The sequence below is a fragment of the Stenotrophomonas sp. Pemsol genome, assembly GCF_003586545.1.
GTDB classification, from domain to species: Bacteria; Pseudomonadota; Gammaproteobacteria; order Xanthomonadales; family Xanthomonadaceae; genus Stenotrophomonas; species Stenotrophomonas sepilia.
Map to the genome: position 1 here is coordinate 200,218 of NZ_CP025780.1, position 57,671 is coordinate 257,888.

Annotated in this window: 50 protein-coding genes (1 of these 50 running past the window's edge); 23 read left to right on the plus strand and 27 right to left on the minus strand. The window is 65.1% G+C overall.

Features of this window, described 5'->3' with window-relative positions:
- Positions 1–101 precede the first annotated feature (101 nt).
- Entirely contained in the window at positions 102–1,016 is a 915-nt protein-coding gene (locus PEM_RS00935) for a transposase (protein WP_111126928.1), read from the minus strand.
- A gap of 693 nt (positions 1,017–1,709) precedes the next feature.
- On the opposite strand from PEM_RS00935, the gene PEM_RS00940 reads away from it, so the two are divergent.
- Positions 1,710–2,699 carry a fumarylacetoacetate hydrolase family protein gene (locus PEM_RS00940; protein ID WP_005415155.1) on the plus strand — a complete coding sequence of 330 codons (990 nt, stop codon included), beginning with the start codon at positions 1,710–1,712 and terminating at the stop codon, positions 2,697–2,699.
- Positions 2,700–2,713: 14 nt separating this feature from the next.
- A complete protein-coding gene (gene maiA, locus PEM_RS00945; protein WP_111129244.1) occupies positions 2,714–3,382 on the plus strand; it encodes a maleylacetoacetate isomerase in 669 nt (222 codons plus the stop codon).
- A gap of 43 nt (positions 3,383–3,425) precedes the next feature.
- Here maiA and PEM_RS00950 read toward each other — a convergent pair whose 3' ends face one another.
- From PEM_RS00950 to PEM_RS00960, 3 genes are all read right to left on the minus strand, one after another.
- Positions 3,426–4,886, minus strand: a complete 1,461-nt coding sequence (locus tag PEM_RS00950; protein ID WP_095378727.1) for a UdgX family uracil-DNA binding protein — start codon at positions 4,884–4,886, stop codon at positions 3,426–3,428.
- Positions 4,867–6,150, minus strand: a complete 1,284-nt coding sequence (locus PEM_RS00955; protein ID WP_095378724.1) for a putative DNA modification/repair radical SAM protein — start codon at positions 6,148–6,150, stop codon at positions 4,867–4,869. Before PEM_RS00955 ends, PEM_RS00950 begins: the two co-directional genes overlap by 20 nt.
- Before the next feature lie 128 nt (positions 6,151–6,278).
- Positions 6,279–7,406: a PilT/PilU family type 4a pilus ATPase gene (locus tag PEM_RS00960; RefSeq protein WP_049416904.1), complete on the minus strand. Its 1,128-nt coding sequence runs from the start codon at positions 7,404–7,406 to the stop codon at positions 6,279–6,281.
- Positions 7,407–7,527: 121 nt separating this feature from the next.
- Here PEM_RS00960 and PEM_RS00965 point away from each other — a divergent pair, with 121 nt between their 5' ends.
- From PEM_RS00965 to PEM_RS01010, 10 genes are all read left to right on the plus strand, one after another.
- Entirely contained in the window at positions 7,528–7,893 is a 366-nt protein-coding gene (locus PEM_RS00965; protein ID WP_005415160.1) for a DUF4398 domain-containing protein, read from the plus strand.
- A complete protein-coding gene (locus PEM_RS00970; protein ID WP_080375071.1) occupies positions 7,890–8,774 on the plus strand; it encodes an OmpA family protein in 885 nt (294 codons plus the stop codon). Before PEM_RS00965 ends, PEM_RS00970 begins: the two co-directional genes overlap by 4 nt.
- A gap of 324 nt (positions 8,775–9,098) precedes the next feature.
- On the plus strand, positions 9,099–9,335 hold the full coding sequence (locus PEM_RS00975; protein ID WP_005407964.1) for a YdcH family protein: 237 nt from the start codon (positions 9,099–9,101) through the stop codon (positions 9,333–9,335).
- Positions 9,336–9,635: 300 nt separating this feature from the next.
- Entirely contained in the window at positions 9,636–11,006 is a 1,371-nt protein-coding gene (locus tag PEM_RS00980) for a pyridoxal-phosphate dependent enzyme (protein WP_111126857.1), read from the plus strand.
- A gap of 124 nt (positions 11,007–11,130) precedes the next feature.
- A complete protein-coding gene (locus PEM_RS00985; protein ID WP_061480473.1) occupies positions 11,131–12,318 on the plus strand; it encodes a cystathionine gamma-synthase in 1,188 nt (395 codons plus the stop codon).
- Positions 12,315–13,148, plus strand: coding sequence for an ABC transporter permease (locus tag PEM_RS00990; protein WP_111126855.1), 834 nt, complete (start codon positions 12,315–12,317; stop codon positions 13,146–13,148). The genes PEM_RS00985 and PEM_RS00990 overlap by 4 nt, the downstream gene beginning before the upstream one ends.
- Entirely contained in the window at positions 13,138–14,478 is a 1,341-nt protein-coding gene (locus PEM_RS00995; RefSeq protein WP_111126853.1) for an ABC transporter ATP-binding protein, read from the plus strand. The genes PEM_RS00990 and PEM_RS00995 overlap by 11 nt, the downstream gene beginning before the upstream one ends.
- Before the next feature lie 14 nt (positions 14,479–14,492).
- A complete protein-coding gene (locus PEM_RS01000) occupies positions 14,493–16,658 on the plus strand; it encodes a class I SAM-dependent methyltransferase (RefSeq protein ID WP_162911565.1) in 2,166 nt (721 codons plus the stop codon).
- A 59-nt stretch (positions 16,659–16,717) separates the two neighbouring features.
- Positions 16,718–18,841 carry a glycosyltransferase family 2 protein gene (locus PEM_RS01005; RefSeq protein ID WP_146256610.1) on the plus strand — a complete coding sequence of 708 codons (2,124 nt, stop codon included), beginning with the start codon at positions 16,718–16,720 and terminating at the stop codon, positions 18,839–18,841.
- A gap of 23 nt (positions 18,842–18,864) precedes the next feature.
- Positions 18,865–21,147: a glycosyltransferase family 2 protein gene (locus PEM_RS01010; protein ID WP_111126847.1), complete on the plus strand. Its 2,283-nt coding sequence runs from the start codon at positions 18,865–18,867 to the stop codon at positions 21,145–21,147.
- 82 nt (positions 21,148–21,229) lie between these two features.
- Here the strand turns inward: PEM_RS01010 and PEM_RS01015 are convergent, their stop codons facing one another.
- The 5 genes from PEM_RS01015 to PEM_RS01035 form a co-directional block, all read right to left on the minus strand.
- The gene (locus tag PEM_RS01015; protein ID WP_238378398.1) at positions 21,230–22,228 is read right to left on the minus strand and encodes a glycosyltransferase family 2 protein; all 999 of its coding nucleotides are present in this window, start codon (positions 22,226–22,228) and stop codon (positions 21,230–21,232) included.
- Between the two features lie 8 nt (positions 22,229–22,236).
- Entirely contained in the window at positions 22,237–24,459 is a 2,223-nt protein-coding gene (locus PEM_RS01020; RefSeq protein WP_146256611.1) for a hypothetical protein, read from the minus strand.
- Positions 24,460–24,650: 191 nt separating this feature from the next.
- Positions 24,651–25,046 (minus strand): GtrA family protein, encoded by a 396-nt coding sequence (locus PEM_RS01025; RefSeq protein WP_162911566.1) that lies wholly within the window; start codon positions 25,044–25,046, stop codon positions 24,651–24,653.
- 69 nt (positions 25,047–25,115) lie between these two features.
- Positions 25,116–26,054, minus strand: coding sequence for an electron transfer flavoprotein subunit alpha/FixB family protein (locus PEM_RS01030; RefSeq protein WP_111126840.1), 939 nt, complete (start codon positions 26,052–26,054; stop codon positions 25,116–25,118).
- Positions 26,054–26,800 carry an electron transfer flavoprotein subunit beta/FixA family protein gene (locus PEM_RS01035; RefSeq protein ID WP_014035896.1) on the minus strand — a complete coding sequence of 249 codons (747 nt, stop codon included), beginning with the start codon at positions 26,798–26,800 and terminating at the stop codon, positions 26,054–26,056. Before PEM_RS01035 ends, PEM_RS01030 begins: the two co-directional genes overlap by 1 nt.
- Positions 26,801–27,062: 262 nt before the next feature.
- On the opposite strand from PEM_RS01035, the gene rfbB reads away from it, so the two are divergent.
- From rfbB to rfbD, 4 genes are read left to right on the plus strand one after another with little or no spacing between them, the layout of a single operon-like run.
- Positions 27,063–28,118 (plus strand): dTDP-glucose 4,6-dehydratase, encoded by a 1,056-nt coding sequence (gene rfbB / locus PEM_RS01040; protein WP_111126838.1) that lies wholly within the window; start codon positions 27,063–27,065, stop codon positions 28,116–28,118.
- 14 nt (positions 28,119–28,132) lie between these two features.
- Positions 28,133–29,020 carry a glucose-1-phosphate thymidylyltransferase RfbA gene (gene rfbA, locus PEM_RS01045; RefSeq protein WP_014645856.1) on the plus strand — a complete coding sequence of 296 codons (888 nt, stop codon included), beginning with the start codon at positions 28,133–28,135 and terminating at the stop codon, positions 29,018–29,020.
- Complete coding sequence (rfbC, locus tag PEM_RS01050; RefSeq protein WP_111126836.1) at positions 29,017–29,574, plus strand: dTDP-4-dehydrorhamnose 3,5-epimerase; 558 nt, start codon at positions 29,017–29,019, stop codon at positions 29,572–29,574. The genes rfbA and rfbC overlap by 4 nt, the downstream gene beginning before the upstream one ends.
- Positions 29,571–30,464, plus strand: coding sequence for a dTDP-4-dehydrorhamnose reductase (gene rfbD, locus PEM_RS01055; RefSeq protein WP_095378659.1), 894 nt, complete (start codon positions 29,571–29,573; stop codon positions 30,462–30,464). Before rfbC ends, rfbD begins: the two co-directional genes overlap by 4 nt.
- Before the next feature lie 103 nt (positions 30,465–30,567).
- Here rfbD and PEM_RS01060 read toward each other — a convergent pair whose 3' ends face one another.
- The 8 genes from PEM_RS01060 to PEM_RS01095 all read right to left on the minus strand — a co-directional run bounded on the left by PEM_RS01060 (position 30,568) and on the right by PEM_RS01095 (position 39,537).
- Positions 30,568–31,971 (minus strand): mannose-1-phosphate guanylyltransferase/mannose-6-phosphate isomerase, encoded by a 1,404-nt coding sequence (locus PEM_RS01060; RefSeq protein ID WP_111126834.1) that lies wholly within the window; start codon positions 31,969–31,971, stop codon positions 30,568–30,570.
- An 11-nt stretch (positions 31,972–31,982) separates the two neighbouring features.
- Positions 31,983–33,329 carry a phosphomannomutase gene (locus PEM_RS01065; RefSeq protein WP_111126832.1) on the minus strand — a complete coding sequence of 449 codons (1,347 nt, stop codon included), beginning with the start codon at positions 33,327–33,329 and terminating at the stop codon, positions 31,983–31,985.
- An 87-nt stretch (positions 33,330–33,416) separates the two neighbouring features.
- The gene (locus PEM_RS01070) at positions 33,417–33,809 is read right to left on the minus strand and encodes a GtrA family protein (RefSeq protein WP_111126830.1); all 393 of its coding nucleotides are present in this window, start codon (positions 33,807–33,809) and stop codon (positions 33,417–33,419) included.
- A complete protein-coding gene (locus tag PEM_RS01075; protein ID WP_119706058.1) occupies positions 33,806–35,092 on the minus strand; it encodes an NAD(P)/FAD-dependent oxidoreductase in 1,287 nt (428 codons plus the stop codon). The genes PEM_RS01070 and PEM_RS01075 overlap by 4 nt, the downstream gene beginning before the upstream one ends.
- A gap of 2 nt (positions 35,093–35,094) precedes the next feature.
- Positions 35,095–36,042, minus strand: a complete 948-nt coding sequence (locus PEM_RS01080) for an NAD-dependent epimerase/dehydratase family protein (protein ID WP_181453246.1) — start codon at positions 36,040–36,042, stop codon at positions 35,095–35,097.
- 8 nt (positions 36,043–36,050) lie between these two features.
- Entirely contained in the window at positions 36,051–36,788 is a 738-nt protein-coding gene (locus tag PEM_RS01085) for an SDR family oxidoreductase (protein ID WP_111126826.1), read from the minus strand.
- A 2-nt stretch (positions 36,789–36,790) separates the two neighbouring features.
- Complete coding sequence (locus PEM_RS01090; RefSeq protein ID WP_111126824.1) at positions 36,791–38,095, minus strand: FAD-binding oxidoreductase; 1,305 nt, start codon at positions 38,093–38,095, stop codon at positions 36,791–36,793.
- On the minus strand, positions 38,095–39,537 hold the full coding sequence (locus PEM_RS01095; protein ID WP_111126822.1) for a UbiA family prenyltransferase: 1,443 nt from the start codon (positions 39,535–39,537) through the stop codon (positions 38,095–38,097). Before PEM_RS01095 ends, PEM_RS01090 begins: the two co-directional genes overlap by 1 nt.
- A gap of 172 nt (positions 39,538–39,709) precedes the next feature.
- Between PEM_RS01095 and PEM_RS01100 the strand changes: the two genes are divergently transcribed.
- Complete coding sequence (locus tag PEM_RS01100) at positions 39,710–40,441, plus strand: CoA transferase subunit A (protein ID WP_111126820.1); 732 nt, start codon at positions 39,710–39,712, stop codon at positions 40,439–40,441.
- A gap of 1 nt (position 40,442) precedes the next feature.
- A complete protein-coding gene (locus tag PEM_RS01105) occupies positions 40,443–41,072 on the plus strand; it encodes a CoA transferase subunit B (protein WP_111126818.1) in 630 nt (209 codons plus the stop codon).
- Here PEM_RS01105 and PEM_RS01110 read toward each other — a convergent pair.
- On the minus strand, positions 41,069–43,885 hold the full coding sequence (locus PEM_RS01110) for a rhamnan synthesis F family protein (protein WP_111126816.1): 2,817 nt from the start codon (positions 43,883–43,885) through the stop codon (positions 41,069–41,071). The genes PEM_RS01105 and PEM_RS01110 overlap by 4 nt on opposite strands.
- Before the next feature lie 152 nt (positions 43,886–44,037).
- On the opposite strand from PEM_RS01110, the gene PEM_RS01115 reads away from it, so the two are divergent.
- Positions 44,038–44,625, plus strand: coding sequence for an alpha-ketoglutarate-dependent dioxygenase AlkB (locus PEM_RS01115; protein WP_111126814.1), 588 nt, complete (start codon positions 44,038–44,040; stop codon positions 44,623–44,625).
- Between the two features lie 57 nt (positions 44,626–44,682).
- Here PEM_RS01115 and PEM_RS01120 read toward each other — a convergent pair whose 3' ends face one another.
- Genes PEM_RS01120 through PEM_RS01135 form a run of 4 tightly spaced genes read right to left on the minus strand, consistent with a single transcriptional unit; the run spans position 44,683 to position 48,201 of the window.
- Positions 44,683–45,324 (minus strand): ABC-type transport auxiliary lipoprotein family protein, encoded by a 642-nt coding sequence (locus tag PEM_RS01120; RefSeq protein ID WP_111126812.1) that lies wholly within the window; start codon positions 45,322–45,324, stop codon positions 44,683–44,685.
- Positions 45,321–46,247, minus strand: a complete 927-nt coding sequence (locus tag PEM_RS01125) for an MlaD family protein (RefSeq protein WP_088496891.1) — start codon at positions 46,245–46,247, stop codon at positions 45,321–45,323. Before PEM_RS01125 ends, PEM_RS01120 begins: the two co-directional genes overlap by 4 nt.
- Before the next feature lie 3 nt (positions 46,248–46,250).
- Positions 46,251–47,078: an ABC transporter ATP-binding protein gene (locus PEM_RS01130; RefSeq protein ID WP_111008219.1), complete on the minus strand. Its 828-nt coding sequence runs from the start codon at positions 47,076–47,078 to the stop codon at positions 46,251–46,253.
- A 1-nt stretch (position 47,079) separates the two neighbouring features.
- Positions 47,080–48,201 (minus strand): ABC transporter permease, encoded by a 1,122-nt coding sequence (locus PEM_RS01135; RefSeq protein ID WP_069139456.1) that lies wholly within the window; start codon positions 48,199–48,201, stop codon positions 47,080–47,082.
- A gap of 92 nt (positions 48,202–48,293) precedes the next feature.
- Between PEM_RS01135 and PEM_RS01140 the strand changes: the two genes are divergently transcribed.
- Complete coding sequence (locus PEM_RS01140; RefSeq protein ID WP_005415202.1) at positions 48,294–49,553, plus strand: threonine/serine exporter family protein; 1,260 nt, start codon at positions 48,294–48,296, stop codon at positions 49,551–49,553.
- Between the two features lie 109 nt (positions 49,554–49,662).
- Here PEM_RS01140 and PEM_RS01145 read toward each other — a convergent pair whose 3' ends face one another.
- From PEM_RS01145 to PEM_RS01165, 3 genes are all read right to left on the minus strand, one after another.
- Positions 49,663–50,046, minus strand: coding sequence for an H-NS histone family protein (locus PEM_RS01145; protein ID WP_005415203.1), 384 nt, complete (start codon positions 50,044–50,046; stop codon positions 49,663–49,665).
- 221 nt (positions 50,047–50,267) lie between these two features.
- A complete protein-coding gene (locus PEM_RS01150) occupies positions 50,268–51,971 on the minus strand; it encodes a proline--tRNA ligase (protein WP_005415204.1) in 1,704 nt (567 codons plus the stop codon).
- 413 nt (positions 51,972–52,384) lie between these two features.
- Positions 52,385–52,762, minus strand: coding sequence for a DUF4124 domain-containing protein (locus PEM_RS01165; RefSeq protein ID WP_032953917.1), 378 nt, complete (start codon positions 52,760–52,762; stop codon positions 52,385–52,387).
- An 80-nt stretch (positions 52,763–52,842) separates the two neighbouring features.
- Here PEM_RS01165 and pssA point away from each other — a divergent pair, with 80 nt between their 5' ends.
- Genes pssA through rimI form a run of 3 tightly spaced genes read left to right on the plus strand, consistent with a single transcriptional unit; the run spans position 52,843 to position 54,619 of the window.
- The gene (gene pssA, locus PEM_RS01170; RefSeq protein WP_005415206.1) at positions 52,843–53,619 is read left to right on the plus strand and encodes a CDP-diacylglycerol--serine O-phosphatidyltransferase; all 777 of its coding nucleotides are present in this window, start codon (positions 52,843–52,845) and stop codon (positions 53,617–53,619) included.
- A gap of 53 nt (positions 53,620–53,672) precedes the next feature.
- Entirely contained in the window at positions 53,673–54,125 is a 453-nt protein-coding gene (locus PEM_RS01175; RefSeq protein WP_050562682.1) for a hypothetical protein, read from the plus strand.
- Positions 54,122–54,619: a ribosomal protein S18-alanine N-acetyltransferase gene (gene rimI / locus PEM_RS01180; protein WP_005415208.1), complete on the plus strand. Its 498-nt coding sequence runs from the start codon at positions 54,122–54,124 to the stop codon at positions 54,617–54,619. Before PEM_RS01175 ends, rimI begins: the two co-directional genes overlap by 4 nt.
- Before the next feature lie 45 nt (positions 54,620–54,664).
- On the opposite strand, the gene PEM_RS01185 is transcribed toward rimI, so the two are convergent.
- Positions 54,665–55,486: an EamA family transporter gene (locus tag PEM_RS01185; RefSeq protein ID WP_111126810.1), complete on the minus strand. Its 822-nt coding sequence runs from the start codon at positions 55,484–55,486 to the stop codon at positions 54,665–54,667.
- Between the two features lie 133 nt (positions 55,487–55,619).
- Positions 55,620–57,671, minus strand: the 3' portion of a protein-coding gene (locus PEM_RS01190; RefSeq protein ID WP_111126808.1) for a valine--tRNA ligase. Its footprint extends 777 nt past the window's final position; 2,052 of the gene's 2,829 nt are visible here — the last part of the coding sequence; the start codon falls outside the window, past its right edge; its stop codon occupies positions 55,620–55,622.

The window sequence follows — 57,671 nt, forward strand, 5'->3', positions numbered from 1 at the left end:
TGTAGCAACTGTGTTGACGGAGGGGCCTGGCCCCTCCATGAGACGGGCACGGTAGTGCCGGCCGCTGGCCGGCAGCCTTTTGGGGCACGCGCAGGCTGGCTTCAGGCGGGGATCGATCCGCCTTGAGCGTCACGCACGCGGGCGTTGAGAATCACCAGCATCTTCCGCATCACCGCCACGATGGCCACTTTCCCTTCCTTGCCGCGGGCCCGCAGCGACCGGTAAAAGTCCCGCAATCGTGGCTCATGTCGCATGGCCGACATGGCCGACATGTAGAGCACCTGGCGGATCTCGGCCCTGCCACCGTGGATGCTTCGCCTCCCTCGCATGGCCCCGCTGTCGTGGGAGATCGGCGCCACGCCGACCAGGCTGGCAATGGCTTTTCCGCTGATCTGACCCAGCTCAGGCAGGTAGCTGGCCAGCACCGCCTGCAATGCCGGGCCAACCCCTTTCATCGACTTCAGCACTGCCAGTTGGGGCTGCTGCGCGACCTGTTCAGAGATCTGCTTCCCCAGTCGCTCGACCAGTGTCTGCAGGCGAATGATGTTGCCTTGCATCTGCCGGCGTAGCTCGCGGTCAGTCACCATTTCCTGCTGTTGGCGGGCTACGGTCAGTGCCTGCATCGTTTGTCGACGCGCCCGCACAAACTCGCGCAGTTTCCGCTGCCAGGGCTCCAGTGGCTGATAGGAAGGCAGTTCCACCAGTGCGGCCATCTGCGCCAATACAAGAGCATCCAAGCGGTCCGTCTTGGCCACTTTACCCAGCCCCTGAGCCAGTCTACGCGCCCGCAGGGCGTTGGCGCGGATCACCGGATGGCCGGCCTTGTGAAGAAAGTCCAGGACAGTCTGCTCATAGCCGCCAGTGGCTTCCAGAACGATCTGAATGGCCGGCCGCGTGCTCAACCAAGTGCTCAATTCAGCATAGCCAGAGGGGCTATTGCTGACCTGCACAGTCTCGCCGTCTGTCGTGCCGATATCCAGTCGGCGCTTGCTCACATCGATCCCGATCCCGTTCATTGCCCGACTCCGTATAGTCTGGAAGGGTCGAGAGCTCCCCCGCTTGCCCAGTCTTATCGCTTCGAGTGTCAGCTCCAGCAACTGTTCGGGCGGATCAAGGGAGAATCCGGTGTGGGCGCCAAGCTACATGGCGATCGTCGAGATCCAGGCTCGTACGGCGGCCCACGCCGGCTCTCGACACCTACGCTGACAGATTTCCATCAGATAAGGCTCGCGGCATCCATGCCGCGGACACTCCCGCCACCGGACCCACCCCGCCTTCGACAGTTTCCTGCGATCTGTCGGAATGGCATGGGGTCAGATCCGTTTTCCGCAGGAAAACGGATCTGACCCCGGAATTTCATTCGATATCTGACAGATTTCATCCACGCATGGCGTGGATCTACTGGTCACCGGCCTACTGTCGAAGGCGGGGCACTGTGGGTTTGCGGGGTGTGAGCGGCATGGATGCCGCGACCAAGCCCCCATGGATGGGTTTACCGCGTCCCCGCAAACCCACAGTGCCTCGCCATCCCACGGAATGTCCGCTGTTGCTGTTGCATCGGCTGTTGCCTTGGCTTGAAGCGGGTGCAGGGTGCAACCCTGCCGAACCCTCACTGCGGTAGGGTGGGCCGATGCCGCGCTGCAGCTTGGCGCCGCCGCAGATTTGATTACACTTGAAACTTGTTTGCCCACGACTCCGGACACCCACCCATGAAGCTTGGTTCTTTGAAGGAAGGCGGCCGCGACGGCACCCTGATCGTCGTCTCGCGTGACCTGCGCCACGGCGTGCGCGCCACCGGCATCGCCGCCACCCTGCAGCAGGCCCTGGAGGACTGGAGCCACATCGCACCGCGCCTGAACGCCCTGTACGAATCGCTCAACGCTGGCGACGCCGATGGCGTGTTCGACCTCGATCCGCAGGCGCTGGCCGCACCGATGCCGCGTGCCTATGAGTTCGTCGATGGCAGCGCCTACCTGCCGCACGTCGAGCGCGTGCGCCGCGCCCGCGGTGCCGAGGTGCCGGAGAGCTTCTATACCGACCCGCTGATGTACCAGGCCACCAGCGCAGGCTTCTACGGCCCGCGCGATGCGGTCAAGGTGGTCAGCGAGGACTACGGCATCGACCTGGAAGCGGAGATCGTGGTGATCACCGACGACGTGCCGATGGCGGCCACCCCGGAACAGGCCGCCAGCCACATCCAGCTGGTCGGCCTGGTCAACGATGTCTCGCTGCGCAACCTGATCCCGGGCGAGCTGGCCAAGGGCTTCGGCTTCCTGCAGTCCAAGCCGCGTTCGGCGCTGTCGCCGGTGTTCGTCACCCCCGATGAGCTGGGCGCTGCGTGGCAGGACAGCAAGGTGCACCTGCCGTTGCTGACCCACATCAACGGCCAGTGGTTCGGTGCGCCGGAGGCGGGCGTGGACATGCAGTTCAACTTCGCCCAGCTGGTCGCGCATGCGGCCAAGACCCGCCCGCTGGGTGCCGGCACCATTGTCGGCTCGGGCACCATCGCCAACGAAGACACCAGCAAGGGTGCCTCGTGCTTCGCCGAGCAGCGCGTGGTCGAGACCCTGCGTGATGGCAAGCCGAGCACGCCGTTCATGTCCTTCGGCGACGTGGTCCGCATCGAGATGCTCGATGCTGCCGGCAACAGCATCTTCGGTGCGATCGAGCAGCGCATCGAACAGGCGGCCAAGCCCTGAGCATGGAGGCGGCGATGGGGATCCCGGTCGACGACGGCATCGTGCTGTACACCTACTGGCGATCCAGCGCCGCCTACCGCGTGCGCATCGGCCTGGAGCTGAAGGGCCTGGCCTGGGAGGCGCGGCCGGTGCATCTCGTGCGCGACGGTGGCGAGCAGCACCATGAGGCTTATCGCGCGCTCAATCCGCAGCAGCTGGTGCCGACCCTGCTGCATGATGGGCACACGCTGACCCAGTCGCTGGCGATCATCGAGTACCTGGAAGAGCGCTTCCCACAGGTGCCGCTGCTGCCGGCCGACGCTGCGGGCCGCGCACGGGTGCGGGCGCTGGCGCAGCTTGTGGCCTGCGATATCCATCCGATCAACAACCTGCGGGTGATGCAGTACCTGGAACGCGACCTGCAGCTGCCTGCCGACACCCGCACGCAGTGGACCCTGCACTGGATCGCCGAGGGCTTTGACGCGATGGAAGCGATGCTGGCCAACAGCCGCGACACCGGCACCTTCTGCCACGGCGACCGCCCTGGCCTGGCCGACATCTGCCTGTTGCCGCAGCTGTACAACGCCCACCGCTTCGGCCTGGACCTGGCACCGTACCCGACCCTGCGCCGCATCGAAGCGGCCTGCCAGGCGCTGGACGCCTTCGACCGCGCACGCCCGGAACACCAGCTCGACGCCGCCTGAAAAAAGGGGACGGAGGGGATTAAGTCGTATATGCACTTACGACTTAATCCCCTCCGTCCCCTTTCTGTTGCAATCGGGCCAGGTCATCGCGGAACAACCGGTAGGCCTCCTCGCGGCGGGCATCGTCGGTCTGTCGCAGCACCCATGCCGGGTGCACCGTGGCGTAGCCGCGCGTGCCGTCCTCGAGGGTGTGCCAGCGCCCGCGGTCACGCGAGAGGTCGAAATCATGGCCGAACACCGAGGCTGCCGCTGTCGCGCCGAGGCACACGATCACCTGGGGCCGCACGCGCGCGATCTCACCCATCAGCCAGGGCCGGCAGGCCTGGATGTGACGGCTCTCCGGCCGCTTGTGCAGCCGCACCTTGCCGCGCCGTTCATGGTGGAAGTGCTTCACCGCGTTGGTGAGGTACAGCGTGGCGCGATCGATCCCCAGTTCCGCCAATGCGCGGTCCAGCACCTGGCCGGCAGGTCCTGCAAATGGCTGCCCACGCAGATCTTCGGTGTCACCGGGTTGCTCTCCGACCAGCATCACCCCGGCCCCTGCCGGCCCCTGTCCGAATACGGTCTGCGTGGCCTGCTCCCACAACGGGCACTGGCGGCAGGCGCTGGCCTGCCCGCGCAGATTGTCCAGGCTGCTGGCTTCGGCTGCCGATGCCGGAGGGTTCGCTCGCAGCGGAATCCTGCGTTGCGGTGCCTGCGCGGGACGGTCATGCATTTCCTGCACGCGGTCGGCGGCGTCGCGTACCAGGCGAGGCAGCAATCGGGCTTCAGGCAGGTGGCGCCAGTACTTGGCCGGCATCTCCTGCATCATCATCCGCGTGTTGAGCCGGGCCGGATTGAAAATGCTGGCGTAATAGGTCTGCCACAGCGACTCGCGTGCATCCTCGGCCGGGGCATCCTCGCGTCGTGCACCGGGGCCGAAGGCAAGCGCCTGCCCATCCCAGGAGGCACTGCGCGAAGGCGTGAGGATGGCCCAGCGCATGCCGGTGAAGCGGCGCGCGAAGAACGGCGCGACCCGGTCGACGATGTGGTGCTGTGGCTCGAACCAGGCGATGAACGCATCAGGCTGGCCCGGCACTTCGCGGAAGCGCACGAATGCCTTCATCTTGTGCGTGTCGCGGCGGACCGCCTGGGCCATGGCCATCGCCCTCAGTACGTCGGCATCGGCAGGGTTTGACAGCACCGAGCGTTCGCCATGGGCGATGCGCCACAGCAACCGGTACAGGAGGGCCATGCGTTGTCCGTCGCGATGGCACAGGCAGGTGTCCGCCAGCTCCAGGAAGTCGCGCGGTACCGTCGGTGCGCCAGCGTCGGCCTGTGCGGGCGCCGAGGTGACCGCTGGCGCGTCCAGCAGTGATGCGTCGCTGCCCTCGAGCCAGTCCAGCTGCTCCGGCGCGACGCCGCGCAGCAGGGCTTCGCGCGCACCGCTGCGCCAGGCCTCCAGCGACCATGGCGGATCCACCCGCAGCGACCAGCGCTGCGCGTCAGGCCGCGGACGGGGCATCGAACAGCGAACCCTGTCGCGGCGGCGGGGCCAGCTGCGCGCGCAGCGCCGCCGGATCGTCCAGTGCTTTGCGCGGGTGATGGTCGGCCAGCAGCACGAACGGCAGCAGCTTGCTCATCGGTGCCTTCAGGCGTGCGATGTCGGCCACGCGCAGCCGCCCGTGACGGCGTGCCATCAGCACGCGCGTGACGTTGCGCACGCCAAGGCCGGGCACGCGCAGCAGCATCTCCTTCGGTGCCCGGTTCAGATCGACCGGAAAGCGCTCGGGATGGCGGATTGCCCAGGCCATCTTCGGGTCGATATCCAGGTCGAGCATGCCGTCCTGGGTGGTATCGGTAATCTCATCCACGCCGTACCCGTAGAAGCGCAGCAGCCAGTCAGCCTGGTAAAGGCGATGTTCGCGCTGCAACGGTGGCGGCTGCAGTGGCAGCTGCCGGCTGGCGTCCGGAATCGGGCTGAACGCGGAGTAGTAGACCCGGCGCATGCGGTAGTTGCCGTACAGGCTGTCGGCGCTGGCCAGGATCTGCTGGTCGTTTGCCCCGTCCGCGCCGACGATCATCTGGGTGCTCTGCCCGGCCGGTGCGAAACGGGGAGGGCGCGGGCGAGTGCTGCGGCTGGCCGTCGGTGCCACCGCTGCGGGGGCCTTGCGAGCTTCCTTGGCTTCCTCGATGCGCCAGCGCAATTCCCCCATCGCGCCACGGATGGAATGAACCGTCTTCTCCGGCGCCAAGGCGCTCAGGCCGGCTTCGGTGGGCAGTTCCACGTTGATGGACAGGCGGTCGGCATAGCGCCCGGCACTGGCCAGCAGTTCCGGCGAGGCCTCGGGAATGGTCTTGAGGTGGATGTAGCCGGCGTAGCGGTGTTCTTCGCGCAGTTGCCGGGCGACTTCCACCATCTGTTCCATGGTGTAGTCCGCATTGCGGATGATGCCGCTGGACAGGAACAGGCCCTCGATGTAGTTGCGCTTGTAGAAGTCCAGGGTGAGCGTGACCACCTCATCCACGCTGAAACGTGCACGGGGCACGTTGCTGGAAACCCGGTTCACGCAATAGGCGCAGTCGTAGACGCAGAAGTTGGTCAGCAGGATCTTCAGCAACGAAACACAGCGGCCATCGGGCGTGTAGCTGTGGCAGATGCCCATGCCCTCGGTGCTGCCGATACCGCCGCTGGCGCGCGAATCGCGCTTGCCCGAGCCGCTGGAGGCGCAGGAGGCATCGTACTTGGCGGCATCAGCCAGAATGGCCAGCTTGCGGATGGTTTCCATTGAGGAAACCTACGGATGAGGGGTCTCATTGGATGAGACCGCCCCTGAATTCTTCAGAAAAAGGGGACGGGGGATAAAGTCGCAAGTGCACAAACGACTTAATCCCCTCCGTCCCCTTTTTCGTGGGATCAGAAGCCGTGGGTGATGCTGGGTGCGCCTGCCGAGAAATCGGCGTACGGGTCGTGCTCGCCGCTACTGCCTTCGGACAGGCGGAACTTCAGGGCCAGGCCATCGCGCGAATCGGCCGCGCGCAGCGCTTCCTCCTGCTCGATGGTGCCGGCCTTGGCCAGCCGGAACAGGCACTGGTCGAAGCTCTCCATGCCTTCTTCCAGCGAGGCTTCCATCGCCGCCTTGATCTCGTGCACCTGGCCGCGGCGCAGCAGGTCGCGGATCATCGGCGTGTTGATCAGTACCTCGGTGGCCGGCAGGCGACGGCCCTCCTTGTTCTTCACCAGGCGCTGGCTGATCACCGCACGCAGGTTCAGCGCCAGGTTCATCAGCACGTTCTTGTGCGCGCTTTCCGGGAAGAAGTTGAGGATGCGCTCGATGGTCTGGTCGGCGTTGTTGGAGTGCAGGGTGGCCAGGCACAGGTGGCCGGTCTCGGCGAAGGCGATCGCCGCCTCCATCGTTTCCGCATCCAGGATCTCGCCGATCAGGATCACGTCCGGCGCTTCACGCATCGCGTTCTTCAGCGCGTTGTGGAAGGCGTGGGTGTCCAGGCCGACCTCGCGCTGGTTGACGATCGACATCTTGTGCTTGTGCAGGTACTCGATCGGATCCTCGATGGTGAGGATGTGACCGGTGGTTGTGCTGTTGCGGTGGTCGATCATCGACGCCAGCGAGGTGGACTTGCCGGAACCGGTGGACCCCACCACCAGCACCAGCCCGCGCGGGGTCATGATGACGTCCTTCAGCACCTGCGGCAGGTTCAGCTCCTCGATGCTCGGAATCCGGCTGCGGATGGCGCGGATGACCATGCCGACCTCGCCCCGCTGCTTGAACACGTTGACGCGGAAGCGCCCGGCATCGGGCAGCGCGATGGCCATGTTGAGCTCCAGCTCGCGCTCGAACTGCGGCACCTGGCCTTCGTCCATCAGCGAGTAGGCGATCTTCTTGACCATGCCCGGCGGCAGGCCGGTGTTGCCCAGCGGATAGAGCTTCCCTTCGATCTTGATGTAGACCGGTGCCCCGGTGGTCAGAAACATGTCCGAAGCGTTCTTTTCGGTCATCAGCTTCAGGAAGTAGCCGATATCCATTGCGAATTTTCCCCAACGAAACGGCCGACGCCCGTTGCCAGCACGGTGTCGGCTTGACGACAATGGCCGTGAACCGACAACCGGTACGGCCTCCCCAATGAAACGACTTAGCTTCGCACGAATGCGCCATGGCCTGTATGTGATGGCGTTTGCATTCGCACTGTCTGCCCCCGCCTGGGCGCAGGACGCTGCCCTGGAACTGGCGCAGGCCCGGCAGGCGGTCGACAAGGCCACCCAGGCCGATGCCGACCAGTACGCCCCGGACCTGATCGGGCTGGCCCGGCAGGGGCTGGAGCAGGCCCAGCGCGCCGCCGGCGACCGCCGCGAGCGCAAGAACGCCCCGGCGATGGCCCTGCGCGCCGCCGCCGATGCCGACCTGGCCCGCGTCCGCAGTGAGGAAGCCACCGTCACCGCGCAGCTGCAGCTGCGCCGCAACGAGGTCAACCAGCTGCAGCGCCAGCTGTCGACCGGGGAGGACCGCCGGTGAAGCCGATGACCGCCGCAACCCTGGCCGCGCTGCTGGCGCTGCCGACCCTGGCCACGGCCGCCGACAACCCGATGGTGGCGCAGCTGAGCCAGCGCCTGATGGCCATCCAGGCCAACCCCGATACCGCTGAGCTGGGCGCCTTCGAGCGCATGCAGGCGCAGCAGGCCATCGCCACCCTGGACAAGGCCAAGCGTCGCGACCAGGAGCTGGCCACGTACCTGGCCGAGCGTCGGGTGGAGATTGCCGAGACCGCCGTGCGCACCGCGCTGGCCGCGCGCGAGGTCGACCGCCTGGAGCGTACCCGCAGCGACCTGCTGATCGAGGCCAGCCGCCGCGATGCCGCCCGTGCCCGCCAGGAAGCCGAGCAGCTGCGCATGCAGGCGCAGATGCAGGCCGAGGAGGCCGAACGCCTGCGCCAGGCGGCCGAGGCCGAGACCCTGGCCCGCCAGGACGCCGAGAATGCCCTGACCAGCGTGGCCGGCAAGCAGCAGCAGCGTCTGAGCGCTGCCCAGCAGAACGCTGCCAGGCTGGCCCGGGAGGAAGCCGAGCTGGTGTCCGGGCAGAAGCTGCCCGGTTCGAAGTTCGACGCTCGCGGTGAGGTCTTCACCTTCGGTGGTGACGCGTTCGCCGCAGGCGCCTCCAGCCTGTCGGGGGGCGCCCGCAACCAGGCCAAGGCCCTGGCCGAGTACCTGAACATCGGCAAGAAGGGGCGCCTGCGCATCGAGGCCTACGACAGTGCCAACGGCGTGGGCCAGAAGCGTGCCGAAGCGCTGCGCGACGCCCTGGTCGCGGGTGGTGTCGCCAGCAACCGGATCCAGGTCAGCGGCAAGAAGGCTGCGTCCACCCGGGCGCGCTCGGCCGAGGTCATCATCGCGCCGTAATGCATTGATATTGTTTGTTTTTCGTTGCGATGAGCATTCAGCCTGAACCCCGCCCCGGCGGGGTTCGGTCTTTTTGACGCAGGGGTCTTGTACCCCGCCTTGAGCAGGCGTAGGGTCAATCGTCCGGGACGCAATGCCGCGGACCGGACGATGGGAGGGCCGGGCCGATGCAAGCAGGGCGCGAACCGCAGCAGATCCACGTGCGCAGGCCAGTGCCGCAGGTCGTTGCAGGCGTCCAGGTGGCCATCGGCCGGCACTCCTCCATGAACAACGCCCCGTGCCTTGCGGCCGGGGCGTTCGTGTATCTGTCGAAGGAGGTCCATCATGTTTGAAGATCAGCCCCAGAGCGAGATCGACGCACGTCGCGCGCGTGATCCGGAGTTCAGGGCACTCCATGACCAGCACCGCAAGTTGAACAAGAAGTGCATGGACGCGGAGCTGGGTGTACTCCCGATCGATGATGTCACCCTGGGTCGCATGAAGCGCGAGAAGCTGCTGGCCAAGCAACGACTTCTGCGAATGTACGAAACACCGCTCCCAACGACGTCCCCCACGCTTTGACGCACCCCGTCACGCCCGGAACGGCGTGACCCGGCCATCGATGGCCCGGCCGGGCGCTCCTGCCCCGGCATCGCGGCACCGCCGATGAGGCGGCCGCGCCAAGGCACCACAGGCGGTGGTGCCTTGGCCTGCAGGCACAACTCACCGATGCGGGCGGTACCGGTCTCCTCGTCGACCCGGGGCCGTCCGCATCCCTCTACGGGACGGCGGGCGGCATGCCCGCGCCGACCTGACATTCAGCGCCATCCGTCGGATAATCATCGGTCCGGCCCTGCGTGGCGCGAATCGAAAGTCCTCCGAATGCCCATCCATTCTTCCGTCCTCGAACTCATCGGCCAGACCCCGATCGTCAAGGCCCAGCGCCTGGACACCGGCGTCTGCGAGCTTTACCTGAAGCTCGAGAGCGCCAACCCGGGCGGTTCGATCAAGGATCGCATCGGCCTGTCGATGATCGAGGCAGCGGAGCAGCGGGGTGACCTGAAGCCGGGCGCGACCCTGGTTGAGGGCACTGCCGGCAACACCGGCCTGGGCCTGGCACTGGTGGCCCAGCAGAAGGGCTACAAGCTGATCCTCGTCGTTCCCGACAAGATGAGCCGCGAGAAGATCTTCAACCTGAAGGCGATGGGCGCCGAAGTGCGCCTGACCCGTTCGGACGTCGCCAAGGGCCATCCCGAGTACTACCAGGACCTGGCCAAGACCATCGCCGAGCAGACCCCGGGTGCCTACTTCATCAACCAGTTCGGCAACCCGGACAACCCGGCCGCGCATGAATTCGGTACCGGCCCGGAGATCCTCGAGCAGATGGGCGGCGATCTGGACGCCATCGTGTTCGGCTGCGGCAGTTCCGGCACCATGACCGGCCTGTCGCGCGCGTTCGCCACGCTGTCGCCGAAGACCGAGCTGGTGCTGGCCGATCCGGTCGGCTCGATCCTGGCCGAGTACATCAACGAGGGCAACCTCAACGACAAGTCCGGCAGCTGGCTGGTGGAAGGCATCGGCGAGGACTTCCTGCCCTCGATCTCCGACTTCAGCCGTGTCAAGAAGGCCTATGCCATCACCGATGCCGAGAGTTTCCACACCGCGCGCGAGCTGCTGGGCAAGGAAGGCATCCTCGGCGGTTCGTCCACCGGCACCCTGCTGGCCGCGGCACTGAAGTACTGCAAGGAGCAGACCACGCCGAAGAAGGTGCTGGTGCTGGTCTGCGATACCGGCAACAAGTACCTGTCGAAGATGTACAACGACTACTGGATGCTGGACAACGGCTTCCTGCAGCGCCCGCAGCACGGTGACCTGCGCGACCTGATCCTGCGTCCGTACGGCCAGCGCGACACGGTGGTGATCGGCCCGAACGACCTGTTGACCACCGCCTACCAGCGCATGAAGCTGTATGACGTGTCGCAGCTGCCGGTGATGGACGGTGACCAGCTGGTCGGCATCGTCGATGAAAGCGACGTGCTGCTGCATGTCTATGGTGACGAAGCGCGCTTCCGCGACACCGTGGCCACCGCGATGGTCAGCAAGCTGGACCGGCTGGACGTGAAGTCGCCGATCGAGGCCCTGCTGCCGGTGTTCGACCGCGGGCAGGTGGCGATCGTGATGGACGGTGACGCCTTCCTCGGCCTGATCACCCGCATCGACCTGCTGAACTATCTGCGCCGTCGCGTGCAGTAAAACCGCTGATCGCTGCCGTTCACCGCTGAATTCCGGTTTATTCGCGTCAAAGCTCGTTAAGGCTGCGCTGATAGACTCCCGATCCTTTGACGGCGCCGCACGTCGGCGCCATTCAGGAAACCACATGTCCAACTCCTCTTCGCCCGACCGCGCGCTGGCCCTGGCCACGCTGGCCATCCATGGCGGCCAGTCGCCCGATCCCAGCACCGGCGCGGTGATGCCGCCGATCTACGCCACCTCGACCTATGCCCAGTCCAGCCCTGGCGAGCATCAGGGCTTCGAGTACTCGCGTACCCACAACCCGACGCGCTTTGCCTATGAGCGCTGCGTGGCCTCGCTGGAAGGCGGCACCCGTGGCTTCGCCTTCGCCTCGGGCATGGCGGCCAGCTCGACGGTGATCGAGCTGCTGGACGCCGGCAGCCACGTGGTGGCGATGGACGACATCTACGGCGGCAGCTTCCGCCTGTTCGAGCGCGTGCGCCGCCGTACCGCCGGGCTGGACTTCAGCTTCGTCGACCTGACCGATCTGGCGGCCTTTGAAGCCTCGATCACGCCGAAGACGAAGATGGTCTGGATTGAAACCCCGACCAACCCGATGCTGAAGATCGTGGACATCGCCGCGGTCGCTGCCATCGCCAAGCGCCATGGCCTGATCGTGGTGGTGGACAACACCTTCGCCTCGCCGATGCTGCAGCGCCCGCTGGAACTGGGTGCAGACCTGGTCCTGCATTCGGCCACCAAGTACCTCAACGGCCATTCGGACATGGTCGGTGGCATGGTCGTGGTCGGTGACAACGCCGAACTGGCCGAACAGATGGCGTTCCTGCAGAACTCGGTGGGTGGCGTGCAGGGCCCGTTCGACAGCTTCCTGGCCCTGCGTGGCCTGAAGACCCTGCCGCTGCGCATGAAGGCGCACTGCGCCAACGCGCTGGCGCTGGCGCAGTGGCTGGAAAAGCACCCGGCGGTGGAGAAGGTGATCTACCCGGGCCTGCCGTCTCACCCGCAGCATGAGCTGGCCGGCAAGCAGATGGCCGGCTACGGCGGCATCGTCTCGATCGTGCTGAAGGGTGGTTTCGAGGCCGCCAAGCGCTTCTGCGAGAAGACCGAACTGTTCACCCTGGCCGAGTCGCTGGGCGGTGTGGAAAGCCTGGTCAACCATCCGGCGGTGATGACGCATGCCTCGATCCCGGTGGCGCGTCGGGAGCAGCTGGGGATCAGTGATGCACTGGTGCGGCTGAGCGTGGGGGTGGAGGAACTGGGGGATCTGCAGGTGGATCTGGAAAGGGCGCTGGTAGCGGTGGCAAGCGCATGAGCGAGTCACAGCAAGCCATCACCGCGATCCGCCTCACCGGGCCGCTGGATGCATTGCTGCGCCACCGCAGCCTGACCTGGGAGCTGGCACGCCGTGACATCCTCGGTCGCTACCGCGGCGCCAGCTTTGGCCTGTTGTGGTCGCTGATCAGCCCGTTCCTGATGCTGATCATCTACACGCTGGCCTTCGGCTATATTCTGAAGTCACGGTGGCCGGGCGCCAGCGGCAACATTGCTGATTTCGCTATGTTGCTGTTCGTGGGTTTGATCGTCCACGGATTCTTCGCCGAATGCCTGACACGCGCGCCCACCCTCATTACTGGCAATACAAATCTGGTCAAGCGGATTGTGTTCCCGCTGCAGGTGCTGCCGTGGACCATGGTGCTTTCCGCGCTGTTCCATGCGTTTACCAACACCATCGTGTTTTTGGTGCTGAACTTGGTGGTGCGCGGTGAACTGCATGCCACGGTGCTGTTCCTTCCCTTTGTATACGCGCCGCTGGCCATCGGTCTGCTGGGCGTGGGCTGGCTGCTGTCGTCGTTAAGCGTCTTCCTCCGCGACATCACCCAGATTACCGGGGTGCTGGCGACGGCGATGCTGTTCCTTTCCTCGGCCATCGTTCCTGTGGAAACGTTGCCGTCCAAGTACCAGTTCGTGTTCATGCTCAATCCCCTCACCTTCATCATCAATGAAGCGCGTGATGTAGCTTTCTGGGGGCGCCAGCCTGATTGGATTGGATTGGCCACTTATACGGTCGGTGCAACCATCTTTGCTTTCATGGGCTATGCCGTGTTCCAGAAAACCCGTCGGGGGTTTGCCGATGTCCTCTGAATTGGCTACGCAGTCGTCCAGCTCCGAGCTCATCGTCGATGCGACCGGCGTGGGCAAGTGCTACCACGTGTACGAGCGCCCATCGCACCGGCTCCTGCAGGGGCTGACTGGCGGGCACCGGCGCTACTACCAGGAATTCTGGGCCCTGCGCGGCGCTGACCTGCATCTGGCACGGGGCGAGACAGTGGGGTTGATTGGTCGCAATGGGTCCGGTAAATCGACCTTCCTGCAGATGATTGCAGGTACCTTGACTCCCACCGAAGGCAGCATTGCGGTGAAGGGGCGGGTTGCTGCGCTGCTTGAACTCGGGAGCGGCTTCAACGCGGACTTCACTGGCCGGGAAAATGTGTACCTCAACGCCGCCATTCTCGGCCTCTCCAAAGCGGAGGTGGATGAAAGCCTCGACCGCATTCTGGGATTTGCTGATATCGGAGCCTTCATCGACCAGCCAATCCGCAATTACTCCAGTGGCATGGTGGTGCGTCTGGCATTCGCCGTCCAAGCCCAGGTCAACCCACAGCTGCTGATCGTCGATGAGGCGCTCTCGGTGGGTGATGCAAAGTTCCAGGCAAAGTGCTTCGCACGGCTGAGCCAGCTGAAGGAAGACGGAGCGTCCATCCTGCTGGTCAGCCATTCGGCGGACCAGATTGTGCAGCACTGCGACCGTGCGCTTTTGATTGATGGTGGGCGAGTGCAGCAGACTGGCAAGCCGAAGCACGTCGTCAATGCTTACTACAACCTGCTGTTTGGAACAAATGATCCGTCTTCGGCTGTTGGGTCCGGGCAGACGGAGGAAGCCGCGTTGTTGCAGCAAAAGGCCTTCAGTGGCGCGCAGCAGGGTTACGAGCAGCGGGCCAATTACAATCCCCACGAGTTTCGTTGGGGTGATGGTGCCGCACGCATCGTCGATTTCGACCTGCGTTCGCCTACCACGCTGTATCCGGCCGTAATCGAATCGGGAACTGACCTCACCCTGGCCCTGCGCATCCACTTCGAGCGTGATGTGCACCGACCGATTCTTGGCGTGACGGTCAAGAATGCGGAGGGCGTGGTGGCCTATGGCACCAACACCGAGTACCAACCGCTGCCCGATTTCACGCAGGCGGGCAGGGCAGGTACCAGCGTCGATGTGCAGGTTGCCTTCCGCTGCGCATTGGCCGATGGGGACTACTTCATCTCCGTTGGTCTCGCCAGTCGTGGCGAGGAGGATGTCGTTCCACACGATCGGCGTTACGACAGTATCCACATCAAGGTAATGCAGGCCAGATTCTTCGGATTCAGCGACCTGGGAATGCAGTTGTCGTTGCCAGTGGAGGCAGGTCTGCCATGAAATCGAGTACAGATATGACCGATACACCAGTGAACCCTCAGCACGCACTGCACGCTGCAGGCTACCAGTTGGATCCGGAAAGCAGGGTGTGGTATTCGCCAGGCTTTGGCAGCATTGACTACAGTGACGGAGATGGCGCGGAAAACCTGCTGCTGGAAACATTGCGTGGCGCACGGGACGTCAGCGTGTTCTCGTCCGAACTCGCGGCTGCTTGCCGTGACTGGCCCTCGCGATACCACCTGTCCACCGAGCGTGCGAATCTGCTGAGGCCATTTGCATCATTCCTGGTGCCCGGTGCGCATGTCCTGGAAATCGGTGCAGGCTGTGGCGCGGTCACCCGTTACCTAGGCGAGACGGGGGCGGAAGTACTTGCACTTGAGGGTTCCCAGCGGCGCGCGACGATTGCCCGCGAGCGGACCCGAGACCTGCGGAACGTGCAGGTGCTTGCCGAGCGTTTCCAGGATCTCAAGCTGGCCGAACGCTTCGATGTGGTGACGCTCATCGGCGTGCTGGAATATGCCAGCCTGTTCTCCGACAGTGACAACCCTGCCGTGGACATGCTGCAGCGGGTCCGCGGACTGCTTAAGCCGGGCGGGCGCCTTATCCTGGCAATCGAGAACAAACTGGGTCTGAAGTACCTCGCCGGCGCTCCGGAAGATCATCTTGGCGTGCCAATGGTGGGCGTCGAGAACCGGTACCCGGAAAAAGGCCCCAGAACGTACGGGCGTATGGAGCTTGATGACCTGCTTGTGCAGGCCGGCTTTGCCGCGCGTGAGTTCCTGGTGCCGCTGCCTGACTATAAAGTGCCCGCCACCATCTTGTCCGGGCGTGCGCTCGCAGTGCCGCGTCAGCACTTTGATATCGCGCCACTGCTGTCACAGGCGGTTCGCCGGGACCCACAGTTGACGCCGACCACCTTCAACCTACAGCGAGTCTGGCCGCAGGTGTCCAGCAACGGGTTGTCGCTTGATCTGGCGAACTCCTTCCTGGTTGAAGCATCGGCCGAATCCATCGAAGCCCAGACCCCTGCAGTCCTTGCATGGCACTTCAGCACGCAGCGGGTGGCTCGTTTCGCCCGCCAGACGTGCTTCGTCGACGGGCCGAATGGCGTGCGCGTCGAATCGATGGCGCTGACCAACGAAACGATGAGCGATGCTGGGAACGTGAAGCTGGTTGTCTGTGACTCATCGGACTATCTGCAGGGCAACTTGGTGGTTGATGAGTGGCGCGCGCTGCTCACTAGCCCGGGTTGGCGGATGGAGCAAATGGTCGCTCTCGTAGCCGATTACGTTCAGGCGCTGCGCAACCTGCTGGAGCAACAGGGCACTTCAACGAGCCCGCAATGGCCGACTGCAGGGGACTTGCTTCCCGATGACTTTGTCGACGCGACGCCGTCCAATCTGATGCGCTCCGTGACGGGAGAGATCACCTATTTCGACCGCGAATGGTCAGTGCGGGCCCCGACGTTGGGCTGGTTGCTGACTCGCGCATTGTTGTTCACCTACGGCGGCACGCCCGTAGCCCCAATGGACGCCGATGCGCCAGCTTGTTCGGTTCGTGAGTGGCTGGCGCATCTGATTTCGCAGGTCCTCAATGATCCTGCGGGCGCTGCGGTCGTGGACGCGGCCATACTGGACGAGATCCATTTCCAGCTTGAAGCCACTGGCAAGGACCAGCGGGAAGCGCTGGAGGGTATGCTGGAGGCGCCCGTTCCCCGCCTTATGGCCGCAGCGGCCCTGACAGAGCCATCAAACGACGTGCTGGCCAAGCTTGACGGGCTGCAGCACTCGTTCAATCTGTCCTCGCAGCACATGATCAACATGTATGCCTCGCTGGCGGCGCTGCACGATGTAGTGGGTAGCATGCAAGCTGGGTTGAGTCCAGCCATGCAGGGCATCAGCGCGCAGGTCCAGCATATCTCCGCCGGTCAGCAGGCGTTGCATGCGCGACTGGTCGCAACCGACGACCGCGCGGAGGAATCCATGCGCCACTGGAGCGCAGAGCATCGCGCGCTTGCCGATGATCTCATCGGCAGCCTCCAGGACGAGCGTCGCCAAGAGGTCATGCGGAGCTTGGAGCAGACTGTGCAAAACCTGGTTCAATCGCAGAACGAGCTGCGTGATGCCGTGCAGCTGCTCATGGCTGACCGCAAGAGGAGCTGGTGGGGAGGGCGTCGGTGATACCGCACCGACGCAGACCTGCGAAATTCCGCTTCGATCCCAGGGCGCTTCACGATCTGGTGCTCGAGGATGGCTCGGTGTGGGTGGCAGGCGGTTCTGATCCGCAGTTCGTCCTGGACCATTGGGCTTTCCCGCTACAGCCAGGGTGGTACCGTGTCCAAGCTGACTTTGCTGAGATCGATGGACGGATCGAGCGACCGTGCCTGTACCCCGATTTTGGCGAGGGCATCAGCGAGGACACGCGGGTGGACTTGTTCCCTGACCTGGGGCGCGGGCGATTGGATCAGCTGGTTCACATAACGGCTCCTCTGATCGCACTGCGCTTCGATCCTTCGACTTGCCCGGCCAAGTTCCGCCTCGGCGGATTGACAGTGACCCCGGTGCAACCGCTGGAGGCGCGATGGCTGGCCATGGACGCGTTGCTGGCGCCGCAGCTGGAATACGACCCAGCATTGGCCGCATCGACGGCGGCCTGGGGCTATGGCAACCCGCCGGATGTGGCGCACATCGAAAGCGTGCTTGCGCGCACTCCGTTGGCACGTGAGACGGGGCGATCCGCCTACGGCTTGTGGTGTGATCGTCAGGACCGACTGCTGGACGCACTGGCGTCGGGCGTTGGTCGCGGCGCAGCACTGGATATGCCGTGGCTGACGTTGTTGGTGGAGGATCCTGCCAACGCATTCACTGAAGCCTCCCTGCTGCGCTTCGATAGTGCGGAGGTCCAGGTGATCAGGGTGGGGGGGCGTGCGCTGGCGGCGTGCCTGGGAGAGGCAAAAGGGCAGTGGATCGGTTGCCTGCGCAGCGGCGACCGCCTGCATCGACACCTGCCATCACTACTGGCCCAGGTTGCTCTGCGTTTCCCGGCAGCGCCAATTGCCTACACCGACGAGGACGTTTCCCTTGCTGATGGCGGGCGGGCGCAGCCGTGGCGAAAGCCTGCATTTGACCGCCTAAGATTCTTCGAACAGGACTATCTTGGCCAGTCGGCCTTTGTACGGCGCCAGGCGCTTTGCCCCGACGTCCTGCGGGTTGCTGACCAATCCGGGTGGTTCGGTGTGCTTGTCGAACTCTCCAACAGCACCGAGCACGAACGCCTGCCCGTGCATATCCCGCATGTTCTGCGGCATGTTGCAGCCGCGCCAGGACCGAACTGTGCGCCGATGATGGCTGCGGGCCACGCGGCCGCGGAAATGGCCGCGGTATGGCAGAGATTCTTCGAATCCCGCCGATGCCTGCATCGCGTGGAAGCAACGGCAGGTGGCAGTCTGAGGTATCTACCTCACGTATCGACATGGCCGTCGGTGGATATCATCATCCCCACAAGGGATCGCGTCGATCTGCTCAGGATGTGCCTCTCGACTCTGCTTGAGCGGACCGACTATCCCAGCCTCCATGTGCACGTAGTGGATAATGGCTCTGTGGAGCAGGAGACGCTCAGCTATCTGAACGAGATAGGTGGCGATGAGCGTGTATCCGTGCACCGCTATGATCTGCCCTTCAATTATTCGGCGATCAACAATTTTGCCGTCGGCAAAGGATGCGCTGAAGTTGTTGTCCTGCTCAACAACGATATCGAGATCATCGATGCGTCGTGGTTGAAGACGATGGTTGGGCTGGCGGTGCAGCCGGAGATCGGCGCAGTCGGCGCCAAGCTCCTCTATCCCGACGGTCACCTGCAACATGCGGGTGTCCTGTTGGGGATCGGCGGCGTGGCGGCGCATGCGTTCCCCCACGCTGCACCTCGCACACGCGCCGAATATGGTCGTGCCGAAGTGCTTCAGCACTATTCTGCTGTTACGGCGGCGTGCCTGGCGGTCCGCCGGCAGGTTTTCGATGCAGTTTCCGGCTTGGACGAGTCACTTGCCGTGGCCTTCAATGACGTTGATTTCTGCCTGCGGATCGGCGCTGCAGGATGGATCAATGCATGGACTCCCCATGCCGTTGCCGTCCATCACGAGTCGGCAAGCCGCGGCAGCGAGGATAACCCTGAAAAACAGGCGCGCTTTGCTGCAGAGGTAGTTACTATGCGTTCACGCTGGTTGGAAACACTCGAGTCAGATCCTGCCTACAGCCCGGGCGCGAGTCTATCCCCCCCCGGTTTTGGAACTGATCCGCTCCGCCATGCACAGCGTGTTGCGCGTGCCGCATTCGCGGCAACCCCCGTTTCGTCCCTGCCTGCTTGACAGGCAGAATTGCCAGAGAACGTATGTCGATCCTACCTTTGACCCTTCGACCCGCACATCAGATCCAGCTGCTCCAATCCCGGGAGCAGCTTGGAGACGTCTGGCATGCGTATGGCAGTGATCCCCAGTTCGAGCTCTCCTGGGAAGGCGGTGCACTTTTAGGCGGCTGGTATGCGTTCAGCGGCACGATAACGGTATTGCGCGGGCGGCTGCATGCACCACGGCTGTATCCGGCTTACGGCGAGGTGCTGGCCGAACATGATCGCGTCGAGCTTCCCTTTACTGCGCCTCAGGGCCAGCGGGTGCGGTTTGATGTAGTCATCCGCTTTGCTACCACGATGTCCCGCTTGCGCTTCGATCCCTCCGTGGCGCCGATGGATTTCGAGCTGAGCGACCTGCGCCTGCGCAGGCTTGGGCGCGTCGAAGCACTGCGCATGATGCTGCAGGCACTGGCGGCGGAACGCGAAACCGAGCTCAGCCGCATGCGCCTGTACGCCAGAACTACGCTGGACTTCCTGCGCTACGGGCGGCGGGGTATGGCCGAACGTCTGTACATGAAGTACGCAAACCGCAATTCGGCCGGTGAATTCTCCGACTATGAGGTCTGGCAGGAGTTCTACGATGCCCGTGGTGAGGCATTTGATGCGCAGGGCGCGACGTTGCTCGCTGCACTGAAATCCAAGCCGGTCGTTTCAATACTGGTACCCACCTACAACACGCCTGAAGAATGGTTGCGGCGTTGCATTGAAAGCGTGCGTGCTCAGGTTTACCCGCACTGGGAATTGTGTCTTGCCGATGATGCATCCACGGCCGAACATGTTGCGCGAGTCCTGCAGGAGTATGCCGCGCTGGATGCGCGCATCCGTTATGAGGTACGGCAGGAGAACGGCCACATCTCGGCCGCGTCCAATACTGCATTGCAGATGGCCAGTGGCGAGTATGTTGCCCTGCTGGATCATGACGACGAGCTTCACCCGATGGCACTGCTGGAGTGCATGCATGCATTCGAGGTAAACCCTGCATGGAAAATGCTGTTTACCGACGAGGATAAGATCGACAAACACGGTCGGCGCTCCGACCCCTACTTCAAGTCGGACTGGAACCCGGATCTTTTCCTTTCGCAGAACTGTGTCTGCCATCTGACCATCTGCCGCGCTGAATTGATACGGGCAGCCGGTGGTTTCACTCTAGGCCTGGAAGGCGCGCAGGACTGGGATCTGGTACTGCGCATGACCGAGCGTCTGTCAACGGCCGAAGTCGGCCATGTGCCCAAAGTACTCTATCACTGGCGGATGATCGAGGGCTCGACCGCGATGGCGCCGGGCGAGAAGTCCTATGCGCATCACGCTGCGCAGCGAAGCGTGCAGGGGCATCTGGATAGGATGGGGGGGGGGGCTAAAGTGCTGGAAATGCCGTCCTATAGTGGCTATTTCCGCATTGCCTATCCGCTGCCGGAGCCTGCGCCGCTGGTGACACTGCTGATTCCAACGCGCGATCGTATCGACCTGCTGAAGCAGTGCGTTGACTCGATCCTGAAGCTGACCACCTACCCGAATTTCGAGATTCTTGTCATTGACAATGATTCACAGGAGGCGGAATCGAAGGCGTACTTCGCTGAGATCCAACGTGATGGTCGGGTACGCGTGCTGCACTATCCACATCCGTTCAACTATTCGGCCATCAACAATGCAGGCGCGCGCCACGCGCGCGGTAGCGTGCTTGGGCTGCTGAACAACGATATCGAGGTGATCACCCCCGGTTGGCTCGAGGAAATGGTGTCCCACGCGCTGCGGGCGGAAATCGGCGTGGTCGGGGCGATGCTGTATTACCCCAATGACACGATTCAGCATGCAGGCGTCATCCTGGGAATTGGAGGCGTCGCCGGTCACTGCTACGTCGGCATGCCGCGTGGTTGGCCGGGTGACAAGCATCGCGGCGGACTGGTGCAGAGCCTGAGTGCTGTCACTGCCGCGTGCGCGGTGGTGCGCAGGGATGTGTTCGAACAGGTGTCTGGCCTGGATGAGGGGCTGGAAGTAGCGTTCAACGATGTTGATTTCTGCCTGCGCGTTCGCCAGGCGGGCTACCGCAATCTGTGGACGCCTTTCGCCGAGCTTTACCATCATGAGTCGGCGTCTCGTGGTTACGAGACGACCCCGTCCAAGATCGCGCGTTTCAAGCGTGAAGAGGCATTCATGAAGGAGCGCTGGGGCATGCAACTGCTCCAAGATCCCTATTACAACGTCAACCTGACGGTAGAATCGACGCCGTTTACGCTTTCTTACCCGCCGCGGGCTCCGGCGTACTGAGATAGGCTTATCGTCCCTTCTTTTCACAGAAGGGACATCAGACTAAAAGACTGGGCTAGAGTGGTCCTGTGCCAGGTCAGATTCACTGTGCTCTGCGTTTGATGGATCTATGAAGCGGGTTGCGCGGGACGCTGGCGATGTCATAGCCAAGGAACGCCAAAAGGAACTGCAGGCCCGTCGTCACTGCGACAATCGAAAGCATGATGGTTCCGACAGGAGTCGCTGTGTCAGCTGTGGACGATTGGTGCCAGTGATACATTCCGAACAGCAGGCCGAATGGCAGAAGAAGTCCGCTTGCTAGAAGTTCAAGCGCTGCGATCGGAAGGTCGCGCAGGAAATAGTTGTATCCGATCCGCTTGAGGAGGTTACGTGCATGCTTGAAGGCGAACTCGCCGACAACGCGACTAACCTTCAGATTGCTCTCTTCGTCGGCATAACGAGCATCCATTGGAACATCCTTAACCACAGCCCGCAGGGTGTTCAACCTGAAGAGAAGGTCTGTTTCAAAGAAGTAGCGTCGACTTATGGAGTTCATCGGCAGATGGCTGGCCACATTTGCGTGAATGGCCGTGTAGCCATTAGTCGGATCGAAGATGTCCCAATAGCCGGAAGACGCTTTCGCCATGAATGAAAGGCCGAGGTTTCCAATTCGGCGAAGCAACGGCATCTGGCGGATCTGCGAGAGTTCCCAGAACCTATTGCCTTTAGTGTAGTCCGCCTCCCCCGCAATGATTGGTGCGATGAAATCGGGGAGCAGGGAGGGGTCCATCTGTCCATCCCCATCGATCTTGACGATGATATCCATCTGATCTGCGATTGCAGCGCGATAGCCTGTCATTACGGCGCCGCCGACGCCTTGATTCTCACTGTGCTTCAGTATCACGACCCGAGAATCAGTGGTAGCCGTCTGGATGTAATTGCCGCTCTCTTCCGGGCAGGCGTCGTCCACACAGTAGATTCGCTCCACGCGTTGGTCGATAGCAGCAATGACTCCCAGAACGTGTCGTTTAACTTTGTAGCACGGGATTACAACTGCGACGCGCATTGCGACATTGGGGTGCTCGGGCAGGATCATGGTCATTCTGGACTCTATTGAAGTGGTTGAGCTGCAAGCCGCGTACAGGCCGTATCGCCGTTCGGGAATCGGACCGTGGAGATACTTCCAGTACTTTCTTCTACCAGAATGCACAACTCGGTCTGGTTTGCTTCCGGCTGTACGGAGAGGGTCAAGCGTATTCCTGAGTTCAGGAGCCTAGGATCGACTGCAGTGGCCACGTCGGGACGCGCGATGATGGCCAGTGAGGCGCTTGTTGCCTGGGATGAGGTCCATATGCGAATCTTCGTGCCACTGTTCGAAGCGGCCTTGATCCAACCCTGTAATGTGACTGAGTGGTTCTCCCACGGGCTTACCGAATCCACATGGCCGATGGGCAAGCTCGGGTCGGCTGTGACTGGTCTGTTGGCAACGATCTCAATGACTGGGACATCGCCGCCAACTTCCGCCCGTCCCAGCATCGCCGCCATTGGTACTTCCACATGGTCAGCGCCGATAATCTGTGGTCTGGGCCCGTCGCCTACCGAGATATGAGCATAACGGTTGAAAACCAGATTGAACTCCTCCTCCGGCATGTTGGGGAAGTGTTTCCGGAAGTAGGCGAACTGGGGGTAGTAAAGGACATGGTTGACGGCGGGAATTCCTGCGCCAGCGATGAGTGCACCGAAGTGGCCGCGGGCGACCCATGTGCCGTGTGCATCTTGCTCAGCACCTGACTGCCTGAGGAATCCTTCAATCCTGTCCTTGTTCATCGCGAAGATCGGTTTGGCCGACTGTAAGGGATTGAACAAGCCGTAGCTGACAATGTTACCGAGCAGCGCAACGAGAAGGACGCCGTGCAGACGTTTGGAGGGATGTTGCACGATCCGCGCGCCGACGATCAGAAGCAGCAGACAGAAATAGGGCACTGCGTCCATCCAGCTGAAAAGACCGTGCATGCCATTTGGAGCATAGACAAGCTTGGTGACGCTGCCCATGAGCGTAAATAGTCCCAGTATCAGGAACCTGGTAGCTGACAGCGTGACGCCACATCTGGCGAGGACGACCGCACTTGCGATATTCAGGAGCAACCCGAAGCCGAGCAAGGCGCGTGCAGGTGGCACCATGAAAAGACCCGTGATCTTTCCGATGGCCGGTGAGACTGGGAGGAATATCCAGCCTCCCAGAAAAACAAGCCCAGAAACAAGTATCAGGATACTGCCCTGATTCTGGGCAACCCAGAGCTTGAACACATCGCGCTTTATGAGTGTTGCTGCGTAGAGAGGGAGAAGCGTCGACAGCACGGCGATCTCGCAGGCATTGCTGTTGGCGAAGGTGTCCAACGGCTCGTAGCGATGGGTCGTGATCGACGGCGTGAGGTGGGCAAGCAATTTCGCCCACTCCACGCCTCCTCCCGTACTCTCCCGGCGACCTGGATAGATGGTGTTCTGCATCACGTCTATCAAGGCATGGAAATAACCGATAAAGAGAGCGAGTGCGAGTGTGCCGGCAACGCTCGCGTCAAAGAGCCGGCTCCAGCTGAGCTTGTCGCGTCGGAAGGTCAACACGAGCAACGCCATGGCGAACGTTGCGCTGTATAGAAACGGAGGGTAAGCGCATGAAAGCATCCAGACGGCGAGCGCATATGCGCTTGCTGCAATGCGCAGAATGCGTCTGTCGAAGTACAGCCAGGCAACGGCGACCCAAGGAGCTAAAGCAAACGCCCCTGCATTGCTTGTCCACCATACCTGTACAAACGGGGAGAAATAGAGCGCGGTGGCGATCAGCACCGAGGCGCAAGCAGGTGCGCGCAGTAGGCGCAGAAACAATGACCAGCCAACGAGGAACCCCATCGACATGGACAAGAAGTAAAGCGAATAGGCATTGGCTGGAGGCAGGAACAGGAAGCCCCAGTGGTAAGGCTTGAACAGCATTCCCCAGTCCAGAATGGGCAAAGCTTGGAAAGATCGTAACGTTTCATGATAAGGAGAATGGGAGTTGACCGTATCAAGCCCATTGGCTACCGCGATCTGGACATAGGGGGTGTAAACCATCCACTCATCTGAGCGGATGCCACGTGGGATGCCCAGCAGTAACCCTTCTGGTTCAAGTCCCAGAAGGCCGAAGGCTGCGCCATACGAAGATGGTGTGATCGCTAGACCCACGTAGAGCACGCAGGCTAGGGCGACCGCGACTACCGACCATTGGCGCAGGATTCTTCCGATGCGCCCCGCATGGGCCATGGGGGTGTCATCAAAGATTGATGGCAAATGCGTCACGGGTCGTGTCCTTGCGTGGTTGGCCGACGCACGCGTCGGAAGCCAACAAGTTTACCGGCTCCTGAACCGGATGAGTGCCCTGCGCGCCGCAGAGTCTACGTCTACGAAGCTCTCCCCGTCCTCCCAGGTTTGAGGCACTATCGGTGGACTCCCGGTGCGAAATCTCCGGCCGCATCCTCGTGCCGCCGGATTCAGTTCTCTACGGCATCATCAACTGCACGGAAAACGATCCGGGAGAAAATTACATAGTTCCAGATGGCGATCATGCACATGACAAGGAGCTTCGCCAGCAGCGGTGGCAGCGAAGCTGGCCCGGCGAGGACCCAGATCATGGCATTTCCAAGCACGAGGTTGACCGCAGCCAGCACGCTGTACTTGAGCAGGTCGTGCCACCACCTGCCCTTGCTGTTGAACACCCATATGCGGTTCAACCCGAAGCTGACAACGAAGCCTGCTAGAAAACTCACAGTCTGGCTCAGGACGAGGTGGCCAGGCACCAGTGAAGAGTACAGAAGTGCGAAAGCAAAGTACTCCGTTGCTGCAGCGGAGCCGCCAGACAATAGAAACCGTATCGGACGAGAAGCCAATGTCAGTGCCTTGAAGGTGAAAGGGTGGGGCCGACGCGGGCCCCACCTCGGATCTATAGCACGTCCTGGTTAAAGCGCGCGTTCCAGCTCCGGCAGGATCGCAAACAGATCCCCCACCAGACCGATATCGGCAATCTCAAAGATCGGCGAATCCGGATCCTTGTTGATCGCCACGATCGTGCCGGCATCCTTGATGCCGGTCAGATGCTGGATCGCACCGCTGATACCCACGGCCACATACAGCTCCGGGGCGATGATCTTGCCGGTCTGGCCCACCTGCAGGTCGCTGGGCACGTAGCCGGCATCGACCGCGGCACGCGAGGCACCGACGGCGGCACCGAGCTTGTCGGCCAGCTGGAAGATCACCTTGAAGTTCTCTTCCGAACCGACGCCACGGCCACCGGAGACCACGCGCTTGGCGCTCTGCAGGTCCGGGCGGTCGCTGGCACCCGCGGCGAGGCCGACGAAGCGGGTGTGGGTCGGCAGGACAGCATCGACGCTGGCCGCTTCAATGGCGGCGCTGCCGCCTTGGGCCGCTTCCGGCCACGACGCGGCACGCACGGTGGCGACCACGATCTGGTCGGCCGGGGCTTCCACGGTGATGATCGCGTTGCCGGCGTAGATCGGACGCTTGAAGGTGTGGCTGCCTTCGACGGTCATCAGGTCGGAGACCTGGTTGACGCCGAGCAGGGCGGCCACGCACGGCATCAGGTCCTTGCCGAAGGTGGTCGATGGGCCGAACACGTGGGTGTAGCCCTTGGCCAGCTGCGCGATCTGCGGCGCCAGCACCTGCGCGATGGGCTGCGCGTTGGCAGCGTTGGCCACGGTGAGGACCTTGGCGACGCCGGTGATCTTCGCGGCCTCGGCGGCAACGGCGGCCGGGTCGGCGGCCAGCACCAGCACGTCGATGCTGGCACCGCTGATGGCGGCAGCAGCGCTGACGGTTTTGGCGGTGGCGGCGTTGAGCTTGCCGTCGTGGTGTTCGGCGATGACGAGAATCTTGCTCATTACAGCAGCCCCTTCTGCTTGAGTGCGGCCACCAGTTCGGCCGCGTCCTTGACCATCACACCCTTGCTGCGCTTGGACGGTGCAGCGTATTGGGTGGTCTTGAAGGTATCGGCGGCTTCAACGCCGAGGTCGGCCAGCTGCAGGGTCTCCAGCGGCTTGGCCTTGGCCTTCATGATGTCCGGCAGCTTGATGAAGCGCGGCTCGTTCAGGCGCAGGTCGGTGGTGACCACCGCCGGCAGGTCCACTTCCAGCGTTTCCAGACCGGCGTCGACTTCGCGGGTCACGGTGGCCTTGCCGTCGGCAATGTCCAGCTTGCTGGCGAAGGTCGCCTGCGGACGGCCCCACAGCGTAGCCAGCATCTGGCCGGTCTGGTTGGCGTCGTCGTCGATGGCCTGCTTGCCGAGGATCACCAGGTCCGGCTGTTCCTTCTCGATCAGCTTGAGCAGGGTGCGGGCGGCGGTCAGCGGCTGGATGGCCTGGTCGGTGACCACATGGACCGCGCGGTTGGCGCCCATGGCCAGGCCGTTGCGCAGGTGCGCCTGGGCGTCGGCCGGAGCAATGGTGGCGACCACGACTTCGCTGGCGATGCCCTTGTCGCGCAGGCGCAGGGCTTCTTCCAGCGCGATTTCATCGAAGGGGTTGGGGGACAGCTTGACGCCGTCGGTGACCACGCCGGAACCGTCCGGCTTGACCTGAATGCGGACGTTGTAGTCCACCACGCGCTTGTACGCGACGAGGATTTTCATCTGGTACGGGGTCCTTCAATAACGGGGAAAACGTCCGGTCCTGCAACAGCGACCGGTTCGGGGGTGGGATCCCGATTCTAGCTGGCTTGAGACGACCATGCGAATGCGTATGGTTATGCTGCAATGCGGCATGGCTCGCGTGAATCCAGTGCGTCGTTCACGTCACGCAGGCAGTCGTGAAGACGAACCACATGTATCCTGTGCTGCTGTGCTGGGTGCTTCATGGCGCCCTTTGGATGAATTTAGATCAGGAGAACAGGTAGTGCCCACATGGCTTGTCACCGGCGGTGCCGGATTCATTGGCGGTAACTTCGTTCTCGAGGCCGTCGCACGCGGCGTCAAGGTCGTCAATCTCGACGCCCTGACCTATGCCGGCAATCTGAAGACCCTGTCCAGCCTGGACGGCAACCCGAACCACGTGTTCGTGCAGGGTGACATCGGCGACAGCGCCCTGGTCACCCGCCTGCTGGCCGAACACCAGCCCGACGCCGTACTGAATTTCGCCGCTGAGAGCCACGTGGACCGTTCCATCGACGGCCCGGGTGCGTTCATCCAGACCAACGTGGTGGGCACCCTGGGCCTGCTGGAAGCGGTCCGTGACTACTGGAAGGCGCTGCCGGCCGAACAGGGCGCGGCCTTCCGCTTCCTGCACGTGTCCACCGACGAGGTGTACGGCACCCTGGGCGAGACCGGCAAGTTCAGTGAAACCACGCCGTACGCCCCGAATTCCCCGTATTCGGCGTCGAAGGCCGCTTCGGACCACCTGGTGCGTGCGTTCCACCACACCTACGGGCTGCCGGTGCTGACCACCAACTGCTCCAACAACTACGGCCCGTATCACTTCCCAGAGAAGCTGATCCCGCTGGTGATCGCCAAGGCGCTGGCCGGCGAGCCGCTGCCGGTGTACGGCGATGGCAAGCAGGTGCGTGACTGGCTGTTCGTGTCCGACCATTGCGAAGCGATCCGCACCGTACTGGCCAAGGGCCAGGTCGGCGAGACCTACAACGTCGGCGGCAATTCGGAAAAGCAGAACATCGAAGTGGTGCAGGCCATCTGCGCACTGCTGGACCAGCGCCGCCCGCGTGCGGATGGCCAGCCGCGCAGCAGCCAGATCACCTATGTCACTGACCGCCCCGGCCATGATCGCCGCTATGCGATCGATGCGTCCAAGCTGAAGAACGATCTGGGCTGGGAACCGGCCTACACCTTCGAGCAGGGCATCGCCTTTACCGTCGACTGGTACCTGGACAACCAGGACTGGGTCAACGGCGTGCTGGACGGCAGCTACCGTCTGCAGCGCATCGGCACTGCGGCCTGAACCCTGGAGACGACATGACGCAGCGTAAAGGCATCATCCTCGCCGGCGGCTCCGGCACCCGGCTGTATCCGATCACCAAGGGCGTCAGCAAGCAGCTGCTGCCGGTGTACGACAAGCCGATGATCTACTACCCGCTCAGCGTGCTGATGCTGGCGGGCATCCGCGAAGTTCTGATCATCAACACCCCGCACGAGCAGGCGCTGTTCCAGCAGCTGCTGGGCGACGGCTCGCAGTGGGGTATGGACATCCAGTACGCGGTGCAGCCGAGTCCGGACGGCCTCGCCCAGGCCTACCTGATCGGCCGCGACTTCGTCGCCGGCAAGCCGAGCTGCCTGGTGCTGGGCGACAACATCTTCCACGGCCACGGCCTGCGCGAAGTGCTGCGCAACGCCGACCAGCGAGAGCAGGGCGCGACCGTATTCGGTTACTGGGTCAACGACCCGGAACGTTACGGAGTAGCCGAGTTCGACAAGGACGGCAAGGTCATCGATCTGGTCGAGAAGCCGGAGAATCCGCGTTCGAACTACGCGGTCACCGGCCTGTACTTCTACGATGGCAATGCCAGCGACTATGCGGCCGAGCTCAAGCCGTCGCCGCGTGGCGAGCTGGAGATCACCGATCTGAACCAGCGCTACCTGCGCGAGGGCCACCTGCACCTGGAGGCCCTCGGCCGTGGCTACGCTTGGCTCGATACCGGCACGCACCAGTCGCTGCTGGAGGCCTCCAATTTCATCGAGACCATCCAGACCCGCCAGGGCCTGCAGGTCTGCTGCCCGGAAGAAATCGCGTTCGGCAAGGGCTGGATCAACGCCGAGCAGCTGGAAGCACTGGCTGCGCCGCTGATCAAGAATGGCTACGGCCAGTACCTGCACAAGCTTGCCCTGCGTGGAGTCGTTCCGTGAAAGTGATTGAAACCAAGTTGCCCGGTTGCGTGGTGATCGAGCCGGCGGTGTTTGGCGATGCCCGCGGCTATTTCTTCGAAACCTGGAATGCCGAGCGCTTCGCCGCGCTGGGCCTGCCCGATCGCTTCGTGCAGAGCAACGTGTCGACGTCCGCGCAGGGCGTACTGCGCGGACTGCATTACCAGTGGCCGCGCCCCCAGGGCAAGCTGGTCAGCGTGCTCGAAGGCGAGGTCTACGATGTGGCCGTCGACATCCGTCGCGGCTCGCCGACCTTCGGCCAGTGGGACGCGGTGGTGCTGAGCGCGGAGAACAAGAAGCAGTTCTGGATTCCGGAGGGCTTCGCGCACGGCTTCGCTGTGCTGTCCGAGCGTGCGGTGTTCAGCTACCTGTGCACCGAGGTTTACCTCAAGGACTTCGATGCCGGCGTGCGCTGGAACGATGCGGACATCGCCGTGGACTGGCCGGTCAGTGCCCCGACCTTGTCGGCCAAGGACGAGAACGCGCCATTCCTGAAGGACATTGCTGAAGACCGCCTGCCGGTCTACGTGCCATGACCGTGCTGGTGTTCGGTGGCAATGGCCAGGTCGGCCAAGAGCTGCTGCGCGCGCTGGTGCCGCTGGGCAAGGTGGTCGCGACTACCCGCAGCGGCCAGCTGCCGGACGGCAGTGCATGCGAAACGGCCGACTTCGGCCAGCCCGACAGCCTGCCGGCACTGCTGGATCGCGTGCAGCCGTCGCTGGTGGTCAATGCGGCCGCCTACACCGCCGTTGACCGCGCAGAGCAGGACGCTGATGCGACCTTCGCTGCCAACGCGCAGGCGCCGGGCGCAATCGCGCGCTGGTGCGCGGCCCACGGCGTGCCGTTCGTACACTATTCGACCGACTACGTGTTCGATGGCCAGGGCAGCGCGCCCTATCGCGAGGACGAGCCGACCGCACCGCTGGGCGTGTATGGCACCAGCAAGCGCGATGGCGAGGACGCGGTGCGTGCGGCCGGTGGCCGCCATCTGATTTTCCGCACGGCGTGGGTGTATGCCTCGCACGGCGCGAATTTCCTGCGCACCATGCTGCGCGTCGGGGCCGAGCGCGATGCGTTGCGGGTGGTGGCCGACCAGGTCGGCACGCCGACGCCTGCCGCGCTGATCGCCGATGTCACCCTGCAGGCGTTGCAGCATCCCGGGCAGCTGTCCGGGACCTGGCACCTGACCGCCAGCGGCCAGACCAGCTGGCATGGTTTTGCCGAGGCGATCTTCGCCGAAGCGTTGGCTACCGGCGTGTTGGCCAAGGTGCCGACGGTCGAGGCGATTCCCAGCTCCGAGTATCCGACCCCGGCCAAGCGTCCAGCCTGGTCGGTGCTGGACAACCGCAAGCTGCAGCAGGATTTCGGCATCGTGCTGCCAACCTGGCAGGACGGCCTGAAGCGGGTGATGGCGGAGCTGGCCTGATGGCCGTAGCGCCGGGCCGTGCCCGGCGATGCCGCGCGGCCGGGCCGATCAGGAACGGGTCAGAGCCCGCTGCGCAGCAACGGGATCCGACCCCGGGCAAACCTCAACTGCGCCCGTAGGTATCCTCGAAGCGCACGATGTCATCCTCGCCGAGGTAGCTGCCGGACTGCACCTCGATCAGTTCCAGCGGCAGCTTGCCCGGGTTGCGCAGGCGGTGGGTCACGCCCAGCGGAATGTAGGTGCTCTGGTTCTCGCTGAGCAGGATCACTTCATCGCCACGGGTCACCTCGGCGGTGCCGCTGACCACGATCCAGTGCTCGGCGCGATGGTGGTGCATCTGCAGGCTGAGCGTGCCACCGGGCTTGACCGTGATGCGCTTGACCTGGAAGCGCTCGCCGTTGTCGATCGAATCGTAGGCGCCCCACGGGCGATAGACCTTGCGATGCCAGGTGGCCTCGCTGCGGCCTTCGGCCTTCAGCTGTGCCACCACGGTCTTGACCTCCTGCATGCGGTCGGCTTTGCCGACCAGTACGGCATCGTCGGTCTCGACCACGATCACGTCATCGAGGCCGACCATGGCCACCAGGCGCTGGCCGTAGGCATAGGTATTGCGGCAGTCGATGGCGATCACGTCGCCCTGGTGGGCATTGCCGTCGCCGTCCTGCTGCGAGACATCGCGCAGCGCAGTCCACGAACCGACATCGTTCCAGCCCGCATTCAGTGGAATTACCACCGCATCGGCGGTCTTCTCCATCACCGCGTAGTCGATCGAATCGGACGGAACGGCGGTGAAGGCGTCCTTGTCCAGGCGGGTGAAGTCGGCATCGCGGCGCGCCTGCTGCCAGGCCTGGCGGCTGCCAGCCAGCATCGCGGGCTGGAAGCGTTCCAGTTCCTGCAGGTAGCGCGAGGCCTTGAACAGGAACATGCCACTGTTCCAGTAATACTGGCCGCTGCTCACATAGCCGGTCGCGGTATCCAGGTCGGGCTTCTCGACGAAGCGCTCGACCGCACGCAGGCCCTGGCCATCGGCGGCCTTGATGTAGCCGTAGCCGGTTTCCGGGCCGGTCGGCACGATGCCGAAGGTGACCAGCTTGCCGGCTTCGGCGGCACCGGCGGCGGCCTGAACCGCTGCGCGGAACGCCGCCTCGTCGGTGATCACGTGGTCGGAGGGCAGCACCAGCAGCAGCGCATCGGCGCCGTCGCGGGTGGCTTCCAGCGCGGCCACCGCGATCGCCGGGGCCGTGTTGCGACCGATCGGCTCGAGGATGATCGCGGCCGGCTCGGCGCCAACCTGCTGCAGCTGCTCTGCGGCGACGAAACGGTGCTCTTCGTTGGCGATCACCAGCGGCCCGCGCGCGGCGATCGGCGCGACACGCTTCCAGGTGGCCTGCAGCATCGTCAGTTCACCCGCCAAGGGCAGGAACTGCTTCGGATACGCCTCGCGCGACAGTGGCCACAGGCGGGTACCGGATCCACCGGACAGGATGACGGGCTGGATGCTGCTCATGCGTTCCTCGGTTACTGCTGGATGAGGCGGGAGATGTCGTCGGTGCGCGCCTGCATCAGCGCGGCATCGCCCCGGGCTTCAACATTCAGGCGCAGCAGCGGCTCGGTGTTGGAGCTGCGCAGGTTGAAGCGCCAGTCGCCGAAGTCGGCACTGATGCCATCGGTGTGGTCCAGCGTGGGCGACTGCGCCGCGAAGTGCTCCATCACGCGTGCGACGGCGGCCTTGGCATCGCTGACCTTGAAATTGATCTCGCCGCTGCACGGGTAGGCAGCCATGCGGTCTTCGACCCAGTCGGCCAGCGAGCGCCCGCTTTCGGAGACCAGCTGGGCGATCAGCAGCCACGGGATCATGCCGGAGTCTGCATAGGCGAACTCGCGGAAATAGTGGTGGGCGCTCATCTCGCCGCCGTACACCGCGTCCTCGGCGCGCATCTTTTCCTTGATGAAGGCGTGGCCGCTCTTGCACTGCACCGGTACGCCGCCGGCCTGCTCGACCATGTCCACGGTGTTCCAGACCAGGCGCGGGTCATGCACGACCTTGCCGCCGGGGGTGCGCGCCAGGATTGCCTTGGCCAGCAGGCCGACCAGGTAGTAGCCCTCGATGAAGCGGCCGGTGTGGTCGAAGAAGAAGCAACGGTCGAAGTCACCATCCCAGGCAATGCCGAAATCGGCGCCGTGTTCGCGCACCGCGTCGGCAGTGGCGGCGCGGTTCTCCGGCAGCAGCGGGTTGGGAATGCCGTTGGGGAAGCTGCCGTCCGGTTCGTGGCAGATGCGGATGAATTCGAACGGCAGGTGCGGTGCCAGCAGGTCGACGATGGCACCGGCGCCGCCGTTGCCGGCGTTGACCACCAGCTTCAGTGGGCGCAGCTTGCCAGCATCGACATAGCTCAGCAGATGCTGGATATACGCGCTCTTGTCGTGCCGGGCGCTCTGCGCGGCACGCGGCGGTTGCGCCTCGGACGTGTCGGCGGCGACCGCATCGGAAATCGCGAACAGGCCGGTATCGGAGCTGATCGGCCGCGCGTTCTCCTTGACCAGCTTCATGCCGTTGTAGTCCATCGGGTTGTGGCTGGCGGTGACCATCACGCCGCCGGCCGCGCCCAGATGGTCGGTCTGGAAATAGACTTCTTCCGTGCCGCACAGTCCGATGTCGATCACCTCGCGCCCGGTACCGCGCAGGCCTGCGGCCAATGCATCCTGCAGCGCGGGGCTGGTCAGGCGCACATCATGGCCGAGGACCACTGGACCGGGAGCGAGCTGCGCGGCCAAGGCGACGCCGATGCGGCGGGCCAGATCTTCGTTCAGTTCTTCCGGCACGCGGCCGCGGATGTCATAGGCCTTGAAGGCGGGCAGGGGCATTGATCGGATCCTGGATGAGGTCAGCGCCGTAGTTTACGGCCACGGATGTGTGGGAACCGTTTTCCGGAAACGACGCCCCGGGAGCAGTCATCGGAACGACAGGTACTTGTGGCCGAAGTAGCTGGACACCACCGGCACCGCCACACCTACCACGTGGGCGATTTCCAGGCGCAGCAGGTCCACGCCCAGCCATGGCAGCAGGTGGTAGGCCAGGACGATGGAAACCAGCCAGGTCTGGGCCACCGCGAACAGGTTGACCAGCACGAAGTAGAACGCCGAGTGGTGCAGGGGGCGTGTGCTGCCGGAAAACACCAACCAGCGGGTCAGCACGAAGGCGGTAACCATGCCGGTGAGGTAGGCGGCGATGATCGCCGGGGTGAACGGCATCCAGTGGCTGTACAGCATGCGCGACAGGATGTTGGCCAGCGCAGCGATGCCGCCGGCCAGCAGGAACAGCAGGAACGGGCGGGACAGGGTCACGCCACCGCCTCGCGGGCCATGGCGCGTCCGAAGCCGATGCTCTCGGAGATGCCGCGGTCTTCGGGGTAGTAGTGCGAGGTATCGGCCACCCACAGTCCTTCCACCGGCAGCCGGCGCGGCGGCAGCCGGTCCAGGAAGCCCGGTTCGCAGATTGGCTGCGCGTGGCGGTAGCGGCTGACTCGCACGTCGATGAAGTCATCTGAGCCCAGCTGCGGATTGATCATGCACAGGTAGCGGCGCACCTTGTCGGCGAACACCTCGTCGCTGTCGCCATAGCGCTCGTGCTCGCCGGGCATGTAGAACGGCACGTAGACGATATGCGCATCCATCGGGCGCAGGTTGGTGTATTCGACGATGCCGGGGATGTCCATGTCCGGGTCGTTGGTGTTGACCCAGAAATTGGCCGAAACCGGCCTGCGCAGCTTGGCGATCACGCAGACCACGGCGATGTTGTTCAGTGCGCGGAACTTCGCCAGGATGGCTTCGGGCAGGTCCGGTGCCAGGCGTGGCACGAACGGCAGCGGCACCGTGGAAATGACCTTGTCGAAGGCCAGGTGCTCGCCGCCGACCTGGACGCCGCGCACGCGGCCTTCCTCGATCACGATGCGTTGCACCGGGCAGGACAGCCGTACCTCGCCACCATGGCGCTGGATGTCTGCATGCAGGGCATCGAGCAGAGTGGATGAACCGCCTTCCAGATACCCGAGCTTTTCGCGCATCAGGCTGTAACGGGAGCGCCCGATGCGTCGGATCCGGCTCCAGATCCAGGCCGCGGACAGGTTGCCGGCATAGTCGTAGAACTTGTAGTCGAACAACCGGCGCCATAGCGTTTCATAGGCTTCGGCGCCGACCCAGCGGCGGATCCAGGAAGAAGCTTCAACGTGGTCCAGCGGGCGCCAGTCGTTGCGACGCGTGCACAGGAAAGCGTGTAGGCCGTAACGGATCTTGGCCATCAGCCCCAGGCCTCTGAAGCGCAGCAGGGCGATCGGGTTGCCCCAGGCCTGCAGGCGCTTGCCGAACCAGTAGCCCATGCGGGTCTCGGTCCAGCGCATGCGTTCACTCAGCCCCAACTCGTCGAGTACGGCCAGGAAATCGTGATCGGAGGTGCAATGGAAGTGGTAGTAGCGTTCGATCGGCATGCCGTCGAAGTCGAAGCTCGCGGTCATTCCGCCAACGCGGTCATCGGCTTCGAACACCACGGGCTGATGGCCGTCGCGGGCCAGCTGGTAGGCCACGGCAAGGCCCATCGGGCCGGCGCCGAGAACGGTGATGCGCTCGTTCATGATCAGAACTCCAGGGCGATGTCGCCGTACTCGGGGTCGTTGAAGGTGGCGTCGATGGCCTGCGCGAAGGGCGTCGGCCGTACGTTGAAGATCGAAGGCCAGTCGATGACTTCGAACTCATCATGGGCCACCAGCGCCTGCAGCTGCGCCGCGGTGAACGGTGGGTCGCGGTCGAACAGCGCCCAGGTCCTCAGCAGCAGGTGGAACAGGCAATAGGGGATGTGCAGCAGCAGGGTGCGGGCACGCGTGCTGCGCTTGATCTGGCGGATGATATCGATGTAATCGACCTTCTCCAGGCCGGTGATGTTGTAGCGCTGACCCGCAATGCGCGAGCGCAGGCAGCTGGCGATGATGGTGGCGAAATCGCCGGCATACAGTGGCTGGCGCATGTAGCGACCATCGCCGGGAATCGGGAATACCGGAACCCTGCGCATGAAGCGCGACAGCCATCCCAGGTGCTTGCGGTCGAACCAGCCGAACATCAGGGTCGGGCGCAGGATGACCGATGGAATGCCGCGCGCGGCGACCCGTTGCTCCTGCTCACGCTTGGTGCGGGTGTAGTCGTCATCGGCCACCGAACAGACCACCGAGGAGCTGACGTGCACCGTGTAGGGGACGGCGTGGCGCTCGATGGCATCCAGGATGAGGTCGGTGGCCGTGATGTTGTTGCGCACGAATGGCAGAGGATCGGTGCCGCCGATCTGCGCCTGCAGCATCACCACGGCGTCGGCACCGGCGAAATGGCGCTCCCAGGCGCCCGGCTCTGCCAGGTCGGCGTGTTCGGTCACCACGTCTGGATGCATGCGTGCCAGCACCGCGAGATTGGCGGCGTGCTTGTCGATCACCACCAGCCGGCGGTAGCCCTGGCGCCTGAGGATGGCGACCAGGTTCTGGCCGACCAGGCCGGCACCACCGGGAATGATGATCTTCTGCTCCAGCTCGGAGCCCATTGCAGCGCTCACAGCGAGATCCTGTTGAAGAGGGTCTGCGGTAGCAGGCGGATCACCGTCATGATCAATCGCCAGAAGCCCGGGGCATACAGCACCGGGGTGCCGCGGCCGATGCCGGCGACGATGCGGCGCGCGATCTGGTCCGGCGTTGCCCACAATGGGCCCTTGCGCAGGTGGGCCGTCATCGGCGTGTCGACGAACCCCGGACGGATGTCGACCACCGCCACGCCCTGCTTCGCCAGGCGCTGGCGCAGGCCACTAAGGTAGGTGCTGACCGCGGCCTTGGCGGCGCCGTAGACGTAGTTGCTCTGGCGGCCGCGGTCACCGGCCACCGAAGTGATCACCGCCAGCGCACCGCTGCCAGCGTCAGCCAGGCGATTGGCAACAGGCCCCAGCAGGGCCAGGGTGGAGGTGCCATTGGTGGCGAACTCGGTCATGCAGGTCTCCACCGAGGCTTCGCAGGCTGCCTGGTCGGGCAGCGTACCATGTGCAATCAGCACCACATCCACCCGTCCCAGCGCCTGCCAAGCCTGCGCCAGCAGCTCGGCGTGAGCGGCCAGATCGTTGATGTCCATCGAATAAGTGTGCGTGGCGCGTGCACCACGCACGCGCAGGTCGTCGGCGATGGCGGCCAGCCTGTCGGCGCGGCGCCCAGCCAGGAACAGCCCCGCGCCGCGTGCGGCATAGCGCCGGGCAACGGCTTCGGCAATCGCGGACGTGGCGCCGACGATGAGGACGTTCTGCATGCTTACTCCGTGACCCGGCGCCAGAAGCCGGACGAGAAACGTGGATCGATGAATCGGCTGAAGTCCTGCCAGCGCGGGTACGCCTGCTGGAACGAGGCGGCAGTCATCCGCGCATCCTTGGCCGGGTACTGGGCACCGCCGGCGGCATCGACGATCTGGTCCAGGCGCCGCAGCAGGGCCCACAGTGCCTCGCCGGTATTGGGGAAGTCCAGGGCCAGGGTGGTACCCGGCCGCGGAAAGGACAACATGCCAAGGGACGGCCGCGTGCCGAACTGCTTGAGCACCGCCAGGAACGAACCCTGGCCACTGCGGGCGATTTCCTGCAGCAGGGCGGGAACTCCATCCGCGGCCGCGTGCGGTGGCAGCACGCACTGGTACTGCACGAAGCCAGCCGGACCATACATCCGGTTCCACTGGCTGATGCCATCAAGCGGATAGAAAAAGGGCAACAGGTGTGAGACGTGGCGCCGGCGTTGCGCCGGCTGGCGCCAGTAATGGAGCGTATTGAACGGGCGCAGAGTGAGCCGGTTGACCAGTGATATCGGTGGTATCAGCGGCATCGACCACTGCCGCCGGGGCGTGGCTGGACGTTCGTCGGCCGGCTGCGCGGCATGGTTGGCACGGGTGAAATGCCCGCGGCCGAGGGCGCGGGCACGTGCCAGGCAGTCGATCCAGGCCACGCTGTACTCGTGGCTTTCGCTGCTGTCCTGTGACAGCGCGAAGAAGTCGGCCAGGCCGGAGAACCGGATGTTCTCCACCTCCAGGCTGCTGCCCGGCACGCGGCGCAGCTGCAGCTCGGCATGCGTGATCAGCCCGGTCAGGCCGAGCCCACCCAGGGTGGCTTCAAACCAGCCGTCGTCATCGCCAGGACGGCACGCGCGGCGTTCGCCGTTGCTGCGCAGCAGCTCGAAGGACAGCACGTGGTGGCCGAAGCTGCCGGCCAGATGATGATTCTTGCCATGCACATCATTGCCGATCGCACCGCCTACGGTGACGTGACGCGTGCCTGGGGTAACCGGCAGGAACCAGCCCTGCGGCAGAACGAGCGCGATGATCTCACCCAGGGTGACGCCAGCTTCGCAGTGCAGCCGTCCGCTGGCCGGGTCAAAGGCGATGAAGCGGTCCAGATCGCGACATTCCAGCAGGGTGGCCCCCGGATTCTGGCAGCTGTCGCCATAGCTGCGTCCGTTACCATGCGGCAACGCAGTGCCCTCGAAGGTTGGCAGCGTGGCGAGCCGATCGTGCACCCTGATCAGCGACTGTGGCGCGCGCGGATACCGCCCCCAGGAATGCGCGTCGGCCCGCATCAGATCGCCACCAGGGCAAACCCGGCGCACAGCACGGCCACCACCTGGCTGGGCCGATCCGTGGCGGCAAACACGATCGGGTCATCGTGCATGTTGCCGCGATGGGCGATCACCCAGGCGCGGCTTACCCAGTACAGCAGGACCGGGCAGATGAACCACAGCAGCTTCGGGTTGCGGTACAGCTCCACGCTATCGGGGCTGTTGATGTACAGCGCCATCACCAGGACGGCGCTGTAGCCGGCGGCAGCGCCCAGCGACTGCAGCAGCGGCAGGTCTTCCACGCCGTAGCCACGGCCGTTGGCGCGGGTCTTGCCACGTGCCAGCACCGCGTGCAGTTCGGTATAGCGCTTGAGCAGGGCCAGCGAGAGGAAAATGAACATGCTGAAGGCCAGCAGCCAGAACGACAGTTCTGCCCCGATGGCCACCGTGCCGCCGATGATGCGCAGGGTGTAGAGGCTGGCCAGCAGCACCACGTCGAGCATGACGATGCGCTTCAGGCGCAGCGAATAGGCGACGGTCAGCACGTAGTAGCCTGCCAGCACTGCGGCGAATGCCGGGCCGCAGGCAAGTGCTACGGCCAGCCCGCACAGCGTCAGCAGCGGGCCCGCAACCAGGCCGTGCAGCAGCGGCAAGCGGCCGGCAGCAAAAGGGCGATGGCGCTTGCGCGGATGGCGGCGATCTGCATCAAGGTCGAGCAGGTCGTTGAGTACATAGACGCCGGAGGCGCACAGGCTGAAGGCCGCAAAGGCCAGCAGCGCATCGGCCACTGCCGGTGCTTCCAGGAAGCGGTGGGCGGTCAACAGGGGCACGAACACCAGCAGGTTCTTCAGCCACTGGTGCGGACGCAGCGCCTTCAACCACGCCTGCGGCCTGGACGGTGCAGGCCAGTGCCCCAGTACCCGCGTGCATTGCGCTGCGGCGCCCGCCAGTGCACTGCCGTTGTTGACCACCCAGGCGCCTGCGGCGCGGGCCCAGACCGCCAGGTCGACCGTGCCATTGCCGGCGTAGTCGAAACCGCGCTCGCCGAAGGCATCCACCAGGGCCTGTGCCTTGTGCGTGCCGGACAGGTTGCGCTGGCCGTCGCTGGCAATGACCTGTTCAAACAGGCCCAGATATGCGGTGATCGGCGCAACCAGCAACTGGTCGGAGGCGGTGCACAGCACCCGAGGGCGTTGCGGTGTGTCGCGCAACAGTTGCAGTACCTTTGGGTTGTACGGCAGGTGGCATGGATCGACGGTGGCGCGTGCAGCGATCTGCCGCTTCAGTGCGGCCTTGCCCTGCAGCAGCCAGAACGGCAGAAGGAACAAGTACAACGGATTGCGCGCCAACAGCACCAGCAGCGATTCATACAGAAGGTCCGTGTCCAGCAGCGTGCCATCCAGGTCCACGCACAGGGCGCGGTCATGGGCTGCAGGAGATGGGGCAGGAGGCGCTGGGGGCATCGTTCGCGGGCTGACGCGGCGGGGTCGTCCATTGTATCCGCGTTGGGGCATGGGCCAGAAAGCGGCATCCCCGCCCCGGGCCGCTGCGTCATCGTGGTTTGCTGCGCCGCAAACCCGTCGGATGCAGGCCTGCGGCTAGAATGCGCTTATCCATTCGCAGGGTACTACAGCAATGCAGCAATCGACTTCCGGCGGAAAGCGCGGCAAGCGCTACGCCAGTGCGGCGGAGGCCCTGCAGGGGCTGGTCGCCGATGGCCAGACCCTGGCCGTGGGTGGCTTTGGCTTGTGTGGCATTCCCGAGGCGCTGATCGCTGCGCTGCGCGACAGCGGCGCCAAAGGCCTGACCGTGATCTCCAACAATGCTGGCGTCGATGGCTTCGGCCTGGGCCAGCTGCTGGAAACGCGGCAGATCAAGAAGATGATCTCGTCCTACGTGGGCGAGAACAAGGAGTTCGAACGCCAGTTCCTGGCCGGCGAGCTCGAATTGGAATTCAATCCGCAGGGCACCCTGGCCGAGCGCCTGCGTGCCGGCGGCGCGGGCATCCCTGCGTTCTTCACTGCCACCGGCTATGGCACGGTGGTGGCCGAGGGCAAGGAGACCCGCGAGTTCGAAGGCAAGCACTACGTGATGGAAACCGCGTTGCGCGCCGACGTGGCACTGGTCAAGGCCTGGAAGGCCGACGAGGCTGGCAACCTGGTGTTCCGCAAGACCGCACGCAACTTCAACCCGGCCTGTGCGATGGCCGGCAAGGTCTGCATCGTGGAGGTTGAAGAGGTCGTGCCGGTCGGCGCCATCGACCCGGATCAGGTGCACCTGCCGGGCATCTATGTGCACCGCATCGTGCACAACCCGCGTCCTGAGAAGCGAATCGAACAGCGCACCATCCGCGCGGAGGGCAACTGACATGGCGTGGACCCGCGATGAAATGGCGGCCCGTGCCGCCCAGGAACTGACCGATGGCGCCTACGTGAACCTGGGCATCGGCCTGCCGACCCTGGTCGCCAACCACATTCCCGAAGGCGTGGACGTGTGGCTGCAGTCGGAGAACGGCCTGCTCGGCATCGGCCCGTTCCCGACCGACGCTGAAGTCGACGCTGACCTGATCAATGCCGGCAAGCAGACCGTCACCGCACGTGCGGGCGCCAGCTACTTCGGCAGCCACGACAGCTTCGCGATGATCCGCGGTGGCCACGTCAACCTGGCCATCCTCGGTGCGATGCAGGTGACCGACAAGGGCGACCTGGCCAACTGGATGGTGCCCGGCAAGATGGTCAAGGGCATGGGCGGTGCGATGGACCTGGTCGCTGGCGTGCAGCGCGTGGTGGTGCTGATGGAGCACACCGCCAAGAACGGCGAGCACAAGATCCTGGCCGAATGCACGCTGCCGTTGACGGGTGTTGGCGTGGTCGACCGCATCATCACCGACCTGGCCGTGTTCGACGTGACCGATACTGGTCTGCAGCTGGTGGAAGCCGCGCCGGGTGTCAGCGATCAAGAGCTGAAGGAAAAGACCGGCGTTGCGTTCCGCCGTTAACGCGGCGTTGCTGCGCTGACCGTGCCGCGGCCGGTGAATGCGTCCTCGGTGGCCAGCTGGGCAAGCGCCTGATCGGCATTCCAGCGGCCACTTCCCAGGCAATGCAGTGGCACCTGGACGCCTTTGGCGTCCAGATTCAACCCGGCGATGTCCTGGCCGATCGCGATGCAGGCCTCGTCGATGAAGGCCAAGGCCCCGGCGTGGACGTCAGCGAGTGTGGATACGGCCTGTGCAGTCAGTTCCATCGGTCCGAAAGCAGGCTCGTCGGGACTTCCTGCGAAGCCGTTGAACTGTCCCTGCGGCGCCGCCAGCAGTGATTCCAGCAGCAGATCATTGGCAAGGATGATCGAGTCGTTCTCACTGCTGCCGCTACGGCCATCGAAATACCGTGCTTCCGCCCAGCCATGGTCTGCCAGCACACTGGCGCCGGCGCGAAGCGCCATGTAGACCCCCCCCAGGGGTCTTTCGAGCAGGCGTGCCAGATTGCGCTGGATGCTGCCGGCGTAGCCGACATCCACTACCATCGGTGTAGAGGTGCCTATCATTCGTGCGCAGTAGGCGCGGTAGCTCTGCCGTTGCTGGTCAGCCAGCGCCAGCAGCGCATCGGCTGCTGGTTCCAGCCAGCGCAGCGCGTCGCCTGCCATCTCCGGCAAGAACACGTCGCGCTCCATCAGACCAGGCTGCAGCGTTGCGATTCGGGTCGCGGCCTCATCACCCAGGCGGGCCTGCAGCAGGCCACGCAGCGGCCCATTGAACGTGCCCTGCACGATGAGTGGCAGATCGGCAGTGGTGAACAACGCAGGCAGCAGCGTGCCCCGGCGCGAAGCCAGGAAATAGCTGCCCTTCAACGTGGCTGCGGCCGGATGTGCGCGTTGCAGACGGGTGAATGCCTGCTCCAGCAGATAGCCCTCGCGGCTCAGGAACAACAGGTGGTCAACGTCATGACCGTGGGCGACGCTGACGGCATGCAGCAGGAAATCCAGTACGAGCGGTCCGAGCACGGCATGGCCGAGCATGTGCCCATCGAGCTGGGGACGGCCGAGCAGGCGTTGTGGTGAGGTGTCGGCGAGGGTGGCGAAACCATTGGCCAGCAGGCCGCGCCAGAGCTGCTCCGGCCACGGTGCCTGCGCGCCCGATGGGTGGCGAAGCGGGCGCAGGCCGGGCACCACGTCCAACAGTGCTGACGGGCGCAGGACGTGCACGGGCGTGAGCAGCCCGGCCAGTTGTGGCATCTGCACGTCGGCGTGTTCGTTGTCGCCGATATGCAGCCAGCGACCGTCATCGCGGCCCTCCCGCTGTGCCAGCTGCTTCCAGCTGCCCGTGGCGTCCTTGCGCAGGCCGGTCTCGCACGAAATCCACCAGCGCGAGATACGCTGCTGCACCTCGTCGGGCAGAACCTGGCGCATGTCATCGCCGGAGAGGTACATGTCGGAGAACGCGGTGAGTGGCGTCAGCTGGGCGTGCGCCAGCGCTGCCAGCACGCCTTGCCGCGGGCTGAGCACGGCACGCTCATGCGCCCGCTCGGCATCGGCCAGCATGTCCGCGTCCACGCCCGGCAGCGACAGGCGCGCAGCCAGCTCGGTATGGATTTCTGTCAGGGTGGGATCGCGCTGCAGGCGCTCTCGCAGGCTGCTTTCCGCATCGGCGCGATGCCGGGCGAAATCGCTGATGCCCCACTGCCGCTGGAGTCGCCAGGCCAGATGGTCGCGCGCGGCGGACGGTGTCAGGAAGGCGCGGGTGACCAGCGTATCGAAGATATCGACCGTAACCAGGCGCGCTTCGAGTGACGCCAGCGTCACGCGGTCGGCCAAGCGGGTCTGCAGTGCCTCGCCGACGTTGCGCTCGCCTTCGGCAGCCAATGTCAGGGTGCCATCGGGCGGCAGGATGCCGAGGCGGAATCCCTGGTGGCGGGTGATGACGCCGAATAGTCGTTCAACGGCGTGCTGCAGGGTGCCATCCACCTGTCCCCGCTCGGGCGGGAACGCGCTCAGTGGAAGGTTCAGCTCGTATAGCGGTCGCAATGCATCCACCCGCGCCCAGAACATCGAGCCGGCGGGAAAATCAATGTAGCGCTGCGCATCCAGGGAGATCCCCAGCTGCTGTGCGAGGGCTTCGCAGGCGGCCCCATTGCTCAACCATGTGTGCGCCCACAGCGGTACACCCGGGTAACTTTCCGGATAGACCAGGCCCAACCTCTGGTCGGCCTGGAAAATGCCCACGAGCCAGGCGATGCGCTCAGGCGAACCGAGCAGGCTGTCCAGCAGGTAGCGACGCCACTGCTCCTGCTCACTGCCGGTGTAGAGCGACTTCTTAGTGTGGATGTGGCACACAAGGTCGAGTGCGAGGATTTCCTCGCGGAAGGTCACCACGAGTGGTGCAATGTCGCGGCCACGGTTCTCAACCTGGCGGATGACCAGATCCTCCACGTTGCGGAGGCGGCCGAATGCTTCGCGTGCGCTGACCGCAGCCCTGTCATCCATGACCGAGACCAGCAGGGTGAAGCGCAGCGGCATGCGCCCGAGTGTGGCGGCAAACTCGTCGATCAGGTCGGGGTAGAACACGTGGGCCATCACGCCTGTACGCAGCTGCAGCTGCTCCAGGGGCACTGGTGCTGGCAGGGGAGGCGCATCGAAAGGCTCGCAGGCACGGGTGCGGACTGCGCCGGCTGAGCGCAGGCGCGCGATGAAGCCGCGCACCCCCATGGCACGAATGACTTTCAGAGCCCGCAACAGCACCAATCCCAGCCCTGCGATGCCGCCGCCATGGCGTTGTACCGATCGCCGTGCGGCTTCGAGATAGCGTGCCGGATTCATGGCAGGCTCCTGTAGCGGCGGGGCAGAAGTGGACAGCGAGGCATCAGGTGCATGAATTGGTGTGGCAGGGGCATTGGGCCATTCTCCCGCGTGCACCTGAACGGGGCAAATCAGGCATGCTCCCCTCTGTCCCCTTCCAGTCCGGCGGCTGCATGCTGTTTCCCCACGACCTGCCCGACGCCGACGTCCAGCACCTGCCGGGCTGGCTGGCCGCTGCCGACGCCGACCGGCTCATGGGGGCGCTGCAGGCCGACGTGCGGTGGGAGGTCCACCGCATCCGGATGTTCGGCAACTGGGTGGATTCGCCGCGGCTGAGCTGCTGGATCGGCGACCCGCAGGCGCGCTACCGCTACTCCGGTGCCGAGTTCGTGCCGCATCCGTGGCCGCCTGTGTTGCAGGCCGTGCGCGAGCGCCTGCAGGCCGAAGGCTACGGCCGCTTCAACAGCGTGCTGCTGAACCGCTATCGCGGTGGCGGTGACTACATGGGCTGGCACAGCGATGACGAGCCGGAGCTGGGACCGGCCCCGGTGATCGCGTCGCTGAGCCTGGGTGCCGCGCGCCGTTTCCTGCTGCGCCGACGCGACGATACGGCGCGCAAGGCCGAATTCGTGCTGGGCCACGGTGACCTGCTGCTGATGGCCGGGCAGACCCAGCGCTTCTACCAGCACGCGCTGCCGAAGGTGGCGCGGGTGCAGGGCGAGCGGATCAACCTGACCTTTCGCTGGATTACGCCGCGGTGATGAAGAAGGGGTCAGATCCCTTTCCCGTCGGGGAAGGGCTCTGACCCCTGCGACGCGTCAGCGCTTGGCCGCCGTGGCGTCGTTCTGCCCGCTCACCAGCGTCCAGCCAACCACATCCTGTGCCAGCTGCTGCAGGCCACGCTCGAAGGCCGCGGTCACCGCCGGTACGTCGGTGCTGCCGACCGGCTGCGCCTGGCGGAAGGTGCGGTCGGCCACCACGCGCTGGTCGGCGACGTGGATCAGCTTGGCGTTGACCTCGATCACTACCGTCGGCGTGGCTTGTCCCTGGTAATCCGATTCGAAGCGGCGCACGTCGGTGGACAGCTTGTAGTCGGCGCGGATGCCGGCAGTGCTGCGGGCCACGCCGCGGATGCGGCCGGAATCCTCGAAGCCGCGCAACAGGGTGTCCTCGATCATGTCGGTGGCCGGCTGCGCCCAGCTGGCCCCCTTGTAGATCTCAAGCTGGGACGGTGTCGGGCGCACGTTGATGCGCGGGCTGTCGACCATGCGCGCGGCGCTGGGCTTGGCCAGCACCAGCTGCCAGCTGGCCTGCGGCCACGCCGGGTCCGCCTTGACCTGCACGGACGGCGAGTACAGCGTCACCGCAGTTTTCTCGCTGCTGCCGAGGATGGAGCAGCCGCCCAGCAGGGTGACCATCGAAGCGGCCAGCAGCAGGCGCGGAAGGGGGGGCGTGCTCATTGGGGTTCGAACTCCTTCGGTGCGTCGCGGCCCAGCAGGTAGCGCGCGGGGTTGTTCTCGAGACGGTCGCTGACCCGGCGCAGGTCGCGGATCAGGCCGCGCAGTTCGGTCAGCGTCGGGCCCAGCTGGCCGAGGCCATCGTTGGCAAAGCTGTTGATCGCGGCGCGGTTCTCGCCAAGGATCGAATCGGCATTGCCGGCGGCCGAGTCGAGCTTGGCCAGGGTCGCGTCGAGCTTGTCGATGATGCCGGGCAGCTGCTGCACCAGGTTCCTGTCCAGGCGCTCGATGGTGCCGTTGGTGGTCTTCAGCGTGGTGTCCAGGCTACGGGCGGCATCGCGCGCGCTGAGCAGCAGCGCCTGCGTGCCCTGGTCGCGGTCGGCCAGGCCGCCGCTGATCGTCTCCAGGTTGGCCAGCGTGGCGTTGATCGAGGCCACGTTGCGGTCGCTGAGGATCTGGTCCATGCGCTCGACGATGCGGTTGGCCACATCGGTGATGTTCTGCAGCGCCGAGGGCGTGGTCGGGATGATCGGTGCCGGATCCTTGTTGACCGTGGTCAGCGCCGGCGACTGCGGCGTGCCGCCGCTGAGCTGGATGATCGACGGGCCGGTCAGGCTGGTGATCGCCAGCTTGGCGCGGGTATCGGTCTTGACCGGCGTGTTGGAGTTCAGGCGGATGCGCGCGACCACCTGACGCGGGTCGTCCGGCACCAGGTTCAGTTCGGTGATCGAGCCCACCGCGATGCCGTTGTACTGCACCGGGCTGCCCACCGACAGGCCGGTCACCGCTTCGCGGAACACCACGCGGTACTCCTGCCAGGTGCGGTCGGAGGAGTACTTGGCCGCCCACAGGCCGAAGGCCAGCAGGGCCAGGCCGGTGATCAGGGTGAACGCGCCGATCAGCACGTAGTTGGCTTTGGTTTCCATGGCTCAGGCACTCTCGATCTGTTCGCCACGCGCGGCGCGCGCGCGGGGTCCGTGGAAGTATTCCTGGATCCACGGATGATCCAGTTTCTCGATGTCCGGCAGCGGCGCATTGGCCACCACTTTGCGGTCGGCGATCACCGCTACCCGGTCGCAGATCGCGTACAGCGTGTCCAGGTCGTGGGTGATCAGGAACACGGTCAGCCCCAGCGCTTCCTGCAGCGTCTTGATCAGGCGGTCGAACGCGGCCGCGCCGATCGGGTCGAGGCCGGCGGTGGGTTCGTCCAGGAACAGCAACGGCGGATCCAGCGCCAGCGCCCGGGCCAGGCCGGCGCGCTTGCGCATGCCGCCGGACAGCTGCGAGGGCAGCTTGTTGATCGCGTCGGCGGGCAGGCCGGCCAGTTTCACTTTCAGCAGCGCCAGTTCGTAGTGCCAGCGCTCGGGCAGCTCGCGGTGGTGTTCCTTCAACGGCACCTGGACGTTCTCACCCACGGTCAGCGACGAGAACAGGGCACCGTCCTGGAACAGCACGCCGGTATTGCGTTCGATGTGCAGGCGGCTCTCGGCGTCGTCGGCACGCGCATCGCGGCCGAGGACTTCGATCTGCCCAGCATCCGGCACACGCAGGCCGAGGATCGAGCGCATCAGCACCGACTTGCCGGTGCCGGAGCCGCCGACCACGCCCAGGATCTCGCCGCGGCGTACGTCCAGATCCAGGTCTTCGTGCACGGTCTGGCTGCCGAACCGGTTGACCAGGCCACGCACGCGGATGGCCAGTTCGTGGCCCTGGTCGTCGCGCATGTCGATGGATTCGGGGAGGGCGGATGTGCTCATGTCACCAGTCCATGTGCATGAACCACAACGCCGCGAAGGCGTCGATGATGATCACCAGCGAGATCGTCTGCACCACGCTGGAGGTGGTGCGCTCGCCGACCGACTGCGCGGTGCCCTCGACCTTCAGGCCCTCCAGGCAGCCGATCAGGCCGATCACCAGGGCGAATACCGGCGCCTTCGACAGGCCCACCAGCAGGTGCCGCACTTCCATCGTCTCGTGCATGCGCGCGATGTACATCTGCGGCGGGATGTCGAGGTCGAACGCACCGACGGTGATGCCGCCGGCCAGGCCGGCGATCATCGCGATGAAGGTCAGCAAGGGCAGGGTGACCAGCAGCGCCAGCAAGCGTGGCAGCACCAGCAGGTCGACCGGGTCCAGGCCCAGCGTACGCATCGCATCGATCTCCTCGCGTGCCTTCATCGCACCGATCTGCGCGGTGAAGGCGCTGGCGGTACGGCCGGCCAGCACGATCGCGGTCAGCAGCACGGCGAACTCGCGCAGGAAGGCGATGTTGACCAGCTCGACCACGTAGATCTCGGCGCCGAAGTCGCGCAGGATGGTCGAGCCGAGGAACGCGATCACCGCACCCACCAGGTAGGACAACAGCGCCACCAGCGGCACCGCATCCAGCCCGACCTGCTCCATCTGATGCACGGTGGCGGTCAGCCGGAAGCGGCGGGGTTCCTTGACCAGCCGCACGGCCTTGACCAGGTTCTCGCCGAGGAAACTGCACAGGGCCTTGATGTTGTGGCCGGTGGCGTGGACGCTGACGCCCAGCCGTTCCAGCGCGGCCAGCACACCGAAGTCGCGCTTGGGCTTGGGCCGGTCATCGGCCACTTCCTCGATGGTGCATACGAGCGCCTGGTGGTCCGCGCGGAACTGCAGTGCGTCTTCGTGGAGGTCGGCGCGATGGGCCACGCGCAGTACCTGCAGCACACCGGCCGAATCGAGTTGCTCGATGCCGGTGGCATCGATGCCGGTCAGCGCGTCGGGAACGCCGCGCAGGACTTCGGCCGCGGCCAGCGCGGTCTTCAAGGTCCAGGTGCCGGACAGGCGGATCAGGCCCGGGTCGTGGGCATCCTGTTCGAGCTGGGGGGCGAGGTTCGGGGTGACGTGGGCCATTCGGGTCGCAGCATAACCGTTCTGTATCGGGCTTCGCGTCGAACTTGGATGAATTTCTCCGGCGGGCCCCAGCGTAGGTAATACTACGGCGCATGTCCGCAGATGCTCACACGATCCCCACACCCCAGGCCACCTACGCACAGCGCGTGGCCTTCGTTTCCGAGATCGCCGGACGCCTGCACAGCTATGGCACCACGGCCCAGCGCCTGGAAACGGCGGTGGTTGCCCTGGCCCGCCAGCTCGATCTGGATTGTGAACCGTGGTCGAATCCCACCGGTATCATCCTCAGCTTCAGCGATCCGGCCCAGGCGATCGGCTCCAGCGACATCACCCGCGTGATCCGCCTGGCACCGGGTGAGAACGACCTGCACAAGCTCAGCGTTGCCGACCACATCGCCGAAGAAGTGTCCAACGGGCGGATGAGCATCGCCCAGGGCCACACTGCGCTGCGCCAGCTGGACAAGGATCCGGGCCGGCGCGGCAAGCTGCGCACGATCCTGTCGTTCAGCCTCGGCGCGGCGGGCGTGGCCGGCATGTGGAAGCTGCCGTGGCTGGACATCGCCACCGCCGGTGTCATCGGCCTGATGATCGGCCTGCTCGGCATGGTCACCGATCGCCGCCCGGCCACCCGCGAAGCCGCCGAGGCACTGGCCGCGCTGCTGGCCGGCATGGTCGCCACCCTGGTGGCGTCCTTCATCGGCGCGCTCAACCTCAATACGGTGATCATCGCCTCGCTGGTGGTGCTGCTGCCCGGCATGTCGCTGACCAATGCGGTCAACGAACTGGCCAGCCAGCACTGGGTATCGGGCACCGCGCGCTTTGCCGGCGCGCTGACCACCATCATGAAGCTCAGCGTCGGCGCGATGATCGCGGTGACCCTGGCCGATGTGCTCGGCCTGGATCCGGTGATCCGGGCCGCGCGGCCGCAGGGGCCGTGGGTGGAATGGGGCTCGCTGCTGACCGCCGCGTTTGCCTTCGCGATGCTGTTCAAGGCCAATCGCCGCGATTATCCGTGGGTGATTGCCGCCTCGGTGGCCGGTTATGCGATCTCCAAGTTCGGCGGCCACGCCTGGGGCGCACCGGCCGGTATCTTCCTGTCGGCAATGCTGCTGACCGCCGGTGGCAACCTGTTCGGACGCCTGGTCGGGCGTCCGGGCGCGATCATCCGCCTGCCGGGCATCATCATGATGGTGCCCGGCAGCACCAGCCTGCGTGGCGTGCTGACCCTGGTCCAGCAGCAGGACGTGGGCGCCGGCCAGAGCGTGTTCCTCACCGTTCTGAACGTGGTGATGGCGCTGGTGGCGGGCCTGCTGTTCGGCAACCTGCTGATGCCGGCGCGCAAGACCCTGTAGCCGAGCCCATGCTCGGCTTTGTATATATGGATAGCCGAGCGTGGGCGCGGCTCTACAAACAGGAAACGCCGGCTTTCGCCGGCGTTTTTCATTGCTCCCCGATCCGGCCTCAGGCCTTCTTGATCAGGAAATCTTCCGGCTTCTTGTTGCCCTTGGCGGTCAGTTCAGCCATCCAGCGCGGCTGCTTGCCACGGCCGGTCCAGGTTTCCTTGGGGTTGGCCGGGTTGCGGTACTTCGGGGCAACCTTGCCCAGCTTGCGGCCGGCGGTCTTCGACGGTGCCTTGGCGACCTTGGCCACCTTGCGCGCGCGCGGGGCCGGGGCGTCGCCGAACAGTTCCTCGATGGTGTAGCCCTCGGTCTTGGCCAGCTTGGTCAGCTGGGCGCGCACCTTGGTGATCGGCCGGCGCTTGGCGACGATGGTCTGCTGCTTCTTGGCGGTACGGATCAGGGCGCCCAGCTCGCGTGCTGACAGGCCGGTCAGGTCAATGCTCATTTACGGTTACTCCGGAAACTAATGTGTGGACGGGACAAGCCAGTCCATGGCGTCGGCGGACAGAATAGAGATGAATTAATCACAGCACAAATGCAGGCAGGACATGCCGTGGCGGCATACCAGCGACGTGGCGGCGATATTGACCGGATTATGTCCGCTGCAATATCGGCGAAGGCCGCGGGCAGAAAAAAAAGACCGGGGCAGGCCCCGGTCTTTCCACGTCAGCCCTGCAGTCGCTGCAGCAGGGTGGCCTTGTCCAGGCTCTCCGCCTCGCTGGCGCGGCGCGCGCGGTACTCGTAGGTGCCGGCGGCCAGGCCGCGTTCGCTGACCACCACGCGGTGCGGGATGCCGATCAGTTCCATGTCGGCGAACATCGCGCCCGGGCGCAGGCCGCGATCGTCGAGCGCGGCGTCCAGGCCGGCGTCGCGCAGCTCCTGCAGCAGGTTGGCTGCAGCGTCGGCCACGGCGGCATCGCCCTTCGGGTTGATCACGCACACCACGACCTGCCACGGCGCCATCGCGTCCGGCCAGATGATGCCGGCATCGTCATGGTTCTGTTCGATCGCGGCAGCCACCACGCGCGAGATACCGATACCGTAGCAGCCCATCGCCATCACCGCCGCCTTGCCGTTTTCATCCAGCACGGTGGCATCCAGCGCTTCGGCGTACTTGCGGCCGAGCTGGAACACGTGGCCGACTTCGATGCCACGGGCGATCTTCAGTTCACCGCCGTCCACGGCACGATCGCCGGCACGCACGTTGCGGATGTCGGCCACTTCCGGTTCCGGCAGGTCGCGGCCCCAGTTGACGCCGGCCAGGTGGAAACCGGCCTCGTTGGCGCCGACGACGAAGTCGGCCATTGCCGCCACTTCGCGATCGGCGACCACGCGGATGGCCTTGGCCGGCGCGACCGGGCCGAGGAAGCCTGGCACGCTGCCCAGGTGCTCGGCGATTTCCGCCTCGCTGGCGAAGCGTTGCTCGTCCAGCCCGGCCACCTTGGCCAGCTTGATCTCATTGACCTCATGGTCGCCACGCACCAGCACCAGCACGAACTGCTGTGCCTCGCCTTCGCCGGCGATCAGTGCCACCGACTTCACCGTGCGCTGCAGGTCGATGCCGAGCAGGGCCGCGACGTCCTCGCAGGTCTTCTGGGTGGGGGTATCCACCTTGCGCATTGTTTCGGTGGCGGCCGCACGCGGTGCCGGATCGGCGGCGATCGCCGCCTCCATGTTCGCCGCGTAGTCCGAACCGGTGGAGAACACCAGCGCGTCTTCGCCGGAATCGGCGATCACGTGGAATTCCTGCGAGGCATCGCCGCCGATCGCGCCGGAGTCCGCCTGCACCATGCGGAAGTCCAGGCCGAGGCGGGTGAAGATGCGGCTGTAGGCCGACTTCATGTTCTCGTATTCGCGCACCAGGCACTCATCGTGCAGGTGGAACGAATAGGCGTCCTTCATCAGGAACTCGCGCGCGCGCATCACGCCGAAGCGCGGGCGGATCTCGTCGCGGAACTTGGTCTGCACCTGATAGAAGTTCACCGGCAGCTGCTTGTAGCTGGAAAGCTCGCTGCGCGCGAAGTCGCAGGCGGCTTCTTCGGCGGTCGGGCTGTAGCAGAACACCTGGTCCTTGCGGTCCTTGATCTTCAGCAGCTGCGGGCCGAACTTCTGCCAGCGGCCGGTCTGCTCCCACAGTTCCTTCGGCTGGATGGTCGGGATCTGGAATTCCACCGCGCCGGCCCGGTCCATTTCCTCGCGCACGATGCGCTCGACCTTGCGCAGCACGCGCAGGCCCAGCGGCGACCAGGTGTACAGGCCCGATGCCAGCTTGCGGATCATGCCCGCGCGCAGCATCAGCCGGTGGCTGGTCAGCTCGGCGTCGCTGGGGGTTTCCTTGGTGGTGTGCAGGTGGAACTGGGAGAGGCGCATCGTCGGCTTCGGATAACGGCAGAGACGTCTATTCTGCCAGCCCGGCCGGGGGGAGGGGTATCGGCAGGGCTGCGCCCTGCACCCGCCGTAGTGCCGGCCGCTGGCCGGCAACCTCAGAAGCAACAGCGGGTTTCCCGTGGGATGGCGGGGTGGGTCCGGTTGCGGGAGACGCCGTAAACCCATCCATGGGGGCTTGGCCGCGGCATCCATGCCGCGGACACTCCCGCAACCGGACCCCTACCGTGCCCGTCTCATGGAGGGGCCAGGCCCCTCCGTCAACACAGTTGCTACATGGACGTACTTGCGGCGTCCCCGCAATCCGACACCGCCCCGCCATTCCACGGAATGCCCGCTTTTGACGTTGCCGTTGCTTGCAGCCTCGGCAGGTGCAGGGCGCAGCCCTGCCGATACCCTTAACCGGCCGGTGGGCAGTAAGCCTTGATGGCCGCCTCCGCCAATCCCTTCTGCGCGGTGTGCTGCTCCGGGGTCAACGGGGTATCGGCCTTGCCATCACCATCGGTGTCCTGCATCACCTGGCCACCGCCGTCCAGCAGGGCCAGGTTGGCCCGGGCCGTGCTGCACTGCTCGGGAACCGGGGCGGCCGGGGTCTCGGTGCTGGCCGCGGCCTGCGGGGTTCGGGCCTGCTCGCGGGTCTCGTACTTCTTGCCCGCCGGTGGGGTCTCCGAGTACTGGGTCACGCCATGGGCGTCCTTCCATTTGTAGACGGGACCGGCCACGGCGTTGGCACTGGCCAACAGCAGCAGGCATCCAAGGCAGGACAGGGCACGCATGGCAAACTCCACGGAATGGGCGTAGAACGCCGATTGCAGCATTGGCGCCGAGCACTGGCAAGTCGATTAAACTGGATTCCATGGACCCGATCACACCGCCGCCGCGCTCGCGCACGATTTACCTGCTGCCCAACCTGTTCACCACCGCCGGCCTGTTCGCCGGTTTCTACGCGATCATCGCCGCGGCCAACGGGGATTTCGTCAATGCCAGCATCGCCGTGTTCGTGGCGGCGGTGATGGATGGCCTGGACGGGCGCGTGGCGCGCCTGACCGGTACCAGCAGCGAATTCGGCGTGCAGTACGACTCGCTGGCCGACCTGGTCAGCTTCGGCATGGCCCCGGCGCTGGTGATGTACCACTGGTCGCTGTCGTGGCTGAAGTTCGATGATCCGCTGCTCGGCCGCGTCGGCTGGGCCGTGGCCTTCCTGTATGCGGCCTGCGCGGCACTGCGCCTGGCCCGCTTCAACACGCAGGTGGCGGTGGTCGACAAGCGCTGGTTCGTTGGCCTGGCCAGCCCGGCCGCAGCGGGCCTGATGATGTCCTTCGTCTGGGCGTTCGCCGACGGCAACCTGGGCTGGGATGGCAACCAGCTGCGCTACGTGGCGCTGGCGGTGACGATCATCGCTGCGCTGCTGATGGTCAGCCGTATCCGTTTCTGGAGCTTCAAGGGCGGCGCGGCCAAGGGCACCCGTTCGGATCGCGTGCCGTTCCTGGTGCTGGCGCTGGTGCCGGTCGCCATTGCCATCGCGGTGATCGACCTGCCGCGCGTGCTGTTCGCGGTCGGCATCCTGTACGCCCTGTCCGGCCCGGTGATGTGGGCCGTGCAGCGCCTGCGCAAGAAGCCCGAGGCCGCGTGAGCCAGGACCTGCCCGTGCTGTGGTCGCCGGCCCAGCAGGCCTGGCTGCAGGCCATGGGCTATACCGTCTATCACGACGGCCAGCTGGCTGCCGAGCTGGATGCCGCATTGCAGTTGAGCGTGGCCGAAGCCGAGGCCAGTGTTGCCCCGCCGGAACCGGAGCCGGTGCGGGCCGCTGTGCCGCCGCGCGACGCCCGCGCCGCGACCGCGACCGCAGTACGCGCGGAACGCCCGGCTCCGCCGCGCCGCGAAACGCCGGTCAGTGCCCCGGATACCGTGCCGGCGGCTGAGCGCCCGCTGCCCAGCGGCAACGCACGACAGCCGGTGGTACGCCTGCCCGATCGCCTGCAGATCGCGCTGCTGCGCGCGTCCGGCTGCAACCCGAACGACCCGGCGACGCAGGTGCTGATGGACAGCTGGCCGCTGGACCAGCTGCGCCGTGACCCGGCCGCCAAGCGTGCGCTGTGGCCGCAGCTGCGTGCCCTGCGCAAGCGGGGTGCGCGGTGAGCGCGGTGACCCGGCCCGGCCCGGTCAGCCTGCGTGCGCTGCGCGAGAGCGACCTCAATGCTGTGATGGCGATCGAGCTGCGGGGCTATCCTTTTCCCTGGACCCGCGGCATCTTCATCGACTGCCTGCGCGCCGGCTATCCCGGCCTGGCGATGGAGCGCGATGGCCTGCTGGTCGGCTATGGCGTGCTCAGCATCGCCGCGGATGAAGCGCACGTGCTCAACATCTGCATCGACCCGCTGGCACAGTCGCGCGGGCTGGGCCGCCAGCTGCTGCGCGCGATGGTGCAACTGGCCGCCGACCGTGGTGCCCAGCGCGTCTTCCTGGAGGTGCGTCCGTCCAACACGCCGGCGCTGGCGCTGTACCACAGCGAAGGCTTCAACGAGATCGGCCGCCGCCCGCGTTACTATCCGGCCGCACAGGGCCGCGAGGACGCGGTGGTGATGGCCATCGAGCTGGTCGACGGCGACCTGCAGGTGATGCCGCCGCTGTGACGCAGACGGGTTGCCGGCCAGCGGCCGGCACTACCAACGCGCCCATCACGCCAGGCGCAACGCCAGCACGCCACCGACGATGAGCGACGCTGCCAGCCAGCGCGCGCGTGGTATCCGTTCGCGCAGCAGGAACACCGAGATCAGCAGCGCGAACAGGATCGAGGATTCGCGCAGCGCCGAGATCATCGCCACCGGCGCCTGGGTCATGGCCCACAACGCCATCGCATAGGAGGCGGTGGTGCCGACGCCACCGGCCAGTCCCAGCGGCCAATGCTGCCGCGCATAGTCCAGTACCGCGCCGCCGCGCGTGTACAACGCCCACAGCGGCAGCGGAACGCCCGACAGCAGGAACAACCACAGCGTGTAGCTGAGCGCGCTGCCGGACTGGCGCGCACCCTGCGCATCGACCAGCGTGTAGGTGGCGATCATCGCTGCGGTCAGCAGCGGCAGGCGCAGTTGGCCGCCACGCGCACCCACTGCCATGCACAGGATGCCGGTGCTCACCAGCACCACACCCAGCCACGCTGCGGCGGGCAATGGTTCACCGAGCAGGGTGCCCGCCAGTGCGACCAGGATCGGCGCGCTGCCACGCATCAGCGGGTAGGCCAGGCTCATGTCGACCTGCTGGTAACAGCGTGCGACCAGCCCGTAATAGATCACCTGCAACAGCACCGATGCGCCCAGCCAGGGCCAGCTGTGCGCGGCGGGAAAAGGCAGGAAGGGCAGGGCGGCGGCCGACAGCAGCGCGGCGCTGCCGGTGACCAGCACGGTGCCGAGGAACTTGTCCGGCCCGCGCTTGACGATCGCATTCCAGCTGGCATGCAGTGCCGCAGCGGCGAGAACCAGCAGGAAGATCGAAAGAGGCATCCGGCGATGATGCCATGCGGCGGAAATGGAAACGCCGGGCATCGCCCGGCGTTTCCGATTCCGCTTGGGTGGGTGCCAACCTCTCCCGGCGTGGTAGGTGCCAACCTTGGTTGGCACGCACCAGAGCGCGGCGTTACAGCTTCGCGCGCTGTTCGCGCAGGCCGGCCAGCTGGGTGTTCCAGTCGGCCAGGCGCACGCGTTCCTGCTCGACCACGGCCGGCGGCACCTTGTCGGTGAACTTGGCCAGCTTGGTCTCGCTCTTCTCCTTTTCGGCTTCGACGCGAGCGATTTCCTTGTCCAGGCGCACGCGCTCGGCATCGAGATCGACCAGGCCTTCCAGCGGCACCAGCAGCTTCAGCTCGCCCACGATCGCGGCGGCCGCCGGCGGTGCGCTTTCGCCTTCGGCCAGCCACTGGATGCTGTCCAGCTTCAGCAGGAACGACAGCGAAGCGCTGAAGCGTTCAATACGCACGCGGTCCTGTGCCAGGCCGGCCTGCAGGCGCAGCGGCACCAGCTTGGACGGTGCGACGTTCAGCTCACTGCGCACGCGGCGCACGGCACTGATCACCGCCTTCAGCCATTCCACGTCGGCCTCGGCCTGGGCGAAATCACCGGCGAATTCGGCGGCGGTCGGGTAAGGGCGCAGCGACAGCGTGGTTTCGACCAGGCCCAGGCGCGGGGCCAGCTGCTGCCACAGCTGTTCGGTGATGAACGGCGTGAGCGGGTGCAGCAGGCGCAGCAGTGCTTCCAGCACGTACAGCAAGGTGTGGCGGGTGCTTTCGGCATCAGCCGCGTCGGCACCGTTCAAGGCCGGCTTGCTCAGCTCCAGGAACCAGTCGCAGAACGCGTTCCAGGCGAACTCGTACAGGCACTGCGCCAGCAGGTCGAAGCGATACGCGGCGAAATGGCCCTGAGCTTCGGCGGTGGTGGCGGCCAGGCGCGCGAGGACCCAGCGCTCGGCATCGGTGCGCGGCTTGGGCACGCCGGTGAACGCAGCGCCTTCGGTGTTCATCAGGGCGAAGCGGCTGGCGTTCCACAGCTTGTTGCAGAAGTTCTTGTAGCCCTCGGCGCGGTTCATGTCGAACTTGATGTCGCGGCCGTGGGTGGCCAGCGCGGCGATGGTGAAGCGCAGCGCGTCGGCACCGTGGGCGGCGATGCCGTCCGGGAATTCCTTGCGGGTGGCCTTCTCGATCTTCTCGACCATCTTCGGCTGCATCAGGCCGCCGGTGCGCTTGGCGACCAGATCGTCGATGGTGATGCCGTCGATGATGTCCAGCGGGTCGAGCACGTTGCCCTTGCTCTTGGACATCTTCTGGCCCTGGCCGTCGCGGATCAGGCCGGTGAAGTAGACGTCCTTGAACGGGATCTTCCCGACCAGGTTGTCGGTGGCCATGATCATGCGCGCCACCCAGAAGAAGATGATGTCGAAGCCGGTGATCAGCACCGACGATGGCAGGTAGCGGTCGAAGCCGCGCTCAGCCATGGCCTGCTCATTCGGCCAGCCCAGGGTGGAGAACGGCCACAGCTGCGAGGAGAACCAGGTCTCCAGCACGTCGCTTTCCTGGTTCAGCACCACGTCGCTGCCCAGGTTGTGCTTCGCGCGCACGTCCTCCTCGCTGCGACCGACGTAGCAGTTGCCGGTGGCGGCATCGAACCACGCCGGGATACGGTGGCCCCACCACAGCTGGCGGCTGATGCACCAGTCCTGGATGTTGTTCATCCAGTGGCGGTAGGTGTTGATCCAGTTCGGCGGCACGAAGGAAATGCTTCCGTCCTCGACCAGTTCCAGGCCACGCTTGGCCAGGTCGTCCATCTTCACGAACCACTGGTCGGTCAGGTACGGCTCGATCACCTGGCCGGTACGGTCGCCGCGCGGCACCTGCAGCTTGTGCGCCTTGGTCTCGACCAGGATGCCCAGGTCTTCCAGTTCGGCCAGCACGGCCTTGCGTGCTTCATAGCGGTCCAGGCCCTGGAAGCGTTCCGGCGCATTCTCGTTCAGCGCCGCCACCGGGGTGAACAGGTTGATCATCGGCAGGCTGTGGCGCACGCCCACTTCGTAGTCGTTGAAATCATGCGCCGGGGTGACCTTGACCACGCCGGTGCCGAACGCGCGGTCCACGTAGTCGTCGGCGATCACCGGCACGCGGCGGCCAGTCAGCGGCAGCACCACGCTCTTGCCGATCAG

Bases quoted from the DNA above. Each gene is read 5' to 3' on its own strand.
- PEM_RS00935 (WP_111126928.1), bottom strand. From the start codon at position 1,016: ATGAACGGGATCGGGATCGATGTGAGCAAGCGCCGACTGGATATCGGC.
- PEM_RS00940 (WP_005415155.1), top strand. From the start codon at position 1,710: ATGAAGCTTGGTTCTTTGAAGGAAGGCGGCCGCGACGGCACCCTGATC.
- maiA (WP_111129244.1), top strand. From the start codon at position 2,714: ATGGGGATCCCGGTCGACGACGGCATCGTGCTGTACACCTACTGGCGA.
- PEM_RS00950 (WP_095378727.1), bottom strand. From the start codon at position 4,886: ATGCCCCGTCCGCGGCCTGACGCGCAGCGCTGGTCGCTGCGGGTGGAT.
- PEM_RS00955 (WP_095378724.1), bottom strand. From the start codon at position 6,150: ATGGAAACCATCCGCAAGCTGGCCATTCTGGCTGATGCCGCCAAGTAC.
- PEM_RS00960 (WP_049416904.1), bottom strand. From the start codon at position 7,406: ATGGATATCGGCTACTTCCTGAAGCTGATGACCGAAAAGAACGCTTCG.
- PEM_RS00965 (WP_005415160.1), top strand. From the start codon at position 7,528: ATGCGCCATGGCCTGTATGTGATGGCGTTTGCATTCGCACTGTCTGCC.
- PEM_RS00975 (WP_005407964.1), top strand. From the start codon at position 9,099: ATGTTTGAAGATCAGCCCCAGAGCGAGATCGACGCACGTCGCGCGCGT.
- PEM_RS00980 (WP_111126857.1), top strand. From the start codon at position 9,636: ATGCCCATCCATTCTTCCGTCCTCGAACTCATCGGCCAGACCCCGATC.
- PEM_RS00985 (WP_061480473.1), top strand. From the start codon at position 11,131: ATGTCCAACTCCTCTTCGCCCGACCGCGCGCTGGCCCTGGCCACGCTG.
- PEM_RS00990 (WP_111126855.1), top strand. From the start codon at position 12,315: ATGAGCGAGTCACAGCAAGCCATCACCGCGATCCGCCTCACCGGGCCG.
- PEM_RS00995 (WP_111126853.1), top strand. From the start codon at position 13,138: ATGTCCTCTGAATTGGCTACGCAGTCGTCCAGCTCCGAGCTCATCGTC.
- PEM_RS01000 (WP_162911565.1), top strand. From the start codon at position 14,493: ATGACCGATACACCAGTGAACCCTCAGCACGCACTGCACGCTGCAGGC.
- PEM_RS01010 (WP_111126847.1), top strand. From the start codon at position 18,865: ATGTCGATCCTACCTTTGACCCTTCGACCCGCACATCAGATCCAGCTG.
- PEM_RS01015 (WP_238378398.1), bottom strand. From the start codon at position 22,228: ATGACCATGATCCTGCCCGAGCACCCCAATGTCGCAATGCGCGTCGCA.
- PEM_RS01030 (WP_111126840.1), bottom strand. From the start codon at position 26,054: ATGAGCAAGATTCTCGTCATCGCCGAACACCACGACGGCAAGCTCAAC.
- PEM_RS01035 (WP_014035896.1), bottom strand. From the start codon at position 26,800: ATGAAAATCCTCGTCGCGTACAAGCGCGTGGTGGACTACAACGTCCGC.
- rfbA (WP_014645856.1), top strand. From the start codon at position 28,133: ATGACGCAGCGTAAAGGCATCATCCTCGCCGGCGGCTCCGGCACCCGG.
- rfbD (WP_095378659.1), top strand. From the start codon at position 29,571: ATGACCGTGCTGGTGTTCGGTGGCAATGGCCAGGTCGGCCAAGAGCTG.
- PEM_RS01060 (WP_111126834.1), bottom strand. From the start codon at position 31,971: ATGAGCAGCATCCAGCCCGTCATCCTGTCCGGTGGATCCGGTACCCGC.
- PEM_RS01065 (WP_111126832.1), bottom strand. From the start codon at position 33,329: ATGCCCCTGCCCGCCTTCAAGGCCTATGACATCCGCGGCCGCGTGCCG.
- PEM_RS01075 (WP_119706058.1), bottom strand. From the start codon at position 35,092: ATGAACGAGCGCATCACCGTTCTCGGCGCCGGCCCGATGGGCCTTGCC.
- PEM_RS01080 (WP_181453246.1), bottom strand. From the start codon at position 36,042: ATGGGCTCCGAGCTGGAGCAGAAGATCATCATTCCCGGTGGTGCCGGC.
- PEM_RS01085 (WP_111126826.1), bottom strand. From the start codon at position 36,788: ATGCAGAACGTCCTCATCGTCGGCGCCACGTCCGCGATTGCCGAAGCC.
- PEM_RS01090 (WP_111126824.1), bottom strand. From the start codon at position 38,095: ATGCGGGCCGACGCGCATTCCTGGGGGCGGTATCCGCGCGCGCCACAG.
- PEM_RS01095 (WP_111126822.1), bottom strand. From the start codon at position 39,537: ATGCCCCCAGCGCCTCCTGCCCCATCTCCTGCAGCCCATGACCGCGCC.
- PEM_RS01100 (WP_111126820.1), top strand. From the start codon at position 39,710: ATGCAGCAATCGACTTCCGGCGGAAAGCGCGGCAAGCGCTACGCCAGT.
- PEM_RS01105 (WP_111126818.1), top strand. From the start codon at position 40,443: ATGGCGTGGACCCGCGATGAAATGGCGGCCCGTGCCGCCCAGGAACTG.
- PEM_RS01110 (WP_111126816.1), bottom strand. From the start codon at position 43,885: ATGAATCCGGCACGCTATCTCGAAGCCGCACGGCGATCGGTACAACGC.
- PEM_RS01115 (WP_111126814.1), top strand. From the start codon at position 44,038: ATGCTGTTTCCCCACGACCTGCCCGACGCCGACGTCCAGCACCTGCCG.
- PEM_RS01120 (WP_111126812.1), bottom strand. From the start codon at position 45,324: ATGAGCACGCCCCCCCTTCCGCGCCTGCTGCTGGCCGCTTCGATGGTC.
- PEM_RS01125 (WP_088496891.1), bottom strand. From the start codon at position 46,247: ATGGAAACCAAAGCCAACTACGTGCTGATCGGCGCGTTCACCCTGATC.
- PEM_RS01130 (WP_111008219.1), bottom strand. From the start codon at position 47,078: ATGAGCACATCCGCCCTCCCCGAATCCATCGACATGCGCGACGACCAG.
- PEM_RS01135 (WP_069139456.1), bottom strand. From the start codon at position 48,201: ATGGCCCACGTCACCCCGAACCTCGCCCCCCAGCTCGAACAGGATGCC.
- PEM_RS01140 (WP_005415202.1), top strand. From the start codon at position 48,294: ATGTCCGCAGATGCTCACACGATCCCCACACCCCAGGCCACCTACGCA.
- PEM_RS01145 (WP_005415203.1), bottom strand. From the start codon at position 50,046: ATGAGCATTGACCTGACCGGCCTGTCAGCACGCGAGCTGGGCGCCCTG.
- PEM_RS01150 (WP_005415204.1), bottom strand. From the start codon at position 51,971: ATGCGCCTCTCCCAGTTCCACCTGCACACCACCAAGGAAACCCCCAGC.
- PEM_RS01165 (WP_032953917.1), bottom strand. From the start codon at position 52,762: ATGCGTGCCCTGTCCTGCCTTGGATGCCTGCTGCTGTTGGCCAGTGCC.
- pssA (WP_005415206.1), top strand. From the start codon at position 52,843: ATGGACCCGATCACACCGCCGCCGCGCTCGCGCACGATTTACCTGCTG.
- PEM_RS01175 (WP_050562682.1), top strand. From the start codon at position 53,673: ATGGGCTATACCGTCTATCACGACGGCCAGCTGGCTGCCGAGCTGGAT.
- PEM_RS01185 (WP_111126810.1), bottom strand. From the start codon at position 55,486: ATGCCTCTTTCGATCTTCCTGCTGGTTCTCGCCGCTGCGGCACTGCAT.